This is a genomic window from Micromonospora sp. NPDC048898 (assembly GCF_043198035.1).
In the GTDB taxonomy this organism is placed as follows: domain Bacteria; phylum Actinomycetota; class Actinomycetes; order Mycobacteriales; family Micromonosporaceae; genus Micromonospora.
Window position 1 is genome coordinate 1 of the sequence record NZ_JBICUF010000010.1, and the last position, 57,671, is coordinate 57,671.

General features: G+C 69.9%; 46 protein-coding genes and 1 tRNA gene (1 of these 47 running past the window's edge). 21 read left to right on the forward strand and 26 right to left on the reverse strand.

All coding sequences use genetic code 11. From position 1 onward, the window contains the following. The first annotated feature begins 365 nt into the window (after positions 1-365). The 8 genes from ACGFIQ_RS23810 (at position 366) to ACGFIQ_RS23845 (ending at position 7,758) form a co-directional block, all read left to right on the forward strand. Complete coding sequence (locus ACGFIQ_RS23810) at positions 366-1,250, forward strand: hypothetical protein (protein WP_393247002.1); 885 nt, start codon at positions 366-368, stop codon at positions 1,248-1,250. Continuing rightward, entirely contained in the window at positions 1,240-2,511 is a 1,272-nt protein-coding gene (locus ACGFIQ_RS23815; protein ID WP_393247004.1) for an ATP/GTP-binding protein, read from the forward strand. The genes ACGFIQ_RS23810 and ACGFIQ_RS23815 overlap by 11 nt, the downstream gene beginning before the upstream one ends. A gap of 392 nt (positions 2,512-2,903) precedes the next feature. Beyond that, positions 2,904-3,347, forward strand: coding sequence for a hypothetical protein (locus ACGFIQ_RS23820; protein WP_393247006.1), 444 nt, complete (start codon positions 2,904-2,906; stop codon positions 3,345-3,347). A 278-nt stretch (positions 3,348-3,625) separates the two neighbouring features. Continuing rightward, positions 3,626-4,300, forward strand: coding sequence for a hypothetical protein (locus ACGFIQ_RS23825; RefSeq protein ID WP_393247007.1), 675 nt, complete (start codon positions 3,626-3,628; stop codon positions 4,298-4,300). 487 nt (positions 4,301-4,787) lie between these two features. Next, positions 4,788-5,432: a GGDEF domain-containing protein gene (locus ACGFIQ_RS23830; RefSeq protein WP_393247009.1), complete on the forward strand. Its 645-nt coding sequence runs from the start codon at positions 4,788-4,790 to the stop codon at positions 5,430-5,432. A 146-nt stretch (positions 5,433-5,578) separates the two neighbouring features. Then, positions 5,579-6,022 (forward strand): hypothetical protein, encoded by a 444-nt coding sequence (locus tag ACGFIQ_RS23835; protein ID WP_393247011.1) that lies wholly within the window; start codon positions 5,579-5,581, stop codon positions 6,020-6,022. Between the two features lie 139 nt (positions 6,023-6,161). Continuing rightward, positions 6,162-6,842: a hypothetical protein gene (locus ACGFIQ_RS23840; RefSeq protein ID WP_393247013.1), complete on the forward strand. Its 681-nt coding sequence runs from the start codon at positions 6,162-6,164 to the stop codon at positions 6,840-6,842. 238 nt (positions 6,843-7,080) lie between these two features. Further along, positions 7,081-7,758, forward strand: a complete 678-nt coding sequence (locus ACGFIQ_RS23845) for a hypothetical protein (protein WP_393247015.1) — start codon at positions 7,081-7,083, stop codon at positions 7,756-7,758. Positions 7,759-7,821: 63 nt separating this feature from the next. Here ACGFIQ_RS23845 and ACGFIQ_RS23850 read toward each other — a convergent pair whose 3' ends face one another. Further along, complete coding sequence (locus ACGFIQ_RS23850) at positions 7,822-8,169, reverse strand: hypothetical protein (protein ID WP_393247017.1); 348 nt, start codon at positions 8,167-8,169, stop codon at positions 7,822-7,824. Positions 8,170-8,472: 303 nt separating this feature from the next. On the opposite strand from ACGFIQ_RS23850, the gene mobF reads away from it, so the two are divergent. The 4 genes from mobF to ACGFIQ_RS23870 all read left to right on the forward strand — a co-directional run bounded on the left by mobF (position 8,473) and on the right by ACGFIQ_RS23870 (position 14,975). Next, positions 8,473-12,738 carry a MobF family relaxase gene (mobF, locus tag ACGFIQ_RS23855; RefSeq protein WP_393247019.1) on the forward strand — a complete coding sequence of 1,422 codons (4,266 nt, stop codon included), beginning with the start codon at positions 8,473-8,475 and terminating at the stop codon, positions 12,736-12,738. After that, entirely contained in the window at positions 12,738-13,805 is a 1,068-nt protein-coding gene (locus tag ACGFIQ_RS23860) for a hypothetical protein (RefSeq protein ID WP_393247021.1), read from the forward strand. Before mobF ends, ACGFIQ_RS23860 begins: the two co-directional genes overlap by 1 nt. Positions 13,806-14,101: 296 nt before the next feature. Next, positions 14,102-14,431, forward strand: coding sequence for a hypothetical protein (locus ACGFIQ_RS23865; protein WP_393247023.1), 330 nt, complete (start codon positions 14,102-14,104; stop codon positions 14,429-14,431). Positions 14,432-14,711: 280 nt separating this feature from the next. After that, positions 14,712-14,975: a hypothetical protein gene (locus tag ACGFIQ_RS23870; protein WP_393247025.1), complete on the forward strand. Its 264-nt coding sequence runs from the start codon at positions 14,712-14,714 to the stop codon at positions 14,973-14,975. A gap of 976 nt (positions 14,976-15,951) precedes the next feature. On the opposite strand, the gene ACGFIQ_RS23875 is transcribed toward ACGFIQ_RS23870, so the two are convergent. The 3 genes from ACGFIQ_RS23875 to ACGFIQ_RS23885 form a co-directional block, all read right to left on the reverse strand. Next, positions 15,952-17,760: a S1 RNA-binding domain-containing protein gene (locus ACGFIQ_RS23875; RefSeq protein ID WP_393247026.1), complete on the reverse strand. Its 1,809-nt coding sequence runs from the start codon at positions 17,758-17,760 to the stop codon at positions 15,952-15,954. Next, complete coding sequence (locus ACGFIQ_RS23880; protein WP_393247028.1) at positions 17,757-21,146, reverse strand: AAA domain-containing protein; 3,390 nt, start codon at positions 21,144-21,146, stop codon at positions 17,757-17,759. Before ACGFIQ_RS23880 ends, ACGFIQ_RS23875 begins: the two co-directional genes overlap by 4 nt. Positions 21,147-21,504: 358 nt before the next feature. Next, positions 21,505-21,672 (reverse strand): hypothetical protein, encoded by a 168-nt coding sequence (locus ACGFIQ_RS23885; protein WP_393247030.1) that lies wholly within the window; start codon positions 21,670-21,672, stop codon positions 21,505-21,507. A 172-nt stretch (positions 21,673-21,844) separates the two neighbouring features. Between ACGFIQ_RS23885 and ACGFIQ_RS23890 the strand changes: the two genes are divergently transcribed. From ACGFIQ_RS23890 to ACGFIQ_RS23900, 3 genes are all read left to right on the forward strand, one after another. Beyond that, positions 21,845-23,023 (forward strand): hypothetical protein, encoded by a 1,179-nt coding sequence (locus tag ACGFIQ_RS23890; RefSeq protein WP_393247032.1) that lies wholly within the window; start codon positions 21,845-21,847, stop codon positions 23,021-23,023. Between the two features lie 241 nt (positions 23,024-23,264). Continuing rightward, positions 23,265-24,260, forward strand: coding sequence for a hypothetical protein (locus ACGFIQ_RS23895; RefSeq protein ID WP_393247034.1), 996 nt, complete (start codon positions 23,265-23,267; stop codon positions 24,258-24,260). 739 nt (positions 24,261-24,999) lie between these two features. Continuing rightward, positions 25,000-25,674, forward strand: a complete 675-nt coding sequence (locus tag ACGFIQ_RS23900; RefSeq protein ID WP_393247036.1) for a DUF1524 domain-containing protein — start codon at positions 25,000-25,002, stop codon at positions 25,672-25,674. A gap of 252 nt (positions 25,675-25,926) precedes the next feature. Here the strand turns inward: ACGFIQ_RS23900 and ACGFIQ_RS23905 are convergent, their stop codons facing one another. The 17 genes from ACGFIQ_RS23905 to ACGFIQ_RS23985 all read right to left on the reverse strand — a co-directional run bounded on the left by ACGFIQ_RS23905 (position 25,927) and on the right by ACGFIQ_RS23985 (position 42,256). After that, positions 25,927-27,057 carry a histidine decarboxylase gene (locus ACGFIQ_RS23905; protein WP_393247038.1) on the reverse strand — a complete coding sequence of 377 codons (1,131 nt, stop codon included), beginning with the start codon at positions 27,055-27,057 and terminating at the stop codon, positions 25,927-25,929. Between the two features lie 79 nt (positions 27,058-27,136). After that, a complete protein-coding gene (locus tag ACGFIQ_RS23910) occupies positions 27,137-28,447 on the reverse strand; it encodes an MFS transporter (RefSeq protein ID WP_393247040.1) in 1,311 nt (436 codons plus the stop codon). Between the two features lie 79 nt (positions 28,448-28,526). Beyond that, positions 28,527-29,927, reverse strand: coding sequence for an APC family permease (locus ACGFIQ_RS23915; RefSeq protein WP_393247042.1), 1,401 nt, complete (start codon positions 29,925-29,927; stop codon positions 28,527-28,529). Next, positions 29,924-30,457 (reverse strand): MarR family transcriptional regulator, encoded by a 534-nt coding sequence (locus ACGFIQ_RS23920; RefSeq protein WP_357248362.1) that lies wholly within the window; start codon positions 30,455-30,457, stop codon positions 29,924-29,926. The genes ACGFIQ_RS23915 and ACGFIQ_RS23920 overlap by 4 nt, the downstream gene beginning before the upstream one ends. Continuing rightward, positions 30,454-30,597, reverse strand: coding sequence for a hypothetical protein (locus tag ACGFIQ_RS23925; RefSeq protein ID WP_393247044.1), 144 nt, complete (start codon positions 30,595-30,597; stop codon positions 30,454-30,456). Before ACGFIQ_RS23925 ends, ACGFIQ_RS23920 begins: the two co-directional genes overlap by 4 nt. Positions 30,598-30,651: 54 nt before the next feature. Beyond that, complete coding sequence (locus ACGFIQ_RS23930) at positions 30,652-31,734, reverse strand: M23 family metallopeptidase (RefSeq protein WP_393247046.1); 1,083 nt, start codon at positions 31,732-31,734, stop codon at positions 30,652-30,654. Beyond that, positions 31,731-32,108: a hypothetical protein gene (locus tag ACGFIQ_RS23935; RefSeq protein ID WP_393247048.1), complete on the reverse strand. Its 378-nt coding sequence runs from the start codon at positions 32,106-32,108 to the stop codon at positions 31,731-31,733. Before ACGFIQ_RS23935 ends, ACGFIQ_RS23930 begins: the two co-directional genes overlap by 4 nt. A 122-nt stretch (positions 32,109-32,230) precedes the next feature. Next, complete coding sequence (locus tag ACGFIQ_RS23940) at positions 32,231-32,455, reverse strand: hypothetical protein (protein ID WP_393247050.1); 225 nt, start codon at positions 32,453-32,455, stop codon at positions 32,231-32,233. Next, a complete protein-coding gene (locus ACGFIQ_RS23945; RefSeq protein ID WP_393247052.1) occupies positions 32,452-32,712 on the reverse strand; it encodes a hypothetical protein in 261 nt (86 codons plus the stop codon). Before ACGFIQ_RS23945 ends, ACGFIQ_RS23940 begins: the two co-directional genes overlap by 4 nt. Continuing rightward, on the reverse strand, positions 32,709-33,308 hold the full coding sequence (locus tag ACGFIQ_RS23950) for a hypothetical protein (RefSeq protein WP_393247054.1): 600 nt from the start codon (positions 33,306-33,308) through the stop codon (positions 32,709-32,711). Before ACGFIQ_RS23950 ends, ACGFIQ_RS23945 begins: the two co-directional genes overlap by 4 nt. Further along, positions 33,308-35,161 carry a type IV secretory system conjugative DNA transfer family protein gene (locus ACGFIQ_RS23955; RefSeq protein ID WP_393247056.1) on the reverse strand — a complete coding sequence of 618 codons (1,854 nt, stop codon included), beginning with the start codon at positions 35,159-35,161 and terminating at the stop codon, positions 33,308-33,310. The genes ACGFIQ_RS23950 and ACGFIQ_RS23955 overlap by 1 nt, the downstream gene beginning before the upstream one ends. After that, complete coding sequence (locus tag ACGFIQ_RS23960) at positions 35,161-36,735, reverse strand: hypothetical protein (RefSeq protein WP_393247058.1); 1,575 nt, start codon at positions 36,733-36,735, stop codon at positions 35,161-35,163. Before ACGFIQ_RS23960 ends, ACGFIQ_RS23955 begins: the two co-directional genes overlap by 1 nt. Further along, positions 36,732-38,228 carry an SCO6880 family protein gene (locus ACGFIQ_RS23965; RefSeq protein ID WP_393247060.1) on the reverse strand — a complete coding sequence of 499 codons (1,497 nt, stop codon included), beginning with the start codon at positions 38,226-38,228 and terminating at the stop codon, positions 36,732-36,734. Before ACGFIQ_RS23965 ends, ACGFIQ_RS23960 begins: the two co-directional genes overlap by 4 nt. A gap of 13 nt (positions 38,229-38,241) precedes the next feature. Further along, positions 38,242-40,098, reverse strand: coding sequence for a hypothetical protein (locus ACGFIQ_RS23970; RefSeq protein ID WP_393247062.1), 1,857 nt, complete (start codon positions 40,096-40,098; stop codon positions 38,242-38,244). Positions 40,099-40,303: 205 nt separating this feature from the next. After that, positions 40,304-41,032 (reverse strand): hypothetical protein, encoded by a 729-nt coding sequence (locus ACGFIQ_RS23975; RefSeq protein ID WP_393247064.1) that lies wholly within the window; start codon positions 41,030-41,032, stop codon positions 40,304-40,306. 3 nt (positions 41,033-41,035) lie between these two features. Continuing rightward, the gene (locus tag ACGFIQ_RS23980) at positions 41,036-41,404 is read right to left on the reverse strand and encodes a hypothetical protein (RefSeq protein WP_393247065.1); all 369 of its coding nucleotides are present in this window, start codon (positions 41,402-41,404) and stop codon (positions 41,036-41,038) included. A gap of 33 nt (positions 41,405-41,437) precedes the next feature. Continuing rightward, a complete protein-coding gene (locus ACGFIQ_RS23985; protein WP_393247067.1) occupies positions 41,438-42,256 on the reverse strand; it encodes a MinD/ParA family protein in 819 nt (272 codons plus the stop codon). A gap of 571 nt (positions 42,257-42,827) precedes the next feature. Between ACGFIQ_RS23985 and ACGFIQ_RS23990 the strand changes: the two genes are divergently transcribed. Beyond that, positions 42,828-43,256 carry a hypothetical protein gene (locus ACGFIQ_RS23990; protein ID WP_393247069.1) on the forward strand — a complete coding sequence of 143 codons (429 nt, stop codon included), beginning with the start codon at positions 42,828-42,830 and terminating at the stop codon, positions 43,254-43,256. A gap of 1,012 nt (positions 43,257-44,268) precedes the next feature. Here the strand turns inward: ACGFIQ_RS23990 and ACGFIQ_RS23995 are convergent. From ACGFIQ_RS23995 to ACGFIQ_RS24005, 3 genes are all read right to left on the reverse strand, one after another. Beyond that, positions 44,269-45,288 (reverse strand): tyrosine-type recombinase/integrase, encoded by a 1,020-nt coding sequence (locus ACGFIQ_RS23995; RefSeq protein ID WP_393247071.1) that lies wholly within the window; start codon positions 45,286-45,288, stop codon positions 44,269-44,271. After that, entirely contained in the window at positions 45,281-45,607 is a 327-nt protein-coding gene (locus tag ACGFIQ_RS24000; RefSeq protein ID WP_393247073.1) for an AbrB/MazE/SpoVT family DNA-binding domain-containing protein, read from the reverse strand. Before ACGFIQ_RS24000 ends, ACGFIQ_RS23995 begins: the two co-directional genes overlap by 8 nt. 282 nt (positions 45,608-45,889) lie before the next feature. Continuing rightward, positions 45,890-45,973 (reverse strand) — tRNA-Leu (locus ACGFIQ_RS24005). A 232-nt stretch (positions 45,974-46,205) separates the two neighbouring features. Here ACGFIQ_RS24005 and ACGFIQ_RS24010 point away from each other — a divergent pair. The 5 genes from ACGFIQ_RS24010 (at position 46,206) to ACGFIQ_RS24030 (ending at position 56,499) form a co-directional block, all read left to right on the forward strand. Beyond that, the gene (locus ACGFIQ_RS24010; RefSeq protein WP_393247075.1) at positions 46,206-49,082 is read left to right on the forward strand and encodes a hypothetical protein; all 2,877 of its coding nucleotides are present in this window, start codon (positions 46,206-46,208) and stop codon (positions 49,080-49,082) included. Positions 49,083-49,259: 177 nt separating this feature from the next. Next, a complete protein-coding gene (locus ACGFIQ_RS24015; protein WP_393247077.1) occupies positions 49,260-51,884 on the forward strand; it encodes a fibronectin type III domain-containing protein in 2,625 nt (874 codons plus the stop codon). A 27-nt stretch (positions 51,885-51,911) separates the two neighbouring features. After that, a complete protein-coding gene (locus ACGFIQ_RS24020) occupies positions 51,912-52,907 on the forward strand; it encodes an AAA family ATPase (RefSeq protein ID WP_393247079.1) in 996 nt (331 codons plus the stop codon). A gap of 14 nt (positions 52,908-52,921) precedes the next feature. Further along, positions 52,922-54,091, forward strand: coding sequence for a DUF58 domain-containing protein (locus ACGFIQ_RS24025; protein ID WP_393247081.1), 1,170 nt, complete (start codon positions 52,922-52,924; stop codon positions 54,089-54,091). Then, positions 54,067-56,499 (forward strand): DUF3488 and transglutaminase-like domain-containing protein, encoded by a 2,433-nt coding sequence (locus tag ACGFIQ_RS24030; protein WP_393247083.1) that lies wholly within the window; start codon positions 54,067-54,069, stop codon positions 56,497-56,499. The genes ACGFIQ_RS24025 and ACGFIQ_RS24030 overlap by 25 nt, the downstream gene beginning before the upstream one ends. A 94-nt stretch (positions 56,500-56,593) precedes the next feature. Here ACGFIQ_RS24030 and ACGFIQ_RS24035 read toward each other — a convergent pair whose 3' ends face one another. Next, positions 56,594-57,358: a thioesterase II family protein gene (locus tag ACGFIQ_RS24035; RefSeq protein ID WP_393247085.1), complete on the reverse strand. Its 765-nt coding sequence runs from the start codon at positions 57,356-57,358 to the stop codon at positions 56,594-56,596. Then, positions 57,355-57,671, reverse strand: partial view of a thioester reductase domain-containing protein gene (locus ACGFIQ_RS24040; protein WP_393247087.1) — the end only. Its footprint extends 5,968 nt past the window's final position; 317 of the gene's 6,285 nt are visible here — the last part of the coding sequence; the start codon falls outside the window, past its right edge; its stop codon occupies positions 57,355-57,357. Before ACGFIQ_RS24040 ends, ACGFIQ_RS24035 begins: the two co-directional genes overlap by 4 nt.

Below are 57,671 nucleotides of genomic sequence, written 5' to 3' on the forward strand. Positions count from 1 at the left end.
CTCGGCGGCGCCCCGGGGGCCCCCCCCCCGCCCCCCCGCCGGCGGGGGGGGGCCCCCCCCCCCGGGGGGGGGGCGCCGACCCCCCCCCCCCCCCCCCCGGGGGGGGGGGGCCCCCCCCCCCCCCCCCCCCCCCCACGCCCACCAGCACCGCAACAGCCATGCCGCCGCCCCTGGTCGTTCGCTGGTTCGACCAGCACCGCTGGACCTCCCGCGCGGTGCCGGAGCCGGGGCGCATCGATGCGCCCCGGCTCCGACGAGGGGCGCTCACCCGCCGCCCCCCTCGCCTTCCCCGGCGCGGCGCTCACCCGCCGTCCGACCGGCACGGAAGGCCACGTGACCACAGACAACGCCTCGAACGGACCGCCATGCCCTCGCCAATACCATCGTCCCGCCCAGGAGCGGGCAGCTCTGCCGACCGCCTGCACGTTGTCCAATACTCCGGAGGCATCGCAAGCTGGGCCGCCGCGCAACGCGTCGCGGCCCAACACGGCACCGACCGCCTGGTCTTACTCTTCGCTGACGTCCTCACCGAAGATCCCGACCTGTATCGCTGGCTGAACGACAGCAGCGCCCAGCTCGGCGTGCCCATCACTCGCGTCGCTGACGGCCGCACCCCCTGGCAGCTCTTCCAGGACGTGCGCTACCTCGGCAACAGCCGCGTCGCCCCCTGCACACTCGCGCTAAAGATCCGACCGTGCCGGCAGTGGCTCGACACCCACGCAGACCCAAACTCCACCACCCTGCACATCGGACTCGACGCCTCACCCCGCGACCGGCGCCGCTCACCCGCCATCGCCGCCGGCTGGAAACCCTGGTCGACCAACTTCCCCCTGCTCGATCCGCCGCACCTTGCCAAAGACGACCTGCTCGCCTGGGCCCGTCAACTCGGGCTACGCCCACCGCGGCTGTACGACCTCGGCCTACCGCACAACAACTGCGGCGGAGCCTGCGTCCGAGCCGGCAAAACCCACTGGGCGCGGCTGCTGCAAGTCCTCCCCGACCACTACGCCGCCGCCGAAGCGGCCGAGGCCCAGCTACGCGAGCAGCTCGGCGAAGTCGCCATCCTCACCGAACAGCACCAACGGCAACGCCACCGGCTCCCCCTCTCCGAGCTGCGCCAGCGCCTCACCGCCAACCAACCGTCACGACCGACCCCGGCAGCGCCCGATTCAGAGCCAAAAGCGGCACTTATTGACGCTTCGGGGGCTGAAACATGTACGCTGCCGAGCGTCCCGGCGATTGGAGCTTGACCGCGCCATGCTCTTGCGCTTCCGCACCACCAACTTCGCCTCCCTCCGCGACGAGGCGGAAATCAGTCTGATCGCCGCCAACGAGCACCCGGACATCGCCACCCGGCCGGTACCGCGCGAACAACTGCGCGCGCTTCCAGCCGCCGGGCTCTTCGGCCCCAACGCTTCCGGCAAATCCAACGTGATCAACGCTCTGGGATTCGCCCAAGCCGCTGTCCGGCTCTCTCACCAACGCTGGCTGCCGGACGAGCCGATCCCAGGCCGTCAGCCGTTCCGACTCGACCGCGACGGCGCGGCCCGACCCAGTGAGTTCGTCTTCGACCTTGTACTCGACGACGTGCGATACGAGTACGGCTTCTCGCTCGACGATGAGGCCGTCAGGCGAGAGTGGCTTTACGCGTTTCCCAAGGGACGACGGCAGGTGTACGTAGAACGCGACGCGGACCAGATGCGCTTTGGCAACAGCCTCAGCGGCCCGAGGGAATCGATCTCGCGCGTGACGCGACCTAACAGCCTCTTCCTCTCTGCTGCCGCCGACAGCCATCCGCAACTGGGAAAAATCTACCGCTGGTTCACCCACGGCCACACGACCACGGCCGGGCTACGGCACGACCCGCCGGCACCGCAGGCCCTTCCCGACAAATGGATGATCGCCCTACTCCGCTTCGCCGATCTAGGCATCGTCGGAGCCGACATCCCTGCGGCCAACCCGGTGAACGACGACGCACCGACTGTGACCCCACCCAGCGATCGCTACCGGACGACAGCACCCGGGCCTACGGTGGAACTACTCCACGCCGCTGCGACGGACACGGGACAGGTCAGCCTTCCCTGGAAGTACGAGTCCAGTGGTACCAAAAGCCTGTTCAGCCTGCTGCAACTCATCGGCCAAGCCCTCGCCACCGGCGGGCTACTGGCCGTCGACGACCTCGGTCGCGAACTGCACCCCCTGCTCACCGCTGAAATAGTCGGTCTCTTCCACAGCGCCGACACCAATCCTCATGGTGCGCAGATCATCTTCACCACACACGACATCGAGCTACTCGGCCGACACCAGAACATACGACTCGCTCGGGACCAGGTCTGGCTGACCGAGAAAGACCAGGCAGGCGCGACCAGGCTCTACCCGCTGACGGAGTTCAGAGTGCGCAACGCCTTGGACGATGTCGCTGGCAGGTACCTCAAAGGCCGGTACGGAGCGGTCCCCTTCCTTGACAAGGAACGCCTACCCGGGCCAAACCCCGCCGAGCAGTCGGATTGACGCGCAACGCACCCACCCCGAGCGGGGAAGCCGCCATGCACCAGGACCAGGACCAGGACCAGGACCAGCCTGCCACAACGACAACAACCCCATCCGACGCCCCGCAGCTGCTTCCGATCGCCCTCAAACCAGCCTCGGACTCCGGTCCGAGCCGGTCCAGACCGCTGCTCCCGCAGACACCGGCCGACCCGGCCACTCGCTCCGCTCGCAACCAGCCGCATCGGCCTGCCAGCTCCGCCGTCCGCCCCATCGGTCGCTGACCATCGAACGAAGCCGCCGCACCCCCACCGCCCGCACGTAGACAACACCCTGCTGAACGGGTATAGTGATAGTTGTTCTGGTGAGAAGGCGAACCTCATCGGAATCCCCACACCTGCCCCAAGGAGTCAGACGTGCCGCCCACTCCCCTCACCGACCCCGAACGCACGACGGCACGCCACCTCCCGCTGTGTGGTCACTGGCAGTGCGCCGCAACGCCGCCCCAGCCACTCGACGCACGGGCAGACGTGGTGTTGATCCGCGACTGCGCCGGCCGACAGCACCTGTTCCGCGACGGCACCGACCACGGCCTGATCCTCAACGCCGATGGCGACCAATGGTCGCTGACCCGCGAGCGGTACGCCCACGTCACGTCGGCCGACGGCGAGCGCTGGGAACTGGTGGCCGAGTCGATCCCCGTGTGCGCCGGGGGTTGGACCGCGCTGCGACGCGAGTATGTGGCACGGCACCTCCCGAGCGGGCGGATCATCGCGCGCTGGGACACTCAGTACGGGCTACTCGCCCGGACCGCCCGCCACTACCTTCGCGTCGCCGCTCATACGCCGTCGCGCCAGTAACGCCCGCCGGTCGGCCACCACCGGACCGCGAGACCACCGCTCGCACCGACGCACGTCAGCGGGCAGGGCAACGGCCGGGGGGTTAGTTTGGCGAACTCCCCCCGGCCGCCTGGTGTCGACGCCACACAGGCCCCCAAAGGCCCATACGCCGAGCACGTGCCGCCCATCCTACGACACCCGCCACCGGCCACCGGAGCAGGAAAGTGATCAGCATTCGTGTCGGGCGGCTCGCGCAGCCCCTGCGGCCACCCAACCAACCGATACGGCATCATCGGCGCATGGCCACCCGCAATCCCGACAGCCGCCGCGTAGGCCGTGCCGAGGCCGCAGCGATGCTCGGCATCTCGCTTAGCCACCTGGACAAGCTCTACGGCGAGCGGGCCACCAACGGCTTTCCCGAACGCGTCGACGGCACCAAATGGCTCGCCGAAAGCATCGCCTCCTACCAGCTGCCGCGAGACCGGGCCCGGCACGCCGCGAGCGCCGCCGTAGACCGCAGCGGCGATCCCGACGAGCTCGTGAACAGCACCACCGTCGCGCGCATGCTCGGCTACCAGAGCGCCGATTCACTGCAAGGACAAAACCGGATCTGGCCGCTCCTGGTTGAGCGCGTCGACGATGAATCCCTCACCCGAACCGGCCGTAAGCGCCGGCGTTGGAAGCGCCGCACGGTGTGGGACATCGCCGACAGCCGCACCGGGCAAGGCGCACCCCACACCGGCCGCCCCCGCGCCACACCTCAGGGCCACCCCGACCGCTCCGGCGACTCCGACGAACTCGTCGGCGCCCCCGAGGCCGCCCGCGTCCTGGGATACAACAGCCCGAACGCCATGCCCGACGAGGTGCTTCGCCAAGCCGACGAAGACAACGTAGGCCCCAAAGGCCGCCACCGCCGCAGATGGAAGCGCGCGACGCTGTGGGCGATCCTCGACCAAGCCGAGCAGCGCCGGTAGCTGTCTCCGGCAACGCCCACCGCCACTCGTCGGGTGCTGCCGGGTTTCGGGCCCGGTCCTAGCGGACCGGAAACCGGAAGCGGCCTCCGGCCGCACTGCTCAAAACCCCTTCTCCTTCGGTGGGGGCCGAACAGGCTAGCGACGTGCTCGCTCCGGTCAAGTCCGGGCGCGGCTCGCAAAACATCATGCACACCCCGCATGATCTTTTCCTCGAAACCCCGCGCCCGAACTTGACCTCCACTGCGCGCGCCGCGGGTCGAGTGAACTCGCCCCCACCGCCGGAAGAAGTGGGGGGACGCGCCACGACCGCACCCCGCACGGTGGTCGGCGTAGCCGCCGGCAACCACCCACCAAGATCATAAAATCCGATGCCCGAACAGGCCAAACAGGGTAGCCACGGAACGCATAACCGGGTAGAGTAATAGTTGTTCGGAGGGGACGGCGAACCCCCACCGCACACCACACAAACCCCCAACCAAGGAGACACATGAGCACCGCATCCACGCTCCTGCTCGCAACCACCACTGCGTCGTGCATCGCGCTTCTCGCGCGCAACAGGAAGCTCCGCACCGATCTCGTCACCGCTCGTTTCCAGGCTCTCCACGACGCCCTGACCGGACTGCCGAACCGCCGCGCCCTGCTCCTGCACCTTGACTACCTACTCGCCGACCGGACCCGCCCGGTCGCCGTGGCCGTTGTCGACCTCAACCGGTTCAAGGAAATCAACGACGAGCACGGCCACACCGCCGGAGACCTCGTGCTCTGCCGGGTGGCGGACACCCTGAGTGGGCTTTGCCTTCCCCGCACGATGGTCGGCCGGACGGGGGGTGATGAGTTCATGATGATCATTGATGACGGCATGCACGCCGCCCGGAACAACGTCGAAGCCGCCGCCCAGGCGCTCGACGCGACAACCGTCATCCTCGGCGCAACGAACTTCGGCTGTTACGCCAGCCTCGGGCTGGCCCTCGCGGACCACAACGACATCACCGCTGTCGACCTGATCCGCCGCGCAGACGCCGCCATGTACGCAGCCAAGCGACGCGGCGGAGGCGTCAAGGAGTGGCACCAGGGCATCGGCGCGACCGCCAACCCACCGCTCCCGATGCAGCGCCGCCGCTACCGCTCCTAACCGGCCCTGGGGTGGCCCGGAGCCCCGGACGGTTCCGGGCCATCCAGATAGACACAGCCCACATAATCGGGTATAGTAATAGTAGTTCGACAGGGACGGCGAACCCCTATCGGACACCCACCAAACCCCACGCGAGGAGTCTCACGATGCCCGCGCTAATTGCTCCCACCCTCGCGGTGCCGGCCCTTCCCGCCGACCCCCACACGCGACACGTCCTGAACCTGCTCGACGCGGCCCGCCGACGTATGGCACAGGTAATCACCTTCCTGCACCTGTGCGAGCACGCCCCGACCTGGCCCACGACACCCACCCACAGCACCGCCGCCGCCATCGAACTACGCGCGGCCACCGTCGCCCTGATCAAGTACGCCCGCCGGCACCACTGCGACGCCTGCAACGCCGGCCGGATGCGCGCCACGCTCCGGCTGGCCGCCCTGCTGCTCGACCTGTGGCAGAACGGCAAACACCACGTACAGCGCCCCGACGTGTACCCCGCCGCGCTCGTCAATCGCGCGGGACGGCTGTTCGGAGACACCTCCGCATGGGTCACCACCGGCGACCCCGGCCGCCTTCTCGGCCAACACATCTGACCCGCGCGGATCGCCCGGCCGCCGGCAAGGCGGCCGGGCCACCACACCCCCGACGTCACCGACGCGCATCGAGCGCGCCGCCGCCGGCTACCGCTCCCGCCCCTCACCCCACGTCGCATCGCCATTGGAAGGCAAAACCTTGAGTTCCCTCAGCCGCGCCGATCGGATCACCATCGCCCACGTCTGCCAGGACTGGGCCGCCGCCTACGCCGCCGCGCCAGTGAACCTGCCCAAGAGCCTCACCGTTCGCTACCTCACCGACCACCACCTTGAAGCCCTCACCGCGCGCCACGGCCGAGAAATGATCTCGCGTGCCGTCGCCTCGCACCTCGACGCCCACCCCGAAGACCTCAGCGCGCCCCGCATCCGCCACCGGGAGCGCCGTGCCCGCCAGGCCGAACGCGACGCCAAAGCCGCCCGCTACCTGAAATTCGCCTACCACCACTTCGTCGCCGCCGAGCCCTACGAAGCGCTTGCGCTCATCGACCGGGCGGAGCTGGCCTCACCTACCTACAAAGACTTCAATCAGCATCGGCGAGCCGTCCAGAAGAAGACGCCGCCCTTCTCCTGTACCGACCTCACCGGCACCAACCTGCGCCACCGGGCCCTACTGCCACTGGCCAACCCACACCCCGGGCCGCCCGTCATGCACCACGGCAGCCACATCCAGGAATGGGTCTACCCCGGTCGCCCCGTAATCGAAGGCAATTGGCCCGCCGCCATCCCCGAGCACTGCACCGCCACCGACGACGGACTTACCGAATGGATCGCCGACAGAACGGTTCTCGTCTGCACCGGGTGCGGACTCGACTGCACCTAACCACAGCACCCGCAACGCTGGCCGGTCCGAGTGGAACCCGGACCGGCCAGCCCTCCCTGCTCACGACCAACATCGCCAGAACGTCTGCCAACGCAACGCCCGGCCGCCGACGAAGCGGCTGGGCCACCACACCCCAGATGTCACCGACGCGCGTCGAGCGCGCCGCCGCCGGCTGCCGCACCCGTCACCCACTGCCGCACCCCGGCCGCGCACACCCACGCACCACACGAGAGGCACCATGAGGCTGACCCGCCCCGAACTCGTCATCATCGCCCACGCCTGCGACGACTGGGCACCCAACTACTTCCACAGCCCAATCCACGGCGGTAAGGAGGCGGCCGTCCGCTACATCGCAGACCACCACCTTGACGCATTGACCATGAAATACGGGCGGCCCAAAATCTGGGAAGCCGTTGCCGCTCACCTCGACGCCAACCCCGACACGCTTACCGCGCCTCGCGTCACCTTCGCGGAACGCATCAACCGCGAGGCCGCGCGCATCGCACGCGCTGACGCCTGCCTACGCGCCGCCCTGCACCATCACCAGGCCGGCGAGCCCTACGAAGCGCTCGCGCTCATCGACCGCGCGGAACTGGCCGCGCCCACCTTCAAGGACTTCACTCAGTACCGGCGCGCCGTACACAGGAAGCGGCCACCTGCAACCCCGACCGACCTCAGCGGCACCGGCCTGCGCCACCGCGCCCTGCTGCCGCTGGCCGACCCACACCCGGGGCCGCCCGTCACGTATCACGGCAGCCAGGCCAAGGGATGGGTCTACCCCGGCCGTTTGATCATCGAGGGTGACTGGCCCGCCGCCATCCCCGAGCACTGCACCGCCACCGACGACGAACTCATGGAATGGGTAGGCGAAGGCACGGTTCGCGTCTGCACCGGGTGCGGACTCGACTGGACCTAACCACCCACCCGCACGCAACGCTGGCCGGTCCGGGCTAGACCCCGGACCGGCCAGCCCACCGCCTCAGGACGGCGCACCGGCTGAGACATCACCAGCGGAAGCCGGCCCGGCATTTCCGGGCACCGGGACAGCCGTACGCCGCCGACGAGGCACCACCTCGCCCAACTCAGCGATCCGGGCGCGCACCGCCGCTCCATCCGCGCCACGCCGATACGCCCGCACCCGCGCCACGTCCACCCCGGTCAAGTCCGCCGCCAAGCTGTCATCTCTCAGAACCGTCGCCAGGACCACCACGGCCAACCCGTGCGCCGCCGCAGCCGTCGCGACTTCCTGATCCAGCCGCGCGACGACCTCACGCCGACGCCGCTGCGCATCCTGCACCGTCCCGGCAGCCTGCTCGACCGCCCGCACCGCGCGCAGCTCCAATTCCTGCCGCCGCCGCAGATTCCGAGTCGCGTCGTTCCCCGTTTTACTCGCCATTCCCCGACCGTAGCGACCACCCCCGGCAGCTCACCAGATCACACACCCCGCCAATTCGTCTATTCGTTCGATGCTGGCCGCAGTTCATCATCTTCCCGCCCGACCGTTCAGCCTCAGCCACGCACTCTGCGACCTGCCCAAACGGCTACCGCTTCGTTTCTTGCTCGCTTACGGGGGATACACCCCCTTGCATTCTCCATCGCCATTCAATAGTTGATCTTCTACGGTCGAGCCATGTTGTCCGTCACGCGCATCTCGCCCGGCGACGGCTACCGCTACGTCATAGAACAGGTTGCCGCTGGCCGCCATGACCTGCGCCCACTGGGCGACGGAGGGCCAACGCCCTACTACGCCAACCACACGGCGCGGGGAGAGAGCCCCGGCTGGTGGGCCGGCAACGGCGCCGCCGTCCTTGGTGTCGCCGGCTGGGTCAACGAGCGGCAGATGCGGTACCTCATCGGCCAAGGGCGTCACCCGCTCGCCGGTTATCGGCTCGGGCAGAAATGGCGGATCTACAGGCCCATGACCGACGAGTACCGCCAGAAGGCAGTCCAGCGGGCGCTGGCCCACCTGCCCGCCGATGCCACCGTGGAGCAGCGCGACAAGGTATGGCACGACATCATGAACGCGCCCGAGCGGCGGGCCGTATCCGCATACGACGTCACCGTCTCCCCCGTTAAATCCGTATCGCTGCTGTGGGCGTTCGGCGACGACGCGGTCAAGCAGGATGTTATGGCCGCGCACCACGCCGGGGTGAGGTCGCTCCTCGATCACCTCCAGCGCCATGGTGCGTTCGCCCGCGCCGGCGCGGGCGGCGTCCGCCAACTCGACACCGCGGGTCTGGCGGCGCTGGTCTTCGACCACCGGATGAGCCGCGAGCGCGACCCGCAGCTGCACTCGCATATCGTCGTCTCCAGCAAGGTCCAGACGGTGACCGCGGACGGCGATCCGCAGTGGCTGGCCCTCGACGGCAAGGCGTTCTACCGGGCGACGATCGGCGCCCGGGTCGCCTACGAACGCGCGGTGGAGGTCGAGCTTCACCGCCGCCTTGGGGTTGGCTTCGGCGCGCGGGATGACTCCGGGATCCGCGAGATCGTCGGTTTCAGCGAGGCGTCGCTGCGCCACTTCGGCAAGCGGCGGGGCGCGATCACCGAGGAGATGGATCGCCGGGCTGAGAGGCAGGCTCCGGCGACGCGATCAGTGGCTGCGCAGTGGCGTCGCCGCGCGCAGGACGCGACGTTGCGGACCCGCCGGCCGCACAAGGGCGCCGAGTCCACCCAGCAGGCCGTGCAGCGCTGGCACGCTGAGGACCGCTCCGCGCGACTCGACACCGCCGGGCAAGTACGCCTCATCCTCGACGGTGCCGCCCGTGACGACACCGCCGTCACCGCGCGGCGGGTCCTCCGCCGCGCGTACCGGCTACACCCCGACGGCGTCGACGAGGCAGCGCTTCGTGAGGTCGCCGCGCAGCTCGGTGTCTCCGCCGCCGACCAGGACCGCGTCATCGACGCGGCCGTGCGTGCCGACGTGCGCCTCGCTCTCGCTCGTGCTCTGCGCAACCTCGGCAATGAGCGGGCGGTGTTCGGCCGCGAGCACCTCGAGTTGGCCATCGGCCGCGTTCTCGACATCACCCCCGGTCAGTCACCGCAGGCGGACTGGCAGCGGGTGCAGACGCTCGCCGGTCAGGCTATCGCCGATGGTCTGGCTGGGCTGCGTGTGCTCACACCGCCAGCGCTCGTGCAGTGGGGGCCGAGCCTGCTACGCGGCAGCGACCGGCACAGCGAATACACCCGTCACCGCGACCTGCAGATGACCACCCACACGGTCCTCGCCGCCGAGAAGGAAGTCCTCACCTACGCCGGCCGCCGCGGAGCCATCCCCGCCCCAGCGGCAGCGATCACCTCCGCTACTGCAGCCCTGCGGTTGTCGCCCGAGAAGGAGGCGGCGCTGCGGTGGCTCGTCGGCGACGACCGGCGGGTCACCGGCGTCGTCGGGCCCGCCGGCACCGGCAAGACCTACCTGCAACGGGCCGTCGTCACCGCCGCCCGCGAGACCGGTGTGCCGGTGCTCGGCCTCACCGTCGGACAGTCCGCAGCCCAGCTGCTCGCCGACGCCACCGCCGCGCACGACGGGGAGGTGCTGCGTACCGAGAACATCGCCCGGTGGCTGCACGCCCAACACCGGCCGCCACCCGGCACCACCGCCGCGGACTGGCAGTTCCGGCGCGGGCAATGGGTCATCATCGACGAGGCGTCGCAGGTCTCTAGCCACGACCTCGCCCGCCTCGTCACCCTCCTCGACGAGGTCAACGGGAAACTCATCCTCGTCGGTGACCCCGAGCAGATCTCCGCGATCGGGCCCGGCGGGCTGTTCCGCTACCTCGACAGCCTCGGCGTCACCACTCACCTCAGCGCGGTCCACCGGTTCACCCAACCGTGGGAAGGAGCTGCGTCGCTGCGGCTGCGCACCGGCGACCTCACCGTCCTGGCCGAATACGACCGCAGGGGCCGGCTCATCGGGGGGCACCGGGCGCAGCTCGTCGGCCAGATGCTGGACCGGTGGGCAGGCGACATGGCAAGCGGTCTGCGCAGCATGATGCTCGTCGAAACCGGTGACGAAGCCGCTGACATCGCCCGGCGCGCCCGTGACATTCTCATCCACGCTGGCCTCGTCCGAGCTGGCCCCGTCGTGCGGCTGCGCGACGGCAACCACGCCAGCGTCGGCGACATCATCGTCACCCGCCGCAACGACCGGCGCATCGGCGACGGCGGCACGCTCGTCGCCAACCGTGACCAGTGGCGCGTCGACGCCGTCACCCGCAGTGGCCAGGTGCACGTCACCAACCTGCGCACCGCCACGACCGCCGTGCTGCCTGCCGCGTACGCCGCGCAGCACGTGCAGCTCGCCTACGCCCTGACCGTCGACTCCGTGCAGGGGCAAACCGTGCACACCGCTCGTGCGCTCGTCGACGACAGCACCTCCCTGGCCCGCCTCTACGTCATGCTCACCCGCGGAACCACCCTCAACGAGGCGTACGTCGTCACCGACGACCACCCCCGCGAAGGAACCCCACCGCAGCCGCCCACCGCCCGCGTAGCCGTCCTCGCCGACATCATGCGCCGCGCCACACCCGACCGCTCCGCCACCGAAACCGAACAGCACCTCTGGGCCGACGTCGACGCGCTGCACGCCTGGACACCGATCTACGACGACCTGTCCGCCCGCGCCCGCATCCCCGTCTACCTCGCCATCGTCCGGCAGATCAGCGGACGGCAGCTCGCCGACCGGCTCGCCCGAGACCTCGCGCTCCCGGCGCTGATCGCCCGACTCACCACCCTGCGCGAAGCCGGCCACGACCCCACCGACGTGCTGCGCCGCGCCATCCGACCCCGCGAAATTAACTCCGCCGACGACATCGCCGCGGTGCTGTCCTGGCGCATCGACCGCATCATCGGCCGCGCCACCGCCGACCCCACCATCGCCACCACACCAGAGCTCGCCGCGACCTACACCGAGCGCGTGCCCGCCGACCTCACCGGCGACATCGGAGACGCCCTGCGCCAGGTCGCCGGCATCTGCGACCGCCGCGTCCGCGCCCTGGCCGACCTCGCCGCCGAGCAGCAGCCCCCCTGGGCCCGCGCCCTGGGCGACGTCCCCAACGACGCCGCCGGCCGCGACCAATGGCTAGCCCGCGCCGAGGTCGTTGTCACCTACCGCGACCGGTACCAACTCACCAGCGAGCACCCCATCGGACCCGAACCCTCCATCGGGGACATCGCCCGGTGGAACGCCTGGCACCGCGCCCGCGTCGTCGTCGGCGCCGCCACCCTCGCCGGCCGCCTCACCACCACCGACGACCCAGAACTCACCCGCCTGATCACCGCGCAACGCACCGCCGACGACGCCGCGCCGCCGTACGTCGCCGACCAGCTGCGCGACGCGCACCTCACCCTCACCGACGTCGAGCAGCGCCACCACGACCTCGCGCTGCTCCTCACCGCCGTCGACGCCGCCGGCCAGCGCGCCACCGCCCACGCCCAACAGCTGCGCCCCCGCTGGTGGCAACGCGGGCCGTCGCGCACCCGGATCCTCACCGCCCAACGCGAAGCCCAACAGCGGATCGACGCTGCCACCGGCCGGGCCGCCAGTCTGCGCGCAAGGCTGGCCAGCCTGCGCGAGGTCATCGACCAGCGCCAGGCGCGGGTCACCGACCTCGAATCCCAGCACCGCACCTGGAGCCGCTGGTACCGCAGCGCCCTGCCAACCCGCTACGCCGGACTCGCCGCCGCAGCCGAACAAGCCCGCCGCACCACAACCCGCCGCACCACCCTGGCCGACGCCATCGCCACCACCACCGCGCGAGTCCGGGCCATCGACGAAACCCGGCCGCAGCCACACGTCACACCCATCACCGAGCACCTGCCCGAGCAAGCCACCGCCGCCCGGGAACGCACCACTACCCGCGACCTGGGGACCGTAGAGGAAGCGGAGATCGACTGATGGCCACGCATCCCACCGCGTTCGTCGACGAGTCGTGGTTCCAGCAACGCAACAGCCCCGGCGCCTACCTGATGGCCGCCGTCATCATCGACCACGACAGCGTCCCCGCCGCAGAGGCAGCCGCGACAAGAGCCGCCGGCATCCACGACGGCTACCACTCCACGGCCCTGTATCACCGCGGACACGTCGGCACCATCGAGGCGATGCTCGACGTCGTCGCCGAGCACGCCGGCTGGTCCGTCGTCTCCGCCCAAGTACCCATCAACCCAGGCAACACGGCCGCCGTACCGAACAACCCACGCCACGTACACGCACACCTGGAAGGCCAACGCGAACACGCCCGACAACTCAGCACCGAACGGCTCCTGCGCTACCTCAACGGCCAACGAGTCCGCGACGTGTACCTGGAAACCCGGGGCAGTCCCGCAGAGTGGCGCAACGCTCGGGAAACCGGCAGTCGGCTGCCCAGCATCGACCGCAACGACATCCGCGTCTACCGCCGACTCCTCGAACAGGGAGCCATCAGCCACCGGATGCGACTCATCCACGTCGAAGGGCGCAACGACCCCGGACTGTGGATGGCTGACGCCGTCGCCTGGTCCGCAGGCCGCGCCATCCGCACCGACGAACCGCAATGGTGGAACCGGATAGCCGACGTCGCCACCGTTCTCGAAGCGAGCACCGGCACCGAACTTCGCCTCAACGAGAGTGGGGCCGCTCCACCAGATGGCGAACGCGACCCCCACAACCTGAGCCAAAGAGCCCAGCCCATGTCCTCACCCGTATTGTACTCCGCTTCGCCAACGGACCACCAGGTCGGCGCCATCCTCACAAGCCTCATGGCGCAGGCGGAGCAGGCGCGAACACCGTCGACGACTCAGCTCACCCGCGAAGTCCTCGGCCTCGTGCAGCGGATTGCCGAACGTGTCGAGCGGTTGACCGACACCGTCAACACCATCATCCCGCCACCGGCTGGCGAGGCAGCTCCACGGGGCGGCGCACCTCAACCCCGTGGCGCCGAGCACGAGGACCCCAGCCCACAGCAGTCTCGCGAGATCGATGATTGACGTCCGCGGCACGGCTGGCCGCCGCCCATGACAAGCTGCGCGACCCCGCGCTCCGCGGTCGCCACGATCAGTGGAGCACACCCGGCCAGGAGGTCGTCGACTACGTGACAGCCCGTCACCGCAGCCATCGGGGCGGTCTTCCGCGTGTGGGGACCGACGTAGAGAGAAGAGCACGATGCAGATCCACAGGCACCGTCGAACGCCAAGGCACGAGGCACGAGGCAGCGATACTCTGGCCACCGGCTTTGATGATTGGGGAGACCATGACGGCACGAGAGCCCGTGCTACCTGACGCAGTGCTGGCACCCATGCGGGCCGCCGCAGCCACCGCCGCCCGGGACGCGAAAGACCTTACATCCGACGAGCTGGCAAACCGAGTCCTTGATGCGGTCGTGAAGGCACTGTTTGCATCCACCGAAGTCAAGCAGCAGATTCGCGACCTTCCACCGTTGGACAGCCTGCCTCCCGGAGCCACCATGGCAGACGTCCGTACCGAGCGGCGGTTGGCGATTTTCACCCCACCAGAGCCCTGTGCCAGCTACGGCTCACCGATCACCAAGGAAGCTTGGCTGAACGTGGGTTACGCCGAGCCATCGACACGAACGGGCAGAGACAAGAGCGACTAGACATGAGCTGCCCCGCCACCACTGAGTCGGATCCCGACAACCAGCCGAGGCACCCCTCGCGCTCGCTGTGACGTGGCGGCAGCGCGTGTCCGCCGCATCAACGTAACCACGGCCCTCTACCGTCGTAACCATGACCCAACGCGCGGACTTGGTACTGCTCGGAAACCGAATCTGGTACCTGCCCGACGGGGTCTACAACCTGCAGTGCATCGCCCGCACCCGCCGAGGACCACGCTGCCGCAGACCAGTAGAGGGCAGTCAGATCGCATCCTGGACCCAGATGCGCTCAACCCAAGGACTCATCACGGTCTACGACCTCGGTGGTCCCGAGAACGAGACGCTGCGACGCTGGCGGGAGCAGCACTGCGAGTTGCACGACACCCCGGACGTGGTCGACTTCTCGTCGCCAGAGTGGGAGCCGTTCGATCCGGTCAGGCACGCCGCGATGGTGACGTCATTAGAGGAGCAAGTCGCCGAGTACACCCGCCGGCTCCGCAAAGACGTCACCGAGGAGTGGCAGCCCTGGTATCCCATCCCGATGTAGCCACCCCGCAGGACAGCCCGCCGCGCTCAGATGATCGACTAACCAACGTCGGGTAGGCGCCGGCCCGTGATCGCCCCATCGCCGTAGGTTTAGCGGGGCCGCCCCACGATGCGAAGCGTCCGTGCGAACGAGTCGCAATCCACGGTGCCCACGGCTGCGGGCACGACGCATACCTCGCACGGTCGCCAGAACGCCAGCACAACGGCTGCCCGATGTACTGACCCGAGGCGGACCAGGCCGGGCAGATTGCCGACGGCCCGATGCCCAGACCGGGGCTGCTCCCGCGAACTGACGAGACCTACTCTGTCATGATGAGGGTGCTCATCAATCCGAAGTGGCACGTAATCGGGGTCGTCGACATCACCGAACCGGGCTCATACGAGATCCTTTTTCGGAACGGCGGCGCGGAAGTAGGCGTCCGTCAGGTCGGCTCTGCAACTGACAATCCCGACCCGATGGTCGTCGACTCCGAGGGAGTCGCGCATCCCTGCACCCCGTGTAGCTGCTGTGGCGACTGTGGTTGCGGCGGACGGGCAGCGTGCGTTCGCTGCAAGCAGTACGCCCGGTGGGCTGCCGAGACGCGACCGCTGCTGGAGCGATACCTGGAGGTAGTCGGCCGCAAAAACGCCTTCGTTGAGACGAACGGCCGGACCCACATCGTGGGCTGCAGTTCCTTGAAGAACAGTATCGACAGCGCTGCAAGAGCTTTGGATGCGGGCTGCAGCAAGAGCTTTGGATGCGGGCTGCAGCCACCGTCAGGAGTGGAACGCCCGAGTGCCAAAGGTCGTCGGTCCGAACGCGCCCCGGCGCAGGCGCTGCGCGGTGTGTTGCCCTGACGTCATCGTGCCGACCAGCGTAGGCCCCGTGCGTGGAGCAAAGGGGCAGTTTGTGGCACGGCAAGCGCCTTCAGTCGGCTGACTGCCCGCGTGAGGTCCAGAGCTTCGCCAGCCAGGGGGAAGCGGTGCTGGGGTCTACATCAGCGGGATCGACGTGTCTTCCATTGCGGGGTTGGCGACTCAGATCCTGGCCGGCTCGGTTCAGAACTCGCAGAGGTCGCCGCCTTCAGCGACAGTGACACTCGCTCGCGCGCGACATCGACGTCGAGGACCTGCACGGTGACCGTCTCACCCACGTTGACGACCTCGGACGGGTGCTCGACACGGTGGTGTGCCATCTGCGAGATGTGGATCAAGCCGTCGATCTCGCCCAGGGCGACGAAGGCACCGAAAGGCGTCAGGCGCTTCACCGGTCCTGCGACGGTCTGGCCTGCCGCGAGCTTGCTGAGTGCTACGCGGCGTCGTTCTGCCTTCGACGGCGCTGGCGGCCGACGGGCGTCCCGTCCGATGCCGCTGCTCGGTGGGATGTGGTTCGGCGGGGTGGCGTCAGAGCCGGGCCCGGCCTCGGCGCGGAATTTGGCCGGAAGGGTGCCGACCACCTCGACCGCGTTGGCGCATGCCTCGGTCAGGTAGATGTCGTAGGCGCGGTCGGTGAGTGCCTGGTCCTGGACGAGTTCGCCGTCGTCCGGGCGGTAGATGCGTGACGGCTCGCCGCGGAATGACAGCCAGTTGAAGTTGGTGGTGAGGTAGTAACCGTCGCTGATGAGGATTTTCGCCGGGGTGGTGGCGACCCGTACGACGGCGAGGCGATTGGTCTTGCGCGCGGCGGCATGCAGTGCGTCGATGGCTTCCTGATCGGTTCCGTCGTCGTCACCGGGGCCCCACACGATGGTCACGTCGGCGGCGCGGGCCAGCTTCTCCAGGACGCCGATCCACCGGTTGGACGCGACGGCTGTGCGGATCTGCGGGCTGCTGATGAGCAGTCGGCGCTGTGAGCTGGCGAGGGCGTCATCGAGCCAGGCCGGGTGTTCGTACACGCCCATCCAGCGGATCACCGCCCGGTTCAACGCGGCATTCGCACCGTCTCCGTCCGGATCGTTTCCGGCGGCTTGGAGGGCGAGGACGTCTGCTTTGCTCAGCCGCTCGCCGGGGTCGGTGACGGGTGCGTGGGGGTGTTCGACCGGTGCGGCCGACAGCCGCAGGCGTTCGACGGCGCCGATGCTTTCTAGCGCGGCGGTGTGCGCTTCGCTCCACTTGCCGTCGACGTCGACGCCGAGGCGTATCTGGCGGGTTTCGTCGTCGGTGAAGACGAGCAGGATGGCGTCGTGGTAGAAGTTGCGGTTCTCGGTGACGCCACTGATCCCGAGCAGGCGTGCACCGTCGCGGCTGCGCTGGTCCAGGGTGCTGGTGAGCGCGGCGATGCTGAGGTCGACGGTGCGGACCGGCAGGCTGCTCGCCGGTGGCAGCAGGAGCCGTCCGGGATCGCCTTTCGCCTGGTTGGAGCGGCGCAGGGAGTTGCGTCGCCAGTCGTTCACGGTGCCGGTGAGGCGGTCGTAGACGACCGGGATGGTAGTGGGCATTGGGCGGCGTAGCTGGGCGTCGCGGGCGGCTTCCTGCCCGGCGGGCAGTAGCTGTAGGCGCCGCAGGCCGCCGTCGGCGGGTGGCTGGTAGGTGATGTACTCGGCGAGGAGGAGTCCGGCGACGGCGCGGCCGGTGTCGCCGTCGTCGAGGCCGAGGAACAGTTGCAGGTCTTCGACGGTGTCGATGCCGCCAAGCAGGGCGCGCAGGGTGTACTTCTGGCCGGCTTCGAGGTCTTCGGACTGCTCGACCAGAACGTCGACGGTCAGCACGGAGGCGGGGATGGCGCATGGCTCCGCGGCGAGCAGCGTGTGTCCCGGAAGGGCGTGGGCGTGGCGGCGTGCGGCGTCGGCGAAGATGTCGCGGCTCACAGGTACTGCACCCTTCCGCCGGTGGTTGTGATGTGGCTGAGTACCCGGTTGAGGGGGCCTTGTTTGCTGCTGCAGAACTCGGAATCACCGACGATCCAGAGCAGTTCCCGGGCGCGGGACAGGGCGACGTTGACCCGGCCCTGGTATCGGTCAGCGAGGAAGCCGAGTTCGCCGGTGAGGTTGCTGCGGGTGACGGAGAAGATGACCACGTCGGCTTCGCGTCCTTGGACCGCATCCACGGTTTTGACCTGCACCGTGACGTGCCGCAGGGTGAGGCGCCGCAGCGCGCGTTCGATCTCGGTGCATTGCCGGCGGTACCCGGTAAGGATCAGCACTTCCAGCTTGCCGCCGTCGGTGCGGGCGTACTTGCCGGCTTGGACATCGGTGTCGAGGCGTGCGACAAGGTCGGCGACCTTCGCCGCCTCGTGCTTGTTCGAGGAACTCGCGCTTCCGGCGCGGCGGGCGTCCTCGCGGCGGTTGGTGCGTCGGCTGGTGGAGAACCACACCAGCCGGTCGCTGTCGTCAACAGATTCGGGCGCCAGGACAGGTACGGGGTCGTGTACGAGGGTGCCGGCGTAGAAGACCTGCGAGATCAGCTCGCCGATCGGTTCGGCCATGCGGTGCTGGGTGACCAGACTGGCTGTGCAGGCCGGCGGTGCCTCGCCGAGCAGGATGTCGAACAGCGACGAGGTGAGGAACACCTTGTCCAAGTCGAACGTGTCGACCAGGTCACGGTACTCGAACACCTCCTCGACCATGGGCGGGAGTTGCTTGGTGTCGCCCACCATCACCCACCGCTTGGCCCGGGTCATCGGCACCAGCAGTTCAGTGGCGGTGGCCCGGGACGCCTCGTCGATGATGCACAGATCGAACTGCATGTTCTGGATGTGCGGGTTGGCCAGGAAGCCCATGCAGGTCCCGGCGACCACGCTCTGAGTGGGCAGGAACATCGGTTCAGCGGTCTGTGGGTCGTTGAGGCTGGCCAGCCAGTCACCTTGGGTTCGCAGCAGTTCCCGCAGCCGCGGCCCGGCGCCGGGTCCGTCCAGCAGGCCGGCGACGAGCTTCTCCAGCTCCGGTTCTCCGAGCTCGTCCGGGACGGCGATCTCAAGGGCCCTGGCTGCGGTGCGGACCTCAGCGGCGGCGGTGTCGGCGCGCTCGGCGGCCCGCAGATAGTCCGCCAGCAGCTCGGCGCGTTCCTCGGGCAGGTCTTCGTTGTCGAGCCGGTCGTCGTCATCAAGCGGGCCAAGCAACTCGGCGGTCTCGGTCTTCTGCCGCAGGGTGGCCAGGGCTTCCTCAGCACGAAGTGCCAGGGACAGATGGTCAATGTGCACACCCTCGCGATCGGCCAACGCTGCCATGCCGGTGCGGGCGCGAGCGCGGATCTCGTCTGCCCACGCGCGCAGTTTGTTCGACAGCAGCAGGTGCGCGGCGTCCGGGTCGACGTTGTCGTCGCGGCTCGACAGACGCACGACCGAGGTGACGCCGGAGCGGTGCAGCCGGGTGATCGCGTTGTCGATCGCGACGTGCATCTGGCTGACCAGCAGGATCTTGTCACCGGGCCGTGCGGCAAGGTGCTGGTGAACGAGTTCGGCGATGAACGAGGTTTTGCCCGTGCCGGGTGGGCCCTGGACGAGGAACAGGTCCGGCGAGCCGAGCGCGTGCGCGACGGCGAGTTTCTTGTCGTCGTCGAAGTCAGGGCGCAGCGGCTCGAATGCCACCGGCTCCGGCGCGCTCGCCACTGACGGGTCCAGCACCAGCTCACGCAGGTGCGGGCGGGCGGAGCTGCCGTCGCGCAGGGCGGCGAGCGCGGTCTTCTGCCGGCGGATCGCGGCCTGCGACGGCGTGCGGTCGCGCACCAGCACACCGTGGGCAGGCAGCTCGTCGCCGGGCCGGGTCGCCCGCACCGTGATGTCCGTGCCGTCGACCTCGGCGATCGTCACCGCAGCGCCCCGGACCGCGGGCTCGTCGACGGGGCGGGCCATGCGCTCCTGGTCGAGGAAGGCACTCGTCAGCGGGGTCGTGGTCTGCAGGTCGAACTGGGCGCCGTCGCGGCTGATTCGCGTATAATTGATGGGTTCTTCGAGGCGCTTCTCCAGCGCTTCCTTGGCCTCGATCAGCTGTGACCAGTTGGTCATCCGCGCCTGCTTGAAGGTGTCGCTGTTGCGATCACCGGCGTCCTGGACAGCCTTTTCCAGCAGCAGGTGCAGCTCGTCGGCGGCTGCGGCGGCTCTCTGCGGGTTAGTTGGCCGCTGTGCCGTCCAGGTGTAGTCGCGGCTGTCCAAGACAATCGTGTCGTCGTTCTGGCGCCAGCGTTCCAGCTCGTCGAAGTCCTTGATCGCCGCGCGGGTACAGAGCAGCTGATGACGGTTCTTGAAGACCAGCACCAGCTCGACCTGGTCACCGACAAGACGGAACTCGTCGGCGTTGAGCACCGTGCGCCCGCCGCCGAGGCTCTTCAACCGGGGCAGTACGTAGGTGGCCGCGCCGAGCAGCCCCGCGATGACGGTTTCGGCCGAGCGGCCGTCACCGGTCTCCTCCAATGATCGGCGCGCCGCGCCGGACAGCTCGAACGACAGCACCTTCTGGTCGTGCCAGTTTTCGCTGCGCGCCGCCTGAATGGCCTGCAGCTCAAGGTAGAACTGCTGTCCATCGGCCGGCCGCTTCGCCGCATCGACGTCCAAGCAGCGTCGCAGCAGCGCCAGGACACCGGGCGGCAGGTCGGCCTCGTCGAGCGCTCGGCTGATGTCTGGCAGGTCACGTAGCTCCCAGCCGGTGACGCATTGCAGCAGTGTCGCGGCCAGGCTGTAGACGTCGAACCTGGTCGAGCCGCGCGAGGCCAGGTCCGGTGGCGCCCACGGGGCGCTGGTCATCCCGGCAACCGTTGCGTCGGTCGCGCCCGCGAGTTGGTCCTTGATCTTGCTCAAGGCAAAGTCGGCGAGCAACGGCTTCTCGCCGTCCCACAGCACGTTGCCGGGCTTGATGTCGCGGTGCAGCACTGCCATCGAGTGTGCGTGCGCCAACGCCGACGCCAACGGCAGAGCGATAACCTCAGCAACATCGTCCCAGCCGGGAGTCTCGGGCGCGATTGCCAGCCAGTCCTTGAGCGACACCGGCACCCAGCTGAGCACAACGTAGTACACGCCCGCGCCGTGGTCGGTGCCGCTGTCCAGCAGCGACACGATGTTCGGGTGGTCCAGCTTGTGGTGCGCCGCAGTCTCCCGCTCAAAGTAGATGCGGTAGATCTCATCGGATGTGGCGGGAACCAGCTTCACGGCCACGTGCCTGCCGCCCTGATGCAGGTCGGAGGCTTGAAAGACCTCCGCCTGACCACCAACACGACGGGTGTTCGCGATCTCGGCATACCGGTTGTCGGCGATCACACGCACCGCCCACGCTCCTTCCAGGAACGACCTGCTCGTGCGGACCGGCCGCTCACGATACTGGACTTCAAGCCAGGCGCCCGCCGAGCGTTCGCCCTGGCCTTTGGGAGAAGCGGGCAACGTTCTGCCGCCGACCGCCTGCCCGACGCTGGCGGTGTTCGGCGGCGGTCGGCACCGATGGTCGGCTCCGGGTGACAGGGGCACGGCTGTTCGGCCGATGTCCCGGGCGCGCTGTCACGCCGCCCATCCGGAGCACGGCTTTGGTTCAACCGAACACACCTCTCCTTAACGGTCTGCCAACAGTGAATCAGCAGGGTGTGACACCTCCTCTGGATCACCCGTCAGGCAGGTAAGTGCGCGACGGTTAGCGGGGCGGACGCGCGGCGAACGCGGCACAGGCGGCGGTGACGGCCAGCGCCGTCTCGATGCCGGTGGCCCACGACGAGCTGTCAGCGGCGAGCAGACCGGCCAGGACCGCCCCGAGGGCAAGGCCACCGATGACCGTGGTTCGGTGGCCTGCAGCTCGGCGCATGCTAGGGGTAGCAGAGGGCAGACGCCGACGGAGCGGCTTCCTGCGGGTTGGCGTTCCGCGGCGAGACATGGTTCGGGCTCTCCTTCGTCCGGGATCACCGCGACCTTGGTGGCCGCGGCACGATCAGGAGAACACCGCCACCGGCCGCTAACCCAGACGAGTTTGCGGGGCTGTGGGCACTCAGCCGCGTATCTTCGACGACGTGCCCCGGAAGCCACCAAGCCCTGCGGACCAGGCGCTGATCGACTACGCCCGGAAACAGGCAGTGGGCGTAACCGCTACGCAGGTCGAGCACTGGCGTCGCGTGGGTCTGATTCCCGCGAACACATCCATACGACAGGGCTTCGGCGGAAGGTCCTCGCAGCCCGCGCCCGGAGCGGCCGACTTGGTCACCTGGCTCGGCCGCCACGCTCGCCGAGGCCAGCGCACTCACGACGTAGCACTGCGCGCGTTCGGCGACGGGCACGCGGTGCCTGAGCCGACCGTCAGAGCCGCCTTCCAGTCCGCTGTCACCCTCCCCTTGCCGGATCCCGTCGCGGACAGTGAGGACGCCTACGACCTGGCGCAGGACGCGGCGGCGCGACTTCCGGGCCGCGACAGGACCGCGCTGATTCCCCGGCGGATACGCCGCATCGACGCTCGAATCAAAGCCGCCGGGATCTCCTTCGCCCCCGCCGAGCTGCTGCCCTTCGACAAAGGACCCGCGCTCGCCGAGCCACTCACCCCGGCCGACTTCCATCTGATGTCCACGACCGTGGCACTCGACGGCTCGGAACTGAACGGAACCGGCATGGCCGCGCTCGTGCGGTCGATGAGCCCTGCCGGCGCGGCCGTGCCAGGCGCCTCGATGCTCGAATTTCCCGACGGGGTACAGGCCACCGAGCTGACCGACGAAGCCGGGAACACACTCTTGCCGACCGGAGACGTCCGAGCCGAGCTACGCCGTGTCGTCGAGGAGTCGACGCTGGAGCGGCTGCGTGCCGGCTGGATGGCAGCCGTCGAACGCCGCAGTTGGGCGCTCAACCTCTGCGACACGGTCGAGGTCGAACTCGCGAACGGCACCCTGGGCGACGCTGTCCTGCAATGGATGATCGCGACTGCCTTCGGCTCCATGCGCATGGAGATCCAGAGCACCGTACACGAAAAACCCACACCACACGGCACGGCCTGCACCGCAGTGATGTTGCTTTGGCAAGCACGGCAGTTGACGTGGTTGCAGAAAGTCGAACCCGACGGCCTCTACCACCTGTTTTTCGTCCTTCTCCCGCCCTATGTGTTGCGGCTACTCGGGCTGAACCCGATCGCACTCGCGGACGCACTTGACGCCATCACCACCGCTGACCCGGCATAGCGCTCGGCCCAGCTGCACCGAGTCCTCGTCGGCCTAGACCCGGCGGCGATCACCGGCACGCTGTTGCCGCCCGCCCGCCCGCCCAGGCCAGTACGATCGTCGCCCGACGCAGCCGGACCGTTGAACCGGCGCACGGCGGACCAGGCGTTGTAGCTTCTGGCCTTCTTGATCAAGTAATCGGCGTACTCGAACAGCTTCTGCCACCCCGACAGCCATTGACGGCATCAACTAGAGTGCACACGTGCTGGCGATGAACGGGATGGTGGCGTCGTTAGAACTGACGTATCCGCCAGTTTCGAACCAGGAAGCCGAGTGGGTTATCTCAGAGCAGGGGGTCGTCGACCGGCTGCGCAACAGCGACTTCTACATGATCGCCATGCGCGCCGAGGCGAGGTTTTCCGAGTTCCGCCAGGATGACGAGGGTCTGCTGCACTTGAAGATCAGCACCGGGACGGGGATCAGCGACTCGGTGACCCTCCATCCGTCGCACCTCGCCTCCAACATCGAAGGCATCGACCCGGAGAATGGTGAAATTACCATCCTATGGAACGAGAAGGCGTTGCTGTTCTATGACGGCACGCCCGAGGATGTCGACGCGGGCATCGCCAAGCTGTTCGAGTGGTTCAGCACTGAGAAGCTCATTTACAATCGCAGTCATCGCCTCCCCGGCATCCTCGGCTTCCATGAGTGGCGCGACTTTGCCACCTACGAACTGCTATACGTCGGCATCGCCTCGAAAGCCGACACCTACCAGCGGCTCTTCCAGCGCGCACACCGCAAACGCCAACAGATCCTGTCCAACGAGTGGCCGCGCACTCCCGGCTCCAGAGTCACTGACGAGATGTACCTCTTCCCCTTACGCGCCCAGCCAATGACGGTGCGGATGCTGGAGGCGGGCGATACACTCAGCCAGCCCTCGGACGAGGAATGGAAGTCCTACTGCAAACGCGTCACCAAGGATGCCGAAAAGGCGTTCGTGCACCTGCTAGACCCGCAATACAACGAGGTCGATTTCGACACTTACCCGCACAGCTCCGACGGGTTGTGGGAACAGGGCCACGAGCGTTATATCTTCTATCTGGCCGAGAACCTGACTTTCACCACGCCGACGGTCACCCTGCACGGAGCCTGGGACCCGATTACCAACGGCGGAAATGACGCCGACCTGATCACGATCGAGGGCGAAAGCGTGCACATCCGGCCGGGCGGCTACCGGCAAGGGCTCGATGGGAACTGACCTCAGACGCGAGGCGGCGACGGACGACAGGGGAAAGTAGGTCAGCGGTAGTCGGGAGCACGATGAGCAGCACCCGCGTTCGCACCTCACGGGTCACCTGCGCTGATACCGGATCACAGACATGCCGGAAGAAATAGCACTTATCCGGCTCCGGGTCTCTCAGGCGGGGTCGCTGCGGACGTAGCGCATGATCCACACGCCGTCATCGCCAGGTGTGGGAGCGGCTTCGTAGAGGTGGTCAACGTCTACGCCAGTAGCAGTCACCTCGTTGCGTTGCTGAAGTTGCCAGACGTGCGGAGGGCTTCCATCGGCTTGTGCGGGGATGTCTCGGATGGCTCCATCAGCGACGCCGCCAACGAACAGGACTGAGACGGTAGCCATGAGGCAGCTCCTTGGATGGACAGACGCAGCGGCAACGGCTGATGCCAGCACCGCCAGCTAAGCATGGCTGCCACCTCTCCGGCGGACCACGCATTGCCCGGTGAGGGCGACGCGGTTTGGCAGTAGATGACAGCAGCCGACAACCTGGGACCACATCCCCCTGCGGGTCGGAGCTGGCACCGCCCACGGTGCCGGCATGCACAGCACTGGATAGGCCGGTCGTCTGCCAGGAGGAGTGCGGGCGCCAGGGGATCCCGAATGGTCAGTGGCCAGAACGGCATCCTTTACGGGCACGACCATCGATTGACATGATCGTCAGAGACGGTTGCCGTCCACCCCTGACGAAAGGCTGCCGCTCATGCCAATCGCGCCCTCTGTCACGTCCTTCCCGCGTCTCATACGCCGTGCTGCCGTCCTCGCGGTCGCCGCCCTCGCGGGGACCTACCTGGCCGCCGTGGCTGCACAGCCGGCCTCGGCCACGCCACCCGGCATCCCGTCGAAGGCGACAGCACAGTCGCAGCTCAACGCCCTGAACGTGGCCACCCAAGGCTCGACCAGCGGCTACTCCCGCGACCTCTTCCCGCACTGGATCACGATCAGCGGTAGCTGCAACACCCGCGAACAGGTCCTCAAGCGCGACGGCACCTCCGTCGGCGTCGACAGCTCCTGCGCCGCCACCTCGGGCCGCTGGTACAGCCCGTACGACGGAGCGACCTGGACCGCGGCCTCCGACGTCGACATCGACCACGTCGTGCCCCTGGCCGAAGCGTGGCGCTCCGGCGCGAACTCCTGGACGACCAGCCGCCGGCAGAGCTTCGCCAACGACCTCACCCACCCGCAGCTGATCGCGGTAACGGACAACGTCAACCAGTCCAAGGGCGACCAGGACCCCTCCACCTGGCAGCCGTCCCTGTCGTCGTACCGGTGCACCTACAGCAAAATGTGGATCACCGTGAAGTACAACTGGAGCCTCACCCTGCAATCCTCGGAGAAGTCCGCACTACAGAGCATGCTCAACACCTGCTCCTCCTGACCAGCGCGCGCCACCCGGCCGGCAGTCACGCCGACAACAGAGACCGGCCGGGTCACTTGCTAGTCCGACTCTCGTCGCTTCTCACCAACCGTGTGCCCACCTACTGCCACCACGATCCCGTGACTGGAAGTCCTTCAACCGAGCCGGCCTCAGCGTGCCTCCGTCGGTACGACTTGCAGCTCGGACGCCCCACGTGGAGCCGGGGCGTCCGAGGTCCCGATCAGCGGCACGCTCGCTTCCGCGATCGAAGCATCATGCGGCCCAGCGGCATCGACGATGTCGTAGATGAATTGGTCGATCTGGGTTCGGCTGACTCCTGGCATGCAGATCACATGGCTCCATCCACCACTGGTCGGAAGCGGCCAACCGCTTCAAGACCGCTTGCGGAGGCGTACGCAGGACGACTGTCATGGCCTCGGGGTTGCGCCAGCTCGGCCAGCCGATTTCACGCAGGCGGCGGCAGGTGTAGGCGGCCAACTCGCGGCCGTCGTACGTTCGTGCGCGCAGCCCCTCCCGGCCGTAGCGGTGTATGGCGCTCCACATCATGACGGCGGCGTGGCCGTTGCGGGAGCCGGTGATAGTGCCGTCGGCGCAGCCGGTGTACGCGACGAGTTGGTTCAGGTGAGCGGTGTGGCGTCGCAACGCTATGACCGCACTGCAGGGCAGGGGCGTGCCGAGAAATTTATGGCCGCTGACGCAGATGCTGTCGGCGCCGTCGGCGAAGTCGAATCCGGGTGGGTCGTCCGCGAGCGCTAGGGGGACCCCGGCTAGCGCGGCGTCGCTGTGGATGTAGCGCTGGGTGATTCCGATGCGGTCGAGTGCGGCGCGGATCTGTCCCACGTCATCGATCGCTTCGGTCATCGTCGTGCCGATGTTGGCCACGACGATGGCGGGCCGGTCTCGGTGCCATCGCACGAGCCGAGCGAGCTGGTCATAGTCGATCTCGCCATTGGGCTGAGCGTCAACAACGACCGTGGTCATGCCCAGCAGATGGGCAGCCTTGGGGACGCTGTAGTGGGTGGCGGTCGAGTAGTAGACAACGCCGTCGGGGTAACGGCTGCGGGCCAGATACAGGGCGTAGAGGTTGCTTTCGCTGCCGCCGCTGGTGATGTAACCCCACCAGCGCTCGGGCGCGCGGAACAGACCGGCGAGGAAGGCAAGCACTTCACGTTCGAAGTCTTTGCTGTGGTTGGGGTGGGTTGGGTAGGCGTCAGGGTCGCCAACGTTGTTCAGCAGGTGCGCGAACAGCGGCGCCACATTGCGGTAGTCGATGTCGACGGCTGCGGGGAAACCGATGTTCGTGGCTTGCGCGGCAGTGAGCTGGCGCAGGAGGGCATCGAGTCGAGGGTCTTGGGCAGGTCCGTTGAGGGGGTTTGCTCTCATTGTTCGCTCCTGTCGAGGCCAAGGATGGAGAGTGCCGGGCTATCACGTAGGGGTGCTGGGTGATGTCGTGGGGCGTCTGTCAGAGGCGGCATTTCCACGCGACCGCAGTGGCTATTGCCGGCAGCGCTGCCGTAGCGGCGAGCGCGGTGGGTAGCCCGAGCGGGTGCCACAGGGCGGCGCAACCTGCTGACCCGAGCGCTCCTCCGATGAAGAAGATGAGGTTGAGCAGGCCTACAGCGCCGGCCTGTGCCGGAGGGGCCGTGTGCGCTGAAATGGCAGCGGTCAGAGTCATCTGGGCGATGGCGAAGGCTGCGAAGCCGGCCGTGGCCGCGCAGGCCAACACCGCTGGCCGCTGGCTGACGGCGGCGAGCAGGACGGTGGCGCTGAACAGGGCGGCTGTGCCAGCCAGTACGCGCTGCGGCGGCAGGGTGCGTATGGCGGTTGCGGCGAGGCGGGCCATCAGCGCCGCTGCGACTGCGCCGGGTAGAAGCAGCAGGCCGACGCCTTGGGCGCTGTAGCCGAGGCGGGTCAGCATCTGCGGTACGGCGTAGACGCAGGCGAACAGCCCGCCGTACACACCGGCTCCGACGAGGCCCGCGAGGCAAAACCGTCGGCTCCCTACGACTGCCGCCGGTAGGAACCCGGTGCGGAGATGCCTGGTGTGGACGATCAGCAGGATTCCGAGCGCGCAGGTGCCGGCCAGCAGGGCGATGACGGCCGGTTGTGGGATGTGCAGGGTGGCGGATTGGATCGTCAGCAGCAGCCCTGCTGCGACGAGCACCAGCAGGCCAGCGCCCACCCCGTCGACCCGCCCCGCGACCCGTCGACGGTGGGTCAGCGGCCAGCACAAGGGCAGCGCCACCAGCGACAGCGCGGGCAGCACCAGCGTTGCTCGCCACGACACGGCGGTGACGAGCGCACCGGCCAACGGCGCGGTCGCCGAGAACAGGGCCATCATCGCCCCGAGCCGCGCCAACACCATCGGCCGCTGCGGCCCAGGATGGCCGGCGGCGAGCGTGAGCGCGGTCGCGGTCATCGTCCCGGACCCAGCGGCGATCATCGCGCGACCGGCGACGGCGACGATGAGGACGGGCGCGCTCGCGCACACGATCGTGCCGACGGCGAGGAGAGCAGCCCCGAGAGTGAGTACGCGGCGAAGGCCCCAGATATCGGTGGCTCGTCCGGCCACGGCCGCGCCGATGCCGAGTCCAAGAGCATGAATGGTCAGGATCCACACCGCCGCAGATCCGGTGGCGTGCAATCCGGCGGCGGCGGCCGGGAGCGCTACGGCAGCGGCGCTGACCCCGTAGATCGCGGGCCCGTACAGGGCACCCAGGCGCCAGCCCAGTCCTGCTAGAGCGGGCTTAGCTGGCGCAGCGGTCACAGTCACCAAGGGCTCCTTTGCCGGTCGTTCGGGCAGCAGAAGGGCGGCGGTCGCCGACCAGGGAAGAGCCGGCGACCGCCGCCGGTCATGACCGCCGAACGCGCGGGCGGCTTCGAGTTCGCGCAGCGTTGCGTGCGTCTGAGGCGAGGCGATCGTGCAGTTGCCGGGAGTTGCCGGCTAGCGCCTGGATCCGCTTCGACGTCGCCCCGACGGCGGGCTCCGTCCGTGGTGCAGGGACCGACGGCGCGGGCGGCCGAGGATGGCGCTGGTGCCAGGCCCATGCCGCAGTGGCCACGACTACCGGGAGGATCACCAGACGCCCACCGAACGCTGCGACCGCGCCGACGACGACCGCCGCTGCCGCTGCGCCCGTGCGAATCACCGCAGACGAGAGCAGTCTCACGGCGGCGGCGAGTCCCAGCAGGGTGACCGATGCCACGAGCGCCGAGAACGCGCGCATCAGCAGGTCGACGTCAACCACCGCTGGCGCCCCCAGCGCTGCGACCCCGACCGCCGCCGCGGCGCTCGCTTGCACAGCGAGGCTGCGCCTCGGCACCCCAACGACGCCCTTGGCGGCAAGCCACCTTGGCAGGGCGCCGTCACGGCCCAGCGCCGCACCGGCACGCGATGCGGCGGCAATGAAGGTGAAGATCGCGCCGAAGGTCAACAGCAGCGCGCACAGCGCGGTGATTGCCATCGCGCCCGGCCCGGCGAAGGGATCGAGCAACAGGAGAAGAGGCACCTCGGTATCTCCACCGGCAGCGCCGAGGACGCCGACGGTGCAGATCGCGAGACCGACGTAGAGCAGGGTGACTATGCTCAGGCTCGCGGCAGCGACGACGGGCAACTGCTGGCGAGGGCGCGCGAACTCTCCCGCCAGGTTGGCGGCGGCTTCCCACCCACACACGCCGACGAACAGCACCGCGGCGGCGCTGCCAATTCCAGCGAGACCCTGCGGGGCGAATGGTTCGAACCGGCTGGCTGCGACATGTGGCAGCGACACGGCGACGACAATCGCGAGCAGCGCGAAGAGCCCGCCGGTGAGCGCAAGGTGCACGCGCCCGGACACGTGCAACCCGAACAGGTTCATCACGTATGCCAAGCCCAGGACACCAGCGGCGATCCACCCAGCCGCAGCAGGTCCCCACCCCAGGGCGGTAGCGGCGTACCGGCCACCCGCCAGAGCCCCGGCGACCATGCCGAGTGGAACTGCCGCGACGAACCACCAACCGACGACGGTGCCCGCTGCTGGTCCGAACGCCTGCCGGACGAACGTGGCCACCCCACCGGCGTCGGGGTAGCGGATGCCGAGGGCGGCGAATGCCGCCGCGATCGGCACCGACACGGTCAGCATGGCGGCCCAGGCCAGCAGCGACGCCGGGCCGGCGGCGTGCATGGCCAGCGCTGGGAGGACGAGAACACCGGGCCCGAGCACCGCCCCGACGTACAGGGCGGTGCCGCGGGCTACACCGATGCGCCCGTTCACCGGGTCGCGTCCGGCTCGTCGGTGGCGCCGTCCTGACGAGAGCGGGTGGCTAGAGACCGCAGAACCCGGGCCAGGCTGTCTCCCGACGGCATGCCAGGCTCACCGAACAGGCGGGCTTGTTCGGCTTCAACGGGGCCCTGGACGCGGCGGGCCAGGTCCATGCCGGCCTGGGTCGGGCGAAGGACCACCCGCCGTCGGTCATCCTCCTGAAGGTCCCGGCGTACCAACCCCCGGTCGACGAGCGACACGAGGGCGTTGGTCAAGGTGGCCTTGGCGATGCCAACCTCGGCGGCGGCCGTGCGGGTTTCGACCGCGCGGCGCGCACACACCAACACCAGCACGTCGTAGGTGGTCCAGGTCAGTCCCTCGTCGCGCAGGACGCCGCGTTCCACCTGGGCGCGCACGGTGTTGGCGGTGCGCACCAGCTGCGCCAGCGGCCCCGGCCGCGGTGGCGGCATCCGAGCTGCGTTGACCGGCGGTCGATAGATGCCCGCGACTCGACGTGGCCGGCGGTCCGTGGCGGCGCTCATTGCGTCCACCTGCGCCGTGCCGGGCGCCGGTTGGGCTTGCGGTTGCGCCGCTGGCCGACCTGCCCGCCCCGGTCCTGCGGCGGCGGCGGTTGCGGCGCCGGCCGGCGCGGACGCTCGATGCCTTCATCCTCGTCGTACATGTCTTCTCCCCCGTGCTGTTGCTGATGACCTACCTGCCGCCTCCGACCAACGCCTCACCCCCTCTCCTCGCCGAGCGGGGCGCCGCGTTGGCGCATGAACTCGACGGGGTTGGTGGAGTTGGAGTTGTCCAGGTCGCACCGCGATCCCGAACACACGTTCTGGTGGGTTTGGAAGTGCAGGTGCGGGCCCGACGAGTGGCCGCTGGTGCCCACCAGGCCAAGCCGCTGACCGGCCTGCACGGTGTCGCCCTCGCTGACGTCGGGCCGGCGGACCATGTGGCAGTAGCGCGTGCCATACCCGTCGGCGTGCACCAGATCGACGTACCAGCCACACCCCTTGGTGGTGGGGCTGCCGTCGACGTCACAGTTGCCGGTGCTCGAGTCGCAACCCGCCCACACCACTCGCCCGGTACTGGCCGCGTGGATGACCGTGTTACGGGCCGCGCCCATGTCGACGCCGGCGTGGAGCCTGCCGCCGCGCGGTCCGTAGCCGCTACCCACCGCAGCGCCTAGCGGCGCCGTCCACCCCGACGCCGCCACCGTGACCGGGTCTGACGAGCAGTTGGCGAGGCTGGCCCCGGGTAGGTCGGCGATCGTCGCGACGCCGACGACCGCAGCAACGACCTGCTCGGCGGCGTTTTCATACTTGCCGTAGCGGTCGGGGAACGCGGAGACCTGAACGCGTTGCGCGGCGACGGTCAGCGGCAGGCTTTCCCACCGGCCGATGCGCTGCAGCTTCGTGTAGAACTTCGTGGCGGCGTAGACCGGGTCGATGATCTGCGCGGGCGTGCCCCACCCCTGGCTGGGGCGCTGTTGGAACAACCCGAGGGAGTCGCGGTCACCGCCGTTCAGGTTGTGCAGGCTCGACTCGACCATGGCCGTAGCCACGGCGATGACCCACCCGCGGGCCGGCACACCATTCGCCCGCCCCACGGCAACGATCTGCGCGGCGTTGCCGACCTGTTCGGCGTCCCACCGTCCCACCGCCTCAACGGCCCCGATGGCCGAGCGCAAGGGGCCGGTGGCAGCACACGCCGACGCCGACGCAGGGGTGTTGAGCACCACCGCCACGGGCAGCCCACACAGCAGCAACACGGCCACGATCACCACGCCGAGCCCGATCCATCCGCGGTTCACCGCGCCGCAGCCTCCTCCCGGACACCGAGCGTGGCCACCAGCCACCCGGCGTCGCCGCGCACACAGACCACCCGCAACACCCCGGCGTCGGTGCTGACATCGACGTCGACCCGCTGCGCCGTGGCCGCCACCGCCCGGCCCGCGCCAGTAACCCGGGTGGCAGGCACGTTGGCTGGCACCACCGTGGCGAGCCGATCGGCGTAGGCGGGAACGGCGTAGGGACGCACCCCTGCCAACCAGCGTTCGGCGGGCAGGTCAGGGCGCGCCCAGGCCCGCACGAACCTCAGCGCGGCGGTCACCGCCGCCGGGTCGGCCGTGCCTGGCGTGGCCCGCAGGACGCCGTCGGGATCCGCAGCCAGAGTCTCGGCCGGCACCGCACCTTCGGGATGGGGGTCGGTGGTAGGGGTGCTAATGCTCGGAGCGGGACCGCTCCCGGCACACGCGCTGAGCAGCAGCGTGGCAGCTCCCGCGATGGTCGCCCTGACGAAACGTGGTGTCACTGCCGTTCCTCCGGCGGGACCGACTCATCTGGCGACCCAAGCGCGGCGTTGAGTTGCTGTCCCAGCAGGCGCACCCGGTGGTGGATCTCCACGAGCTGCGGGCGCGCTTGCGGCTGGCCAGCCGCAACCTCGACCAGAGCGTCGATGTCGTGGCGCAGCTGCTCCAGGCCGACGCCGATGCGGGCCAGCGGAGCCTTGGCGGTGCGTACGGTGACACTCATTCGCCGACGTCGCGGGTGTAGTCCCCGTCGAGGTGCCCGTCGCTGGACCAATCCAGCTCCGTCTCGCGCCGCGTCGTCTCGTCCAGCTCTGTCCATTGCTGCCTTTCCTCCTGTTGGTCGTCGCGCCGGTCGTGGCGCGCGTCGTGTATCTCGGCGATGTAGTCGTGGAGCGAGTCGACGCCCTCGCGCAGCCCGAACAATGCGGCCTCGAAGCGTTGCCAGTCCCAGACGTTGGTGACCTCTGCCGGTGAAGTCATGTCGTCCCTCCTTCTGAGCGCGCCGGCACCGCACGCTGCCGCGCGGCGATGTCGCCGGTGACGGCCTGTTCGGCGTCGTCGGGCCACGGTGCGGACCAGACGGCGTCGGCGCTGCGGGGTGTGTGGTGCCCGTGCCGACAGCGGGTGCTGTCCCACGCCTGCCACCGGTGCCGGGCCCGGTGCAGCGCCTCATGCCAGCGCAGCGGCGCGTCCGGGTCGGCTTTGCCGGAGTACGCGTGGTGCCAGGACACGCTCAGCGCGGTCAGCTCCTCGACCAGGGCCGGGTGTGCTGGCCAGCACGCGCCGAGGTCCTGGGCCAGGCCGTAGCGGTCGACGAGCCACCGCGTCCAGGCGATCAGCCACGCCCACAGTTGCCGCGCGGCATCGGCGTCCAGGTCCCGCCAGCAGTGGCCCGCCGGCGCCCACGCCGCGTCACCGTCGATCGCCTCGACGCGCTCACCGAGCGCCACGTGCGCCTCGGCGAGGCGTTCCACGCTGACACGCAGCGAGTCGATGAGCTCGGCAAGCTCAGCGATTGCCCGCTGCTCTCCCGACGCCTCGGCCGGGATATCGAACAGGAATGCGCGGTCGGTCATCAGTCTCGCCGCCCTTCGAGTCGGGCGGTGAAAGCGGCTTGGGCGGCCTTGAAACGATCGGCGTCCGGGCGCTCCCACCACGCCGGTTGCACGACCTCGACCGGGGGCATGTTGCCGAGCAGCACCAGGGCGTGGCCGGTGGGCAGGGTCCGCATCTCGGCGAGGTCGAGCAGGTTCTCCCGTCGAGCGTTCTCCTGCACGCTGGCGCGTCCCCCGCCCCAACTGGCCGCCGACGACAGCTCCTGCACCTGCCCGAGCAACGACTGCGCGTCTTTGAGAGCCGCCACGTCCTGCGTACCGCCCATCACGAAGCGGGCGTTCGCGTTGTCGCGCAATGCCTGCCCACCGTCGCGGCCCCACCGCTCCTCCAGTTGGTGGGTGTTCTGACAGGAGATCGACAGGGCGATACCAGCGCCGCCGCCCTCGGAGGCCAGTGCGGGCAGCGACGGCATCGGCGCGATGTTGGTGATCTCGTCGCCGATCAGGTACAGGCAGGGCTCTACCCGTCCGCCGGGTGCGACGAAGGAGCGTTGCAGGGTGCGGTAGATGATGTCCTCGGCGATGGCCGCGAACAGCGGAGCGACCAGCGACTGCCCGCTGCGGGTGCCGACCAGGTAAAGGGTGCCGGACTCATCCAGCCACTGCTCCGGCTGGAACTGCTCGCCGCGTGGCGGGGAGCAGGCGCGCAAGATCCGGGCGTTGCTGAACGGATCCAGCGCTCCGAAGACGACAGACTGAATACTCTCGCGGCCACGGCCGGTGGACTCGCGGTGGAATGCCAGCCGGTCGGCCCACGCCGTCTGCTGGTGATGGCGCAGGATCCGCTCGGCCCGCGGGTCGCTGGGGTTGGCCGCCCAACTGGCCACATCGGTCAGGGTGGCCTTTTCATCCAGAGCGGCGGCGTGAAGCAGACCGCGGATGATCGACGCAGCCTGATCCTGGAAGTATTGGCCGTTCTCGACGTTGCCCTTGAGGCCGGCCCCGGCGGCGAAGCCCTTAGCGCGCAAGGCTGCGATGTCGGGATCGTGCGCCCCCTCGATCGGCGACCATCGCAGCCGGGGTAGTCCGGGCACTTGGCCCTGCGGTTCGAAGATCCACGTTGGGCCGACCTCGGCGCGCAGGTAGTAGGTGACGGCGGCGACGTCCAGGCGGGTGGAGGTGGTGAGGACCGCCCCGCGGGCGTCCGCGACCCGGGGCACGATGTACCGGCTGGTCTTGCCGGCGAAGCGCGCCGCGCCGGCAAGGAGCTCGCTGTACTCGTTGGCGAGGTACAGCGGCTCTCCGGTCAGCGCGTGGTGCCCCAGAAACCGCGCCACCTCCAACGGGTCCTGACGTCGCTGGGCCTTCGCGTACGCGCTCTCGGGGCGGTCGGTCGCCTGAATGGTCAGGCCAGGCCGAAGGATGTCGACGCGCCGAAGCACCGCCGACGCGGTCACCACCCGGTCGAGGTCCTTTCGGCTGGCGAACCCTCGCCGCTGCACCCGCCGCTGTACGAATCGGACCGCCGGCATGCCGAGGCCAGCGAAGGCTCCAATGAACAGGCCGATCCACAGCACGTACAGCAGCGCGGTCGGGGGCAGGTCCGCCCGGGCCGCAGCGGGCCATGCCGCCGCCGGGTCGCCGCCGCTGAGGATCATCCGCCCGGCAATGCCGGGCGCGTCCGGCGGCGAGGTGTCCGGCCACGCGGCGTGGGTGAGCACGCCACCGACCTGACCGGCCAGCCACAGAGTGAAGGTGCCCAGCAGCGTGCAGAACGCGGCAAGGCCCAGCAGAACCAGCCGGGCCAGGATGTCGGCGCGGGGCATGCCGCGGCGCGGCAGCCGGCTTCCGGGGGACATCAGCGAGCCGGCCATCAGCGCACCTGCCCCACCGCGGCGGACTCCCGCGCCTCGTACTCGGAGTCGGTCAGCTCCCGCGGTTCGTTCTCGGGGTTGTCGAGCATGCGGCTGTCGGTGTCGACCATGGCCTGCTCGACGCTGGAGAGCTGGTGTTTGACGACGTAGGAGCGCAGTCCGACCTTCCACAACCCGACGCCGCGACGCAGGTGCAGCAGCAGGTCAGTTTCCGTGTCGGTGGTGCCCAGGAATTCGCGGGCGGCGTCCAGCGAGCCCGGTGCCTGCCGGTAGGAGACGCGCACGCCGGTGTCTTCGATGAGCCCTCGGGCGATGCGAACCTGCTCGGAGTCGGCGCTGCCACTGGCCGCCAAGTCCGAAAACCGGTGAAACGCCAGGATGATTTCCGTGCCCAAGGCCCGGGCCAGCTTCATCTGCTCGCGCATCCGCCGCACCAGCCCGAGGTGACGCGCGATCAGCGCGAACTCGTCGTACAGGCACATTCTCGGCGGGGCGTCGGGGCGGGTGAGCTCTGTCTCCAGCCACGACTGGGCGCAGGTCATCGCCATCGCCGTCATCTGATCCGAGGTCCGCACGTCTCGCAGGTCGAGGATCGCTCCGGGTTGGTCGAAGTCCACCGTCAGCGTCGCCGCGGTCGGTGCGTCGAAGATTCCGCCGAGGACACCGGTGATCAGCCGCTCCAGGGCCAGCCTGACACGTCGGCTGTCGGCGGCGAACTGGTCGATGTCGTAGTTCACGCCGGCAAGGCGGTGCGCCCACGCCTGCGGATCGCCCATCGCCGCGAGGACCAGCGACAGGGTCGGGGTAGCGAGCCGTTCGGCGCTGGTGCCGTCGTCGCTGCGAGTCACGGCGTCGAGGGCGTATTCGATCAGCGAACGCTCTGCCTCGCTGAGGGCACCGCCGAGTTGGATCTCCAGCAGCCCTTCCAGTAGCAGCAGCCGGCGGGCCCGCTGGATCTGCAGCCACTCCGGCTCGCCCTGCCCCGGCTGGCGGCGGATGCCCGCGAGGGGGTTCATCACCACACCCGAGCCGGGGCCGACGCGCACCGGCCGGATCCCCGCAGCCCGGGCGAGGGCGTCGTACTCGCCCTTGACGTCGACGATGTAAAACCGGGTGCCGAACGGGATCCCTCTGAACGCGATCGTCTTGAGCAGCGACGACTTCGCGCTGCGAATCTCCCCCGTGACTACCATGTTCGGTGCGCCCAACAACCCGGCTCGGTACAACTCCCGCATCGAGAACACGAACCCCGTCCGGGAGTACACCTCCTGGCCGATCAGCGGGCCGTCCACCCCGAGGCCGGGGTCGGCGACGAACGGGTACACGCTGCACAGCTGCGCGCTGGTGGTCACCAGCGGCGGTAGGCGCAGCCGCCAGAACGCCCGCCCGGCGGCCCGGCCCAGGGCACCGCGCCCGTCAACCGGCGGTGCGCCCAGCAGCCGCTCCGATGTCCGGCGCAGAGCGCGCTGCTCGCGTTCCAGTTCGGCCTGCGCCGCCGCGAGATCCCGCCGGTCCGCGGACTGTGCGATGCGGTGCGCGAGCGATCCTTCTCGTTGCACCCGTGCGCGGCTCACGCGAACCATCCCCGCATCGGCTTGAGCCCGCGGGCCAGGGGAAGCGCCCCGGCGATGAAGCCCTGATCCTGCTCGCCGTAAAGCACCACCGCCTGGCAGCCGGTGCGGCCCAGTACCCGTTTGATCGCCCGCACGTCATGGCGGAGTTGCTCTTCGCTCTCGGCGGTGACGGTGACGACGATCGCGTAGCGGTAGCGCACGTGCCCGGCCGCCTGCTCCCGGTCGACCTGCTCCACCGAGCGGGCCTCCTCGTCCTCCCGGGCGGTGCGCACCAGACGCATCCTGCGTTTGGTGATCTCGTCGCCGGCGCGGGCGACCTTGTCCCGGCGGGTCGCCAACTGGGCGAGCTGCGCGGGTACCGGCTCGGCGATGACCGTGACCGCGCGTCGACCGACGGTGCGGGTGAACAGGGCGGTCATCCACGTCATCGCGACCGGTTGACGCGGCATCTCGTAGACCCACAGACTCTGCGAGAACCCGGAGTCGTGGCGGTAGGACGACCAGCCGATATTCTCGGCGGCAATCGGCCCGGCCATGTGCGGTGCCACCCCGGGCGTGGCCGAGGCCCGCATGTCCACGTGCGGCTGGTCCTCCGGGTCGAACTGGGTGCGCAGCACCGCCGCGTACTCCCGGGGCGTCAACCAGCCGACGGTGTCGACGCCGGCCTCCGCGACCGCGGCCTGCACCCCGCCGAGCTTGTCGAGCACGACGGTGGCGATGGCCGCGTCGGTGCCGCCCGCGTCGGTGATCTCCGCCGATAGCTTCTTGGTGTCGAACACGACGCTGAGGTACACCTCGTGGCGCTGCGTTGACGGCGCCGCCGCGGCGGTCAGTTCCGCCAGCGATCGGTACGCGAGCGTGTCGGTGTCGACCGCTTTCTGCACCAGGTAGCGCTGCGCCCGGTTACCGGAGTCCGGAACCGCACGGGCCGTCAGCGCCCACCTGGCCAGACCACTGTCGGCGTACTCGGTGCCGAGCAGGTTCAGCACGTCCGCCCACGCGGCCAGGCGCTGCTGTTGCACCGACGTGTCGGCCAGGACCAGGTTGCTGCCCGCGCAGAGCAGGGCCGCAGTGACGGTGCCCTCACGGCGGTGGTGCAGTAGCCCCACCTCGGTCAATCCGTCGGCGGCCACCGCCGGCAGCCAGCGGTAGCCGGCGGCAGGACCGGGCAGATGCAGATGCGTGCTGCCCGGGGTGGCGGCGAAGGCACCACCGCGGTAGCGGTCCTGACGGGCGGCGCGCTGCGCCAGCGCCCCGGCGACGATGGGGGCCCACTCGGTGACCCGCCGCCCGCGTAGCCGCAGCAGGCCCACCGTGAGCAGGAGCACCGCCGCGAGCAGCATGCCACCGGCAGCGCCCTGCCGGCCGGTCGCGAGCAGGTTCGCGGCGACGACCAGGCAGATCACGCCGGCGACAGCCGTGCCGATCTGCCCCGCCGAAAAGCCCATGATTGAGCCACGCGTGGACCGCGGCGGAAACTGGAACTGGGTCACCTGGACTCCTCACCTAGACCGGGACGATGGGTACTTCGGCGGCGCCACCCGCAGCGGCACCTCCCGCGCGACCTGCTCCGACGCCGGAGGCGGCACCGCCCTGCGAAGGCTGACCTGAGCTGGACGGCCCGGCCGAGCCGGCTGCTGGGCTGTGCCCGGACGCCTCTGGTGTCGGAGCCGGAGGTGACGGCGAGGTCTCGGCAGAAGGTGCACCGGTCGGGGTGGAGGCGCCCCCGCCGCTCGGGGCCTGCGGAGCGTCCTCGCCTTGCGGGCTGCCGACTGCCGGGGCATCCGCGCCAGTGGCCTTCTCTCCGATGGCGTTCGGTGTGACCGGCAGCGCGGGCTGTCCGCTGGCGTCTCCGGGCGCAGTGAGCTGTCCCTTCGCCACATCGTCTTGAGCGGTGCGGGAGTCGCGCTCGATCCCCTCAGCTTCTTGGCCGTTCTCTCCGCCGTCGTTTTCAGCTCCCGGTTCACCGCTCGGCTTTCCGATCTGGTCGCTGTCGCCGCTTCCTTGCAGCGCTTGCACCGCCTCGGGAACGGCGCTGGGCCGTGTGCCGAGCGGGCCAGCACCGCTGGTGGGGTTTGTCGGGATCGCGTCGGCGTTGCCCTGCATCAGAGACGCGGCGTCTGGGCCGCCGCCGCTGTCGCCTCCACCGCTGAGTGGATCGGCCAGACGGCGGGCGGCGGCGTCCATGCCGACCGCGCTGGCAGCGGAGGTCAGGAAGCCTCGGGCGTCGACGTCGGCCAGGTAGCCGTCCCACATGCTCGTCAACCGCAGCAGAATCCACGGCGCGAGCACCATCAGGATGATCATGAACATGCCGCGCAGCACGTTGAGGACGTTGTCGCTCTCGTAAGTGCTGCGTGTGCCGTAGATCCACAGGGCGGCGATGAAGAACTTCGAGCTGGCCAGGGCGTTGCAGGTCCAGAACCACTTACGGCCCCACGAACGCGTCTCGGCCATCACCTGACCGGTCATGGCCATCGCCCCGAACAACGCTGCCCCGGCGGCCAGCAGGGAGCGAAACAACAGCATCACGAACACCAATACCAGCCCGATCACGCTGATCACCGCGACGACGAAGGCCAGCAGGATCGTGCCGGTGTCCGCGGTCAGCGCGTTGAGCGCGTCCACCCACATGCTCGGCTGCCAGTCGCGTTCCTGATTGCGGTCGATCAGCGCCACGGTCGCCTCGTCCCACGCAGCCATCAGGATGTAGGCGATGCCACCGGCGAAGGCGATCCCGAACATCGCGCGCACCAACCCACCGAGGGTGGCCAGGGGCCCAGGGCCGTTCATGCGCAATCCGTTGATCGCCGTCGAGATGATGAAGACGAGCAGCACCATCAAGATCAGTACGCCGGAGATGTCGTTGTAGACGTCGTAGAACGGCTCGTCCGCCACGGCGGAGGACTGCTCGAACACCACCTCGGCCAGCTTGCTCAACGCCCAGGCGAAACCCGCCACGGCAATGTCGGCCAAGCCCTCGAACCCGGACCGAGCGATATCCTTGGCCTTCTCGTCGACTCTGCAGCTCACACTGAGCTTGCAGCCCGCCGGCTTGACGGACGAGAACGGCAACAGCGACGCACGCAACGCTTCGCATCGAATCTTCTTGGCAGTCCACCGTTCGGCGTTGCCCGCGTCCTCGGCGGCGCTGTCGGCGAACCGCTCGCACCTCACGGGCGACGCGCCGCCTTTCGGAGACTGATCGTCGAGCACCGACGCCGTATCCGCCGGCGGCGGTGACTGCAGCGTGAGCGACACCGCGTCGCAGCGCTCCTGCTCCACAGCGCCGACAGCCTTAGCGCAGTCGGTGATCCACCCGTCGCCGGACTCCCATTCCGCCCACGGCAGGCACCAGTTCACCTCCGGTCTCGCCTGCTCCTGGCCAGGCCCTGACAACTGCCCGTCAGACGTTGGCGCTGGGCACGGTTTGGCCGGGGCGGACGGAGCCGGCGTCGGGGCGGGTGCTGCCGCAGCAGGTTGCGCTGGCGATAGCGCGCCGACCAAGGTCAGCACGCTGATCGCCACGCCGATCCCCCGCCAGGAAGCGTTGACCCAGGACATGAGATCAGACCGTCCCCGGCACCCACGAGCGAGCGCTGAGCACGTCGAGCAGCGGTTGAGTGTCGCGCGGACCGCCGTCGCGTCGTGTGCCGCGCTGATCAGGCGGAGGTACCGGCAACGGCCGCTGCGCCGCCACCACACGCCAACGCTCCGGCGTCCAGCGCACCGTCACCGACTGGACGTACCAGCCACCCGCCAAACCCGTCTCCGGGCCGGCGACCACACCATCGGTCGCTGACCCGCTGAGCGCGCAGAGCAGCAGCCGCGCCGTGATCTCGGTGCCCTGCTGCACCTGTGCGTCAACGTCCGCGTCGGGCACCCACACCCGGGCAGCAACGGTCTGGGAAATCGCCTCACCGTCGGTCGACGGTGAGGCGGCGCCCATCATCTCGGCCACCGCCGGACCCGAACCGTCGACTGCGATCGTGTCGATCAGTGCCTGCCGCTCGACGTCCGGGCGGCCCGCCGCGGCGGACACCGCCACCACGTACGCTGCCGCCGCGTCAGCGGCGCCGCGAGGCGTGCCAGCGAAGCCAACCGGCACTCCCCGGACGAGACGGTCGCCGTAGCGCTCAGGCGCACTCGACTCGGGCGCACTCCGCTCGGGTGCGCTCGCGCGGCCCGCAACGAAGACCGCCGCCCCGGCAACCACCACGCAGAGAAGCAGCGAAACTACGGCCGATCCGCGTCCGCCGTCGGTTGCCTTGTAAGTTGCTCCCCGCACGCGGGGCACCCCCTAAATGTTGTTCAACAGGAAGCCGATGATCGTTGTGGCCGAACCCACGACGATCGCCACGAGCCCGGCCTTCCACATCATTGATTTGCCTCGATCGCTGATGATGTGCGCGCCGAAGATCGGTCCGATGCCGAACGCGATCGCGCCGGCCGCGAGACCGGCGACGGCGGAAATCACGCCGAGAAACAGCGCGGCGTTTGCCAACTTGTAGAACAGGTCCGAACGCGGCACCGCCGCCGGGTCAGGGCTGATCCGACCGAAGTCGAAGCCCCCGGATGGCGTCGGCGTCGGCGTCGGATCAGGCGCCAGCGCGGCGACCACCGAAGGCGCTCGCACCGTCATCACGGCAGCTACCCAATGCACGATCACAGCTAGTTCCTCCCCCGTGTGAAGTCACCGTCCTCAGGCGACAGAAGCCCCCTCGCGTGATGGACCAGGATCAGCGGGGCAGTGTTCGACGACGATCGAGGCGACCTCGGTCAGCGCGGTCCGCGTGGTCTTGCTCAACGACCGCGGATCGAGCGGGTCGGGGCGTGCGAGCACCGGATCGAAGGGCACCCGGACGAGATGCGTCGCCGCCTTTCGCGCCAGGTGCTCGACCGCGCGAACCTCTCGCGCGGTGGAGTGCGTGGTCGTCATGACCACCACCACCGCCGACTCCGCCACCTGATCGAGTCCCGCAGCGCGAAGATGCGCCAGCAACCGCATGGTGTGCTGCAACGCATCAACGGTCGCGCGGGTCACCAACACCGGCACCGTCGACCACCCCAACGCCCGCCACGTCGGCGTGTTGTCCGCCGCAGGGAGATCCAGCAACGCCATGGCGTAAACAGACCGCAAATGGCCGATCACGCCGAACGTCTCCGGCCAGGTAGTTGGGCGCCGCTGTGCCGTCATCTTGCTCTCACCGACCAGAACGCGTAGGCCAGTCGGCCCTCGCTGCATCAACCCCTCAGCGACCAGGGGGTCAGCCAGCCGCTCCTCCGCAGCCGCCGCATCCCACGTCGATGCGGAGTTGCCCCGGGCCACACGGTGGCCCAGCCCACCCCACGCACGCCCGGTCGCGTCCATCGCCACGACCGGAGCAGGGCTGGCAAGCGCCAGCACCCCACCGAGCGCCGCCGTGAGCGTCGATCGACCGACACCGCCGTCCGCAGACGACAGGGCCACCAAGGGACACCCCGCCCGCAGCGACGCCGCACGCAGCCACAGCGACTCCACCTGACTGCCGCCGCCGAACTCGCGGGGAATCTCCCGCGGAGCCCGCTCCGCTGCCCGCGACCACCACGGACCGCTCTCCGCCGTCGCAGCTGGCACGACAGATCGGCCGGGTCCGCCTGGCGGAGCGGGTGATGCCCGCTCCGCCAGCGCCCCCCACTCGCCGGTCTCCGGCACCTCCGAAGAGGTCCCGGAGCCGGCGAGGTGGCCTGATCGGTCAGTCGATAAATCTGACACGTCCGCCTCCCCCGAGGGCTTGCCGCACAGCACTGGCCAGCGACGGCAGGACTCCGCCGCGAGCCGGTCCCCCGTTACTGTCACGACCTGGACGTCGACCACCCGATCAGGCCAAATCAGAGTCCGCACCGCCACTCGGCGTCACGTCCTCACGAACGCATCACGGCCTCGCAGCCCCCTCCACGGAGGCCGCCGATGCGCTACCCTCAACCAACCAAAGTTGGCGCGAGTCCAACTTTGTGTGGATCAGGTACTGAGAGTCAAGCACAGATCACGGCAGGGTTCCACACAAACTTGGGTTCGGACCAACTTTAGTTGGAGTCTGGGGGACGCCATGATGCACCAGAACGAAAAGCCACCCAGTGGCCCGAGCCCGGCGCTGATCAGCGAGCGGCTGCAGGAGCTGTACGTCAAGCACCGCCCGAACCACGTCTATACCGACGCCGAGGTGGCCGACGCGCTCAAAGCCAGAGGGCTCCGCATCTCGGCGGAGAACATCCGCAAGCTCCGAATCGGAGCGCACGACAACCCGACAGCCTCCACGCTGACGGCCCTGGCCGAGTTCTTCGGCGTCGGTGCGGGCTACTTTCTTGACCCGGCACCGGTCAGCGCGAGGGTCCAGGTGATGACGCGCTCCATCGAGCAACTATCCGACGGAGCAAGGGAAGGCATCGACGCCATCATCCAAAGCACCCTGAGGATGGAGCAAGCCGCGCGGGAGTCCGCCCAACTTGCCGCCGAACACGCCCGGCGAGACGCCCACTGATCCCGCTGTCCACAACGCGGCGCGACCCGAACCGGCCCACTCGCCCGCAGCCATAATCTGGCCCCGGCAGTCCCACGCCCTCGCCTGCATCGCGACGACGCACCGCGCGCCTGCGGCGACTTCGGCTGCCGGCCTACTGAGGCCAGCCTGCCCGAATCACGAGCCGAAACCAACCAATGGTGGCCGCATCTCCACCTACGCCAAAGCCGCAGGTCACCGTCGCCGCCGACACCTCGAAAGCGCATGACGAGCAAGCGCATACCTGGCCAGAGCTCAGGTTCACCGCTAGCGTCACGAGGCTCCGATGCCACACGGCATCAAGAGCTACCGGCGAATGCCATGGCCGGAGGGGGCGTATTGCATGGTAGATCGATGGGCCGTAGAGCGTGCAGTTCGAGACGCTGACTGTTCTCTTGCCCCTTCCGGGCGCCATGTTGTCCTGACCCTCTTGACCTGGACCGATACCGCAACCGCGGTGATCCCTCCGCAATTCTCGCCGAGCTTGACAGATTTGGAAAAGGCGACAGGTTTGGCCCGTTCCACCATCGGCGTCTGGCTAAACCGACTTGAGAAGTTGGGCTGGGTCATCCGGTTCAGGCCGAAGGTGGAAGACGCGCGCCGCAGAAAGGCGCGGACCGCCTATCGCCTTCGAGTTCCCACGGACTCAGGGGTTGGTACGGCCACAGCACCACCCCTAGTACGACAGCCGGACGGATCTAGTACGGCTGCCGGACTGGATCCAAACCACAAACATCCTCCCACCGCGCGACGCGCAGCGAGCACCCGGCCAAATCACCCCTACACCCCAGGAGCCAACGGTTATTGCTCTTATCCCGATTGCGGCAAGTCCGCGCCGCTTCATTGACCAGATGACACAGTCGTTCAGAACGCCACCGAGGCAGACGCTAATGACAGGCGGCCCAGTTAACGGCGAGTCCCTACTTGCGCTTCCAAACCGCCGACCGATCCTGCGGTGGGGTCCGGTCCCGCAAGACCAGACCCCACCAGATGACTAGGCCAGGGGGTGCGGCTCATTGGTAAGCGCCGACAGGGCCGCGGCGATTTCCTGCAACGTTGCTTTTACATAGGTGGCTGTAGTGCCAACGTCGCCGCCATCCTCTGAATGGCCGGCGTAGGCTCTCGTGACAGCATAGCCAAAGTTCCTTTCCACCCATGTCAAAGTAGTGTGACGTATCCAGTGGATACTGATCTGTTGGGCGTGGACCCACGGCAGGTGCTCACCGATGCGTACCCACAGATGGTCGTAACGCCGCCGCGTGATGGGCTCACCGTCCCGATAGCGAAGCAGCTGCCCTGTCGCCGTCGCGCCCCGTTCCTCAGCATGGCGCTGCAGGTATCTCATCAGCGTAGGAGAAACTGGTTGCCAACGTACCGAGTCCCCCTTCTCTCGAAGCAAAATCAAACATTGGTCCGGGTCAAGGTCAACCGGACGGAGCGCCAGAGCTCCACCGCGCCGACACGCCGTTTCGGTGTGCAGCCGCAAGAGCAAGGTGTCGAGGGCCGGATCGTTACCCGTGCTGGCCGCGACCTCGTTTATCTCGGCCAGCCGCGTGTCCGCCAACGCCCGTCGTGTGCTTGGCAGACGCCGAGGCTTCGCCACCTTTAAAGCCGGGTTGTCAGACTCTGCGATGAAACCATCAGCTACCGCCCTCTTGTAGAGACATCGCAAGGCGGCAATCAGATGTTCCGCCGCACTTCGGCCTCCGCGTGCATTTCGCCGGGCCACAACGTGCGTCTTGACGTATTCCGCCAGCTTTTCAATTTCTGACGGCGTGGGCTCGTCCAGCCGGCGTTGGCCCCAGTGCTCCAGCACACGCTTCCAATAGGAGCCATAGGCACGTCGCGTTCCTTCCGAGACCGCAGCCGCCACCACGGGAACGTATTCGGCGAAGGTCGGCGACGGAGGCCGAGCCACGGCGGCTTCCAGAAGGTCGGCAGGCGAGATGCCCATCCGAGCAAGAAGGAGCCGAGCCGCGTCCAACTCAGCTTGACTCGCCGAGGCGTCACTCATGCTCGCCCCCAAAGACTGCATCGTGGGCCTGCCCAATCATCTCGTCGAGCTTCGCCGGCGGATGAACCACCAGACGGTTGCTGGCTGATTCAGCCACGATGAGTACGCGGTCGCCAGCGGCGAGGCCACACCACTGACGGACCACTGCCGGCAGTCGGACGTGGCCTTCCTTCGTTACTTTGAAGACGCCTTGCTTGTCAGCTGATACGACGATCAGCCCTCGACGCTCCCGGATGCTCAGTCGCAATCCGGGGGTCCACTGGAGTTCCTTCATGGCGGACCGATCGGCAATTCGACCGCGCGAATCGAGCGTTGCCACACCATAGACAGCTGCGCTGCTTCGGGTGGCGGCAAGTCTCGGAAGTGGTAGCGGAGGACGCCTCATGGCCGTCGAGGGGGAGCCAGTAGCGACGCGCAGGCCAGGCGCCAGACCGGGCAGAGCAACGGCGGGAATCACTGACGAGCCACCGCGCGTCATCGCGGAGCTTGCCCGGCGCTGGTCACTGAGAGTAGCGCCAGACGCAGTGTCGGATGGGTTTCGGCGGTGGTCAAGCATGCTTGACCACCGCTACGTCTACGTCGCACATATGAGACGTACTCGTGTCCGAGGGGGGACTTGAACCCCCACGCCCTATACGGGCACTAGCACCTCAAGCTAGCGCGTCTGCCATTCCGCCACCCGGACCTGCACGTGCAGCCTACCTCGCCGACCAGATGATCTTGCAATCCGATGGTCGGTACGGCGGGCCGCACGGGGAGTTACTGTACACGCCGCTCGTGGATCATGCACATCGCCTTCCGACCCGGCCCTCCCCGCGCTTTCGCCCCTGCTCAAACCACCTCGTACCCGCCCACCGACTCCCCGCCCGGGGCGTGTCCGGGTAGCGTCCGGCGGCCTCTGACGGCAGCATTGCCTCGTGTCCCATCCCTCTCCCCTGGCAGCCGCCCAGCACCGGGCCCTCGCCCTGCGCGCCGCGGGCGACCTCAGGGCCGCCCGGCAGCTACTCGCGGAGGCTGTCGGATTCGCTCCCCCGCCGTACACCGAGGACCACCCTGAGATGCTGCACACCGCGCATCTGCTGGCGCGGCTGCACCGCGAGGCGGACGATCCGCTCGCCGCCCGCCGGGTGCTGGAGGAGGCGTTCGCGGCGGGCGAGCGGCGTTGGCAGCACGCCGACCCGGTGATGCTCGCGCTCGCCTTCGAACTCGCCGAGGTCGCGGAGGAACTGGGCAACCGGCACGAGGCCCGCCGCAACTACACCCGCGTCGCCACCGCCGGGCCCGCGACGCTCGGGGAGCACCACCCGGCGGTACGCGCCGCCCGCGACTATCTTGGCCCGCCCTCGTCGGCGCCGAGTGAGCAGCATGGGCCGCCACCGGCCCCCGATCCGGACCCGGTCGCCGCGGCCGAGTCCGGCATCCGGTCGGCGCTGTCCGGCCCGACGCTGTCCATGGCGACCCTGGCCGCGATGCGCCCCTCCGCTGGCGGCCCGCCACCCACCAACTCGCCCTGGGCTCCGCCGCAGGCGCCGGCCACCCCCTGGTCGACCCCTCCCGGGGTACGCGGCCCCGCCGCACCCAACCCGGCCAGCGACGCCGCCGCAGCGCCAGCTGCCGACTCTCGGCGTACGCCCACGCCTTCCCCGATCACACCGTCCCAGCCCAGCCCACCGCCTGCCGTACCCGGGCCCGCCCTGCCGCCCCGTCAACGTGCCAGCGAGCAACCGCCCGGGTCCGCCCGGTCAACGATCGACAAGCCACCCCGGCCAGGACCCGAGAGCCAGCCGCCCCAAACACGAGCAGAAGGCCAGCCATCGCAGCCCAGGATCGAGGGCCAGCCACCCCGACCAAGGGTCGAGAGCCAGCCGGCCCGGTCGACGTCCGAGTACCAGCCACAGCGACCGACGTCCGGCCCGCCCGTAGCGCCCCGCCAGCGCACGGGTGACCAGGCGACCCACCCGGCGGTCGACGTGCCGCACCGGCCGTCCACCCCATCCGCCCCGGCACCGTCCGTCGCCGCGCCCGCGTCGGGGGCGCCCGCGCCTCGGTGGGACAACCCCACCATCCAGGTACGACAGATCGAACCGCTGCTCGCCGAGGAGGCCGCCCGTGCCGCGGCCGGAGCAGCCGGAGCAGGTGGATCGGTCGACACGTCCGGCGTCGACGCGACCTTGCCGGACCGACCGTCCCCAGCCGGTGGGCAACCAGGCCCGGCGCAGCCGGTCAGCGGACCACCAGCCCACCCGGTCAGCGGGCCACCCTCCCCTTCACCACCGATCTCCGCACCGCCCGCCCACCAGTACCCGGTCTCCGGGCCACCGGCGCACTGGTCCCCGACCTCCGGATCACCAGCCCACCCCTACCCGGTCTCCGCGCCACCCGGGCAGAGCCACCCGGTCTCCGCGCCACCCGGGCAGAGCCACCCGGTCTCCGCGCCACCCGGGCAGAGCCACCCGGTCTCCGGACCACCCGGCCACGCACACCCCGTCTCCGCGCCACCCGGGCAGAGCCACCCGGTCTCCGCACCACCCGGGCAGAGCTACCCAGTCTCCGGACCACCCGGGCACGCGCACCCCGTCTCCGCACCACCGGTGAGCGCGCCACCCGGCCACGGCTACTCCGTCCCGGCACCACCACCCGGCCGTGTACACCCCGTCTCCGCGCCACCCGGGCACAGCTACCCCGTCTCCGGACCACCCGGCCACGGGCACCCCGTCTCCGCACCACCCGGCTACGCACACCCCGTCTCCGCACCACCGGTGAGCGGGCCACCCGTACCGCCGTGGGGGTTGACCGCGCCGCCGTGGAGCCGCACCGCCCCACCGCAGCCCCTGCCGTCTGCCGGTGCCGACTCCGTCGAGGGGTCCCCGGTGGACGGGGACGACAGTGGCGCGGACGGGGTGTTCGGGCTGGACAGCGTCGATGCCACGGTGGTGCCGACCCAACAGGCGTCTACCGCGATGTCGGATCAGACCGAGGTGATCCCGGCCGTCCGGACGGACGGTGGCCCGGCCGGGGGCGACGCCAGTTCGACCCCGGCCGTCGCCGCCCCGCCAACTTCGACCGCCGGCCCGACTTCGGCCGCCGGGCCGACTCCGACGGCCTGGTCGGCGGACGCAGGCGCCGCGCCGGCGGAGTCCCGACCAACCACGCCGCCAGCGGCACCGCAGTACCACCACGACCAGTATCCGACTCAGGACCAGTACCCGACTCACGACCAGTACCAGCCCCCGGAGCACCAGGCGATCCAGGTGCCGTACCCGGGTCAGCAGTACCACTCGGTGCACGACATGTACCGGCCGGCGTACACCGACGAGGGCGGGTCGGCGGGGCGCAACCGTGCGACGCTGATCGGCGCGGTGGTGGCGGCCGGGGTGGCCGTCGTGGCGGTGGCCGGCCTGGGTGCGGTGGTGTTGACCCGCGACGACCCGCCGCCCGCGGGCACCGCGCCGACGGCCGCGGGCCAGGCGACGGTGGGGCCACCGCCCGGGGATCTGCAGCTGCGCGACGATTCGACGACGATCACGCTGACCTGGACCGATCCGTCCGGCGGCGCGGTGCCGTTCATGGTCGCCGCCGGGCGGGCCGGGCAGCCCCTGGGGGTGATGGCCACCGTGGACCCGGGTAGGACCAGCTACACGGTGAACGGGTTGAACTCGCGAGTGGATCACTGCTTCACCGTGTTGGCGGTCTACTCCACCGACAGCTTCGCGACCTCGGGTCAGGTCTGTACGACGCGGGAGCGCACCGCCGGGTCGAGCGGCGAGCCCTCGGTGCGACCCTCGCCGAGCTGAGGCACACCGAGCGGAACCGGGGTGAGCTGGGCGTCCACTGCGCACACGCTCGGTATCCACAGGGGTGACGGTGCGGGTTCCCCCGTCACCAGCAGCGCCATATGATGGCACCCGGCTCAGGGGAGGGGTCGCCGCGAGGCGCCGCCACCTGCCACGACTCAGGGGAGGCTGCCGGCTGTGGCCAGCATCGAAGACTCCGTACCGACAGATGCCCGTCGCTCGCGGTCCCGGCTGCGCGGCGGGCTGGTGACGGTGGGCACGGTGGCCGCGCTGCTGGCGGCCATGGGGCTGACCGTCCTGGGGCTCGGCGCTGCCGACAACGCGGTGGCCAACTACGACGCGAGTTCGTGGCTGTGGAGCGCGGCGCGCAGCGAGCTGGCCCGGGTCAACGGGGTCACCGCCCGGGTGGACACCCGCACCGAGATCCCCGGTGCGGTCCGGCACCCGATGCAGATCACCCAGACCGACCGGCTGCTGGTCCTGCGTGACCTGCAGACGGGGCAGGTCAGCTCACTGGACCTGGCCACCCTCCAGCTCACCGCGACCACCCGGACCACCCCCGGCCTGGGCGTGAGTGTCGCACTGCACGAGGATTCGGCGTTCGTCGTCGATGCCGTGCAGGGCATCGTGCGCCAGCTCGACCCGCGGTCGCTGACCCCGGTCGGCGAGCCGGTGCACTATCCGCCGGGCATCACCGGCGGGACGTTCGACGGCGAGGGTCGGCTGTGGATCGCGGTGCCCAGTCAGGGCACCGTCTCGGCGATCACCGCCGCCACGTTGCCGTCCGCGCCGGCCTCGGCCGCGCCCGCCGGCGCGGGGCTCAGCCCGAAGCAGGTCGAGTCGTACGACGTCGCCGAGGCCAGCCACGAGTTGGTGGTGTCCAGCCTGGACGAGGGTGTGGCGGTGCTCGACCGCACGGCCGGGAAGCTGGTGCGGGTGCAGGGGGGCAAGGTTCATCCGACGCCGTTGACGCTGTCCGGTCCGGGTGAGCTGCCCACGCGCACCAGCGGGCAGCGGGTTCCGGTGACCGTGCCCGGTGAGCGGCGGGTGCTGGTGGTGGGTGACGGTGGGGAAGAGCGGGCGTTCACGGTGCCGGGCGAGGGTGACCGGCTCAGCCCGGCGGTCGCCTGGGCGGACCGGTTCTACTGCGCCGACGAGGCCACCGGCACGATCTACACCTTCGACGCGGGTGGCCAACTGGTCGAGACCATCCGCGGGCGGCCGAACGGGCCGCTGGAGCTGGAGGTCCGGGAAAACCACCTGTTCATCAACTCTCCCGACGCGGCGACCGCCCGGGTGGTGGACGACAAGCACCAGGTGCGCGAGGTCGACAAGTACGCCAACGACGTGCTCGGCGGCGATCCGCCGCCGGTTGCCCCGCCGCCGCCCCCGCCGAAGAAGCCCCGGGTGGGCAAGCCGAGCGCGCCGCGCAGTGTCACCGCCGCCGCCGGCAACGCGCAGGCGCGGGTGAGCTGGCGGCCGGCCGCCGCGAACGGCGCCGAGATCATCAAGTACGTGGTGGAGGGTGCCGGTCAGCGCCTGGAGGTGGGCGCCAACCAGCGTGCGGTGGAGGTCAAGGGCCTGACCAACGGCGAGACGTACCGGTTCGCGGTGCACGCCGTCAACGCCAAGGGCGACGGGCCGCCGCGCAACAGCAACCCGGTGATCCCGACCGCCGCGGTGCCGGACCCGCCGGCGAGCGTGACCGCTCAGGAGCGGCCGGACGGCACGGTGCTGGTGAAGTGGCCGGCGGCGAACGGGCAGGGCAACACCATCGCCCGGTACGCGGTGACGGCCAGTTCGGCGGGGACGAACGCGCCGGTCGGCGAGTCGACGAAGACGGAGCTGGTGGTGCCCGCCGGTGAGTTGGAGTTCGGCACGCAGTACGCGTTCACGGTCGTCGCGGTCAACGACAAGGGTGCCGGTTCGGCGGCGTCGCCGGTCAGCAACACGGTGGTGCCGTTCGCGGTGCCCGGTGCGCCGGTCGAGCTGCGGGCCGGCACTGTCGCCAACCAGCCCGGCTCGGTCACGGTGCAGTGGGCGCCGGCCGAGGCCAACGGCCGACCGGTGACGAAATACCTGGTGGACGTCGGTGGGCGGGTCACCGAGGTGACTGACACCCGCACGACGGTCACCGGGCTGGGCAACGGCCAGAACGTCACGGTGCGGGTGAAGGCGGTCAACGAGGCGGGTGCCGGCCCGGAGGCCACCGCCACCGCGCGTACGGTCGCCGAGCCACGGGTGACGGTGACCGGCTCGTCGGCGACCGCCACGGCGGCGACCGTGACGTTCACCGTGGACGCGGGCGGCGGTCAGGCGACCTGCGCGGTGAGCACGCCGGGTGAGCCGACGAAGGCTGGGGCGTGCTCCAGCATCACGATGACGGGTCTGGCGCCGGGCACGGCGTACACGTTCACGGTGACGGCCACCAACGCCGCCGGCCAGGGCAGGGCGACGCGGGCCCAGACCACGCCCTCGCTGTACGGCATCGCGACCTGCAACAACGGGCCCGACGGCGCCCAGCGCACCTACTGCGACGAGGAGCGCGACGGTCGCAACGGCAACGAGATCTTCAAGGTCGCCGCGCAGGACAACGACAAGCAGGTCGGCTGGGCGGAGCCCGGCACCCGGTTGGAGGCGTACTGCAAGAAGGCCGGCGAGGACGTCGACTCGTGGATCTACAACAACCAGAAGCGCAGCACCTGGTGGGTGCAGGTCAAGTACAGCGGAAAGAACTACATTCCCTGGGCCTGGCTCAACCTGGAGGGCGGCGACGACATCAATGTCCTGCCCACCTGCTGAACCACCAGGCAAGGAGCACCGCCGACCGTGAACGCCCACGAGCCGCTCACCCACCCGGAGGTCCAGGGTTTCGCCGCCCTGGCCGCCCGGCTGGCCGAGAACGTCAACGCGGTGGTGCTCGGCAAGCCGCAGGTGGTCCGGCTGGCGCTGACCGCGCTGTTCGCGCAGGGTCACGTGCTCCTGGAGGACGTGCCGGGGGTCGGTAAGACGACCCTGGCGCGGGCCATCGCCGCCACGGTGAAGGGTGAGTGGCGGCGCATCCAGTTCACGCCCGACCTGCTCCCGTCGGACGTGTCCGGGGTGACCATCTTCAACCAGGTGAGCCGGGAGTTCGAGTTTCACCCGGGGCCGGTCTTCGCCAACATCGTGATCGCCGACGAGATCAACCGGGCGTCGCCGAAGACCCAGTCGGCGCTGCTGGAGGTGATGGAGGAACGCACCGTCACGGTGGACGGGGTCCGGCACCCGGTGCCGTCGCCGTTCCTGGTGGTGGCCACCCAGAACCCGGTGGAGATGGACGGCACCTACCGGCTGCCCGAGGCACAGTTGGACCGTTTCCTGGTGAAGCTCTCCGTCGGCTACCCGGACGAGGCGGTCGAGGTGGAGGTGCTGCGCGGCGCGACGGTGCGTTCCCCGGAGGCGCTCGCCCCGGTCACCGACACCGCCACCGTCGGGGAGATGGTCCGGATGGCCCGCCGGGTGCACATCGCCGAGCCGCTCTACGCGTACGCGGTTCGGTTGGCCGCCGCGACCCGCACCCACCCGCAGGTGCGGGTCGGGGTCAGTCCCCGGGGTGTGATCGCGTTGACCCGCGCGGCGTGCTCGTACGCGCTCATCGACGGGCGGGGCTGGATCATGCCGGAGGATCTGAAGGCGCTCGCCGAAGCGGTGTTCGCGCATCGGTTGCTGCTCACCCCCGAGGCCCAGGTGCGCGGGATGACCGCCGCGGAGGTGCTGCGCCAGGCCATCGCCTCGGTGCCGGTGCCGCTGCCGTCGGGGCAGCCCGCTCCGGTGCAGGGCTGACCGGCAGCAGCGGCATGGGGATCACCGCCCGTGGGGTCGGGCTGCTCGTCGCCGCCGTGGTGCTGCTGGCTGTGGGTTTCCGGTTCGCGTACCCCGAGTTGACGCTGCTCGGCGCGGCGGCCGGCGCGGCCGTCGGTTATGCCGCACTCGTCGCGGCCTGGCGGCCCCGGCTGACGGTGACCCGGCACGCCGATCCGGACCGGGTGGCGCGTGGCGAGCCGGCGAGCATGATGGTGACGGTGCGCAACGCCGGCCGGTTGCGGTCGGCGAACCTGCTGGCCGAGGACCGGTGCGGGGATCGCGGCGTGCCGGTGCCGGTGTTGCGGCTGCGGCCGGGCCGGGACACCGAGGTCCGCTACGACGTGCCGACGCACCGTCGTGGGGTGGTGCCGGTGGGGCCGCTGCGGGTGACCCGGCGCGACCCGTTGGGGTTGGTGGCGTTGGCCCGCCCGTACGGGACGGTGGTGCCGGTGTGGGTGTATCCCCGGGTCCACCCGCTGACGGCGGTGCCGCGCGGGGCGGGGCGCAGCCTCGACGGCCGGGTGGACGGGGTGCCCCACGGCTCGATCACGTTCGACTCGCTGCGGGAGTACGTGGTCGGCGACGAGTTGCGCCGGGTGCACTGGCGGACCAGCGCCCGGGTGGGTGAGCTGATGGTGCGGGAGAACGTGGACACCAGCCTGCCGCGCCTGGTCGTCCTGCTGGACAACCGGGCCGTCGCGCACCCGCGGCGGGTGGGTGGGGTGGCGGAGTCGTTCGAGTCGGCGTGTGAGGCGGCGGCGTCGGTCGTCACGGCCGCGCACCGCGAGGACCTGCCGGTGGTGTTGCTGTTCGCCGCGGCCGAGCCGGACCCGCCGGGCCGGGACACGGACGTCGGCGAGGCGCTCGGGCCACTGGACCGGCTGGCCGCCGCCGAACTGTCCGACGCGGACGAGGCGGTCCGCGGGGCAGCTTCCCGGCTGCGTCAGGACCGGCTCGGTGACACGCTGATCTTCCTGACCGGGCCGGGTGGGCGCGACGACCTGGGGCACGTGGGGGCGCTGCGCGGGGCGTACCCGTCGGTGGTGGTCGGGGTGTTCGGCGCGGCCGAGCCGACGCCGCCGGGCGCGGCCGGCCTGGTGGTGGTCGACGCGGCGGACGGCGCGCAGTTCGCCGCCGAGTGGGACGGGGTACGCCGGTGGTGACGCGCACCGTGCGGCTGTTGCGGGCGGCGGCGGTCCCGTTGGCGCTGATCGCGCTGACCGCGCTCGCCGGGGTGGTGCTCGGCCGGGTGTACGCGGGGGACCTGCTGACCCGACTGGTGATCGGCGCGGCGGTCGGTTCGGTGCTGGTCAGCGTGGCCGCCCGGCGGCTGCCGTCCTGGCTGGTGGCGCCGGTGTCGGTGGCCGCGATGGCCGGTTGGACACTGTGGTCGCTGCGGCTGGCCGCCAACCACGCCGAGCTTCCGGGCGGTCTGCTGGAGATCACCGGCGACGCCGCGCGCAACGGCATTCCCCGGTTGCTGACCGCGATGATCCCCGTGCAGCCCACCCCGGACACGGTGCTGGTGCCGGTGGTGGCCGCCTGGCTGGCCGGGCTGGCCGGTGCGGAGGTCGCGCTGCGCACCGGCCGGGTGCTGCTGGGTTACCTGCCGGCGGCGGGGCTCTACGTCGCCGCCCTGTACGTGGTGGGCCCGAACGCCGCGCCGGCGGTCGGGGTGACAGTGGCGTTCGTCGCGGTCGCGGCGGTCGGCCTGGCCGCTCCCACCGGCACGACACCGTCCGCCGGCGATCCGGCCGCCGACCTTGCCCCCCGGGTACGCGCGGCGGTGCGGCTGCGCCTGGCCGCCAGCGCGGCGCTCGGGGTGGCCCTGGTGGTGGGGCTTGTCGCGTTGCTCGGCCCGGTCGTCGCCGGTCAGGTCGACGGGCGGCCGGTGGACCCCCGCCGGTACGTGGAGCCGCCGCAGGTGCAGTCGCTCGACGAGAACCCGTTGATCCGGATCTCCGGCTGGGCGCTGCACCCGGAGCAGAAGCTCCTCGACGTGAGCACGGAGCGCTCCGGCGCACCGCTCCCCCCGCCCGGAGGTGCCCCGCCGGAGCCGGGGACCGAGCCCGGGGCGGGGCCGGGGGCACAGACCGGTGTGCGGATCCGGTTGGCGGTGCTCAGCGACTACGACGGGGTGACCTGGCGGGTCGGTGCGACGTACCGCAACGCCGGCCGGATCCTGCCGGTCGCCGCCCCGGCCCGCGACAGCACCGTGGAAACGGTCCGCCAGCAGATCACCGTCGCGGAGCTGAGCGGTCGACTGCTGCCCGCCGTGGCGACGCCCCGGGAGGTCAGCGGCGCACGGGTGGCGTACGACCCGGCGAGCGGGACGTTGATCCGGCCGGAGGGGTTGACGCCGGGGCTGCGGTACGCGGTGACCTCCGTCGAGGAACACCCGGACCCCAACCTGTTGGCCAGCGCCAACGTGCCCGCCGGCGAGGAGGTGGCCCGGGTGCTGCGGGTCGCCGACGGGGTGCCCGACCCGATGCGCCGGCTGGCCACGCAACTCGCCGAGGACAACGGCGCGCCGCTCGCCCGGGCTCTGGCCATCGAGCAGTTCCTGGCCGAGCACTACCGGGTGGTGGCGGACGCGCCGAGCGGGCACGCGTACCCGAATCTGGGTTTCTTTCTCTTCGGGCCGCGCGGCGGTGGCGGGCAGGAGGGCACTTCGGAGCAGTTCGCGGCGGCGTTCGCGGTGCTCGGCCGGTTGTCCGGGTTGCCGACGCGGGTGGTGGTGGGTTTCCGGGCCGGTGGGCAGGGGCCGGTGCTCGCCGGTGACGCGTTCGCCTGGCCGGAGGTGCTCTTCGACGGGCTGGGTTGGGTGCCGTTCGACCCGCTGCCCCGCCCGAACGAGGAGCCGAGGCCGGTGGAGGAGGATTTCCGCCCGACACCGGAGGACCCACCGCCGTCGGAGGCGCCGGCGCCCACGGTGGAGCCGTCCGCGTCACCGGAGCCGGCCGCCGCTCCGGACGGGCCGCCCAGTGCCGAGGGGTTGTCCACGATGGTGGTGGTCGGCGGCGGCAGTGGTGGTTTGCTGCTGGTGGTGGGGGCGCTGCTGCTGACCCTGCTGGCGCTGCGCCGCTCGCTCACCCGCACCCGGTTGGAGAGGGGCGACCCCGGTCAACGCGTCGCGGGCGCCTGGCGGGAGGTCACCGACGCGTTGCGGCTGGCCGGCCGCCCGGTCGGCGACGACCTGGCGGCGACCGAGGTGGCTGCGCAGGCCCGCCAGGCCCTGGCCGAAGCCCGAGCGGGCACGACCAGAGGCGGCGCATCCGGCAGCGCCACGGCCGGAGGCGGCACACCCGGAGGCGGCGTGCCCGGCGGCGGCGTGCCCGGCGCGGAGCCGGCCGTCGACGAGCTGGCGACGCTGCTCAATCAGGTGGGTTTCGCCCCCGAGGCCGCGGCGGCCGATCAGGCGGCCCGCGCCGCCGAGGTGGCCACGGCCTACATCACCGACCTGCGCTCGGCCCGACCCTGGTGGCGCCGCCTGCTCTGGTCCGTGCACCCCTCCCCCCTCCGCCAGGCCCGCCGGTCCCCCCACTCCCACCCCCGCCGCCCCCCGCGGTGATCAAGAGGTTCGCGTCATTTCAAGACCCGTCCCTGACCCGAACCTCTTGATCACCGGTGGCGGACTGGGGGGCTGCTCGTGACCGCGGTGACCGTCAGCGGCTGACCTGGGCGCCGGCGAACTGCGACCAGCCGGCCACCAGTTCGGTCACCACCGCGACCAGCGGCTGCAGGTGGGTGGCCGGATAGAAGTGGCCGCCCGGCATCGAATGGCATACGAACTGCCCCGACGTGTGCCGTGCCCAGGCCCGCGCCTCATCCGGGGCGACCCGCGGATCGTGCTCGCCGACCAGCGCCGCGATCGGGCACCGCAACGCCCCGGTACCACCGGGATAGGTCTCCAGCGCGCGGTAGTCGTTGCGGATCACCGGCAGGCTGGCCCGGACCAACTCGGCCTGCACCGGGTCGGTGATGGCCGCGCCGCTGAGGATCTCCACCTCGATCAGCAGCGCCGCGTCGCTGAGCAGGTGCACCTTCGCGTCCCCGGCACGCGACGGCGGTCGGGCCGCGGAGGCGATCAGGCCCAGCGGCGAACGACCGTCGCGTTCCAGGCGGGCCGCTAGCTCGAACCCGACGGTGGCGCCCATGCTGTGGCCCAGCACCGCCGTGGGCCGGTGCGACCAGGGCAGCAGCGCCCGCTCGACCGATTCGGCGAGCACTTCCAGGTCGTCCACCAGGGGTTCGGTGAGCCGGTCCTGGCGGCCCGGGTACTGCACGGCGAGGACCTCGATGTCCGGGGGGAGCGCGCGGGCCAGGGCGAAGAAACTGGACGCGGACCCGCCGGCGTGCGGCAGGCACACCAGCACCGGGGCGTCGGCGGAGGCGGGCGTGAACCGTCGTACCCAGCTCTTGGTCGTCATGCCGCTCCCCCGTCGCCGGGCTTGGGAAACCATCCCCGGTTGATGAAGAAGTCCACCTGGCGGCGGAAGAACTCGCGAGTCACCGGCGGGCAGGCGATGTCGCTGCCGTCCAGGGCGGCGACCGTCTCGCGGTCGTCCACCGGCGGGTAGAAGCGGTCCGGCGCGGCCGCCATCACGTCGAACGCGTCGAGCAGTGGAAGCAGCGCGTTGGCCGGGTCGCCGATGATCGCCGCCCGCCAGTCGTCGGCGGACCGTTCGGTCAGCGGGTAGCCGGTACCGCGCAGCTCTTCGATCATTTCGTCCAGCCCGATGT

Coding starts and splice junctions, on each gene's coding strand:
- ACGFIQ_RS23810 (WP_393247002.1), top strand. CDS start 366: ATGCCCTCGCCAATACCATCGTCCCGCCCAGGAGCGGGCAGCTCTGCC.
- ACGFIQ_RS23825 (WP_393247007.1), top strand. CDS start 3,626: ATGGCCACCCGCAATCCCGACAGCCGCCGCGTAGGCCGTGCCGAGGCC.
- ACGFIQ_RS23830 (WP_393247009.1), top strand. CDS start 4,788: ATGAGCACCGCATCCACGCTCCTGCTCGCAACCACCACTGCGTCGTGC.
- ACGFIQ_RS23835 (WP_393247011.1), top strand. CDS start 5,579: ATGCCCGCGCTAATTGCTCCCACCCTCGCGGTGCCGGCCCTTCCCGCC.
- ACGFIQ_RS23845 (WP_393247015.1), top strand. CDS start 7,081: ATGAGGCTGACCCGCCCCGAACTCGTCATCATCGCCCACGCCTGCGAC.
- mobF (WP_393247019.1), top strand. CDS start 8,473: ATGTTGTCCGTCACGCGCATCTCGCCCGGCGACGGCTACCGCTACGTC.
- ACGFIQ_RS23860 (WP_393247021.1), top strand. CDS start 12,738: ATGGCCACGCATCCCACCGCGTTCGTCGACGAGTCGTGGTTCCAGCAA.
- ACGFIQ_RS23870 (WP_393247025.1), top strand. CDS start 14,712: ATGCGCTCAACCCAAGGACTCATCACGGTCTACGACCTCGGTGGTCCC.
- ACGFIQ_RS23885 (WP_393247030.1), bottom strand. CDS start 21,672: ATGCGCCGAGCTGCAGGCCACCGAACCACGGTCATCGGTGGCCTTGCC.
- ACGFIQ_RS23900 (WP_393247036.1), top strand. CDS start 25,000: ATGCCAATCGCGCCCTCTGTCACGTCCTTCCCGCGTCTCATACGCCGT.
- ACGFIQ_RS23905 (WP_393247038.1), bottom strand. CDS start 27,057: ATGAGAGCAAACCCCCTCAACGGACCTGCCCAAGACCCTCGACTCGAT.
- ACGFIQ_RS23920 (WP_357248362.1), bottom strand. CDS start 30,457: ATGAGCGCCGCCACGGACCGCCGGCCACGTCGAGTCGCGGGCATCTAT.
- ACGFIQ_RS23925 (WP_393247044.1), bottom strand. CDS start 30,597: ATGTACGACGAGGATGAAGGCATCGAGCGTCCGCGCCGGCCGGCGCCG.
- ACGFIQ_RS23940 (WP_393247050.1), bottom strand. CDS start 32,455: ATGAGTGTCACCGTACGCACCGCCAAGGCTCCGCTGGCCCGCATCGGC.
- ACGFIQ_RS23945 (WP_393247052.1), bottom strand. CDS start 32,712: ATGACTTCACCGGCAGAGGTCACCAACGTCTGGGACTGGCAACGCTTC.
- ACGFIQ_RS23950 (WP_393247054.1), bottom strand. CDS start 33,308: ATGACCGACCGCGCATTCCTGTTCGATATCCCGGCCGAGGCGTCGGGA.
- ACGFIQ_RS23955 (WP_393247056.1), bottom strand. CDS start 35,161: ATGGCCGGCTCGCTGATGTCCCCCGGAAGCCGGCTGCCGCGCCGCGGC.
- ACGFIQ_RS23990 (WP_393247069.1), top strand. CDS start 42,828: ATGCACCAGAACGAAAAGCCACCCAGTGGCCCGAGCCCGGCGCTGATC.
- ACGFIQ_RS23995 (WP_393247071.1), bottom strand. CDS start 45,288: ATGAGTGACGCCTCGGCGAGTCAAGCTGAGTTGGACGCGGCTCGGCTC.
- ACGFIQ_RS24025 (WP_393247081.1), top strand. CDS start 52,922: ATGGGGATCACCGCCCGTGGGGTCGGGCTGCTCGTCGCCGCCGTGGTG.
- ACGFIQ_RS24035 (WP_393247085.1), bottom strand. CDS start 57,358: ATGACGACCAAGAGCTGGGTACGACGGTTCACGCCCGCCTCCGCCGAC.